This window comes from Mycobacterium sp. BK086 (assembly GCA_004362315.1).
Classification (GTDB): Bacteria; Actinomycetota; Actinomycetes; order Mycobacteriales; family Mycobacteriaceae; genus Mycobacterium.
The window spans coordinates 341213-396327 of the sequence record SNWL01000008.1; the positions used below are offsets into that span (position 1 = coordinate 341213).

The 55115-nt window shown below is 67.2% G+C and carries 61 protein-coding genes (2 of these 61 running past the window's edge); 36 read left to right on the forward strand and 25 right to left on the reverse strand.

The window, feature by feature from the left end; translation table 11 throughout:
• The 3 genes from resB to EV580_RS28090 all read left to right on the forward strand — a co-directional run.
• Window positions 1-1178, forward strand: the 3' portion of a protein-coding gene (gene resB / locus EV580_RS28080) for a cytochrome c biogenesis protein ResB (RefSeq protein WP_133695999.1). Its footprint begins 343 nt before the window's first position; only the last 1178 of its 1521 coding nucleotides appear in the window; the start codon falls outside the window, past its left edge; its stop codon occupies window positions 1176-1178.
• Between the two features lie 31 nt (window positions 1179-1209).
• The gene (ccsB, locus tag EV580_RS28085) at window positions 1210-2184 is read left to right on the forward strand and encodes a c-type cytochrome biogenesis protein CcsB (RefSeq protein ID WP_133695585.1); all 975 of its coding nucleotides are present in this window, start codon (window positions 1210-1212) and stop codon (window positions 2182-2184) included.
• A gap of 76 nt (window positions 2185-2260) precedes the next feature.
• Window positions 2261-3433 (forward strand): MinD/ParA family ATP-binding protein, encoded by a 1173-nt coding sequence (locus tag EV580_RS28090; protein WP_286171894.1) that lies wholly within the window; start codon window positions 2261-2263, stop codon window positions 3431-3433.
• Here the strand turns inward: EV580_RS28090 and EV580_RS33940 are convergent.
• Window positions 3430-3591 carry a hypothetical protein gene (locus tag EV580_RS33940; protein WP_166654923.1) on the reverse strand — a complete coding sequence of 54 codons (162 nt, stop codon included), beginning with the start codon at window positions 3589-3591 and terminating at the stop codon, window positions 3430-3432. The genes EV580_RS28090 and EV580_RS33940 overlap by 4 nt on opposite strands.
• Window positions 3592-3638: 47 nt before the next feature.
• On the opposite strand from EV580_RS33940, the gene EV580_RS28095 reads away from it, so the two are divergent.
• Window positions 3639-3962, forward strand: a complete 324-nt coding sequence (locus EV580_RS28095; protein WP_133695587.1) for a DUF4229 domain-containing protein — start codon at window positions 3639-3641, stop codon at window positions 3960-3962.
• Here EV580_RS28095 and EV580_RS28100 read toward each other — a convergent pair.
• Window positions 3959-4828, reverse strand: a complete 870-nt coding sequence (locus EV580_RS28100; protein ID WP_133695588.1) for a 1,4-dihydroxy-2-naphthoate polyprenyltransferase — start codon at window positions 4826-4828, stop codon at window positions 3959-3961. The two genes, EV580_RS28095 and EV580_RS28100, sit on opposite strands and share 4 nt — an antisense overlap.
• Window positions 4829-5452: 624 nt before the next feature.
• Here EV580_RS28100 and EV580_RS28105 point away from each other — a divergent pair.
• The 7 genes from EV580_RS28105 to EV580_RS28135 all read left to right on the forward strand — a co-directional run bounded on the left by EV580_RS28105 (window position 5453) and on the right by EV580_RS28135 (window position 11489).
• Entirely contained in the window at window positions 5453-6547 is a 1095-nt protein-coding gene (locus tag EV580_RS28105; protein ID WP_133695590.1) for a hypothetical protein, read from the forward strand.
• An 8-nt stretch (window positions 6548-6555) separates the two neighbouring features.
• Window positions 6556-7146, forward strand: a complete 591-nt coding sequence (locus tag EV580_RS28110) for a MarR family winged helix-turn-helix transcriptional regulator (protein ID WP_133695591.1) — start codon at window positions 6556-6558, stop codon at window positions 7144-7146.
• 41 nt (window positions 7147-7187) lie between these two features.
• A complete protein-coding gene (locus EV580_RS28115; protein WP_133695593.1) occupies window positions 7188-7964 on the forward strand; it encodes an S-methyl-5'-thioadenosine phosphorylase in 777 nt (258 codons plus the stop codon).
• Window positions 7961-8992: an NAD-dependent epimerase/dehydratase family protein gene (locus EV580_RS28120; protein WP_133695595.1), complete on the forward strand. Its 1032-nt coding sequence runs from the start codon at window positions 7961-7963 to the stop codon at window positions 8990-8992. Before EV580_RS28115 ends, EV580_RS28120 begins: the two co-directional genes overlap by 4 nt.
• Window positions 8993-9167: 175 nt before the next feature.
• Complete coding sequence (locus EV580_RS28125; RefSeq protein WP_133695597.1) at window positions 9168-9755, forward strand: peroxiredoxin; 588 nt, start codon at window positions 9168-9170, stop codon at window positions 9753-9755.
• A 1-nt stretch (window position 9756) separates the two neighbouring features.
• The gene (gene ahpD, locus EV580_RS28130) at window positions 9757-10290 is read left to right on the forward strand and encodes an alkyl hydroperoxide reductase AhpD (protein WP_133695598.1); all 534 of its coding nucleotides are present in this window, start codon (window positions 9757-9759) and stop codon (window positions 10288-10290) included.
• A gap of 74 nt (window positions 10291-10364) precedes the next feature.
• On the forward strand, window positions 10365-11489 hold the full coding sequence (locus EV580_RS28135) for an NAD(P)H-dependent flavin oxidoreductase (RefSeq protein ID WP_133695600.1): 1125 nt from the start codon (window positions 10365-10367) through the stop codon (window positions 11487-11489).
• Window position 11490: 1 nt separating this feature from the next.
• Here EV580_RS28135 and EV580_RS28140 read toward each other — a convergent pair whose 3' ends face one another.
• Genes EV580_RS28140 through EV580_RS28150 form a run of 3 tightly spaced genes read right to left on the reverse strand, consistent with a single transcriptional unit; the run spans window position 11491 to window position 13873 of the window.
• Window positions 11491-12111, reverse strand: a complete 621-nt coding sequence (locus tag EV580_RS28140) for a TIGR03085 family metal-binding protein (RefSeq protein ID WP_133695602.1) — start codon at window positions 12109-12111, stop codon at window positions 11491-11493.
• Window positions 12112-12159: 48 nt separating this feature from the next.
• On the reverse strand, window positions 12160-13182 hold the full coding sequence (locus EV580_RS28145; RefSeq protein ID WP_133695603.1) for a sensor histidine kinase: 1023 nt from the start codon (window positions 13180-13182) through the stop codon (window positions 12160-12162).
• Window positions 13169-13873, reverse strand: coding sequence for a response regulator transcription factor (locus EV580_RS28150; RefSeq protein ID WP_133695605.1), 705 nt, complete (start codon window positions 13871-13873; stop codon window positions 13169-13171). The genes EV580_RS28145 and EV580_RS28150 overlap by 14 nt, the downstream gene beginning before the upstream one ends.
• Before the next feature lie 93 nt (window positions 13874-13966).
• Here EV580_RS28150 and EV580_RS28155 point away from each other — a divergent pair, with 93 nt between their 5' ends.
• Genes EV580_RS28155 through EV580_RS28170 form a run of 4 tightly spaced genes read left to right on the forward strand, consistent with a single transcriptional unit; the run spans window position 13967 to window position 17055 of the window.
• Window positions 13967-14623, forward strand: a complete 657-nt coding sequence (locus EV580_RS28155) for a glycosyltransferase family 2 protein (protein ID WP_208114669.1) — start codon at window positions 13967-13969, stop codon at window positions 14621-14623.
• A 17-nt stretch (window positions 14624-14640) separates the two neighbouring features.
• Window positions 14641-15297, forward strand: coding sequence for a TIGR04282 family arsenosugar biosynthesis glycosyltransferase (locus EV580_RS28160; protein WP_133696004.1), 657 nt, complete (start codon window positions 14641-14643; stop codon window positions 15295-15297).
• A gap of 1 nt (window position 15298) precedes the next feature.
• A complete protein-coding gene (locus EV580_RS28165) occupies window positions 15299-15928 on the forward strand; it encodes a methyltransferase domain-containing protein (RefSeq protein ID WP_133695606.1) in 630 nt (209 codons plus the stop codon).
• Entirely contained in the window at window positions 15925-17055 is a 1131-nt protein-coding gene (locus EV580_RS28170; RefSeq protein ID WP_166654924.1) for a molybdopterin-dependent oxidoreductase, read from the forward strand. Before EV580_RS28165 ends, EV580_RS28170 begins: the two co-directional genes overlap by 4 nt.
• A gap of 389 nt (window positions 17056-17444) precedes the next feature.
• On the opposite strand, the gene EV580_RS28180 is transcribed toward EV580_RS28170, so the two are convergent.
• From EV580_RS28180 to EV580_RS28200, 5 genes are all read right to left on the reverse strand, one after another.
• Window positions 17445-18800: a hypothetical protein gene (locus EV580_RS28180; protein WP_133695608.1), complete on the reverse strand. Its 1356-nt coding sequence runs from the start codon at window positions 18798-18800 to the stop codon at window positions 17445-17447.
• Window positions 18801-18900: 100 nt separating this feature from the next.
• Window positions 18901-19302, reverse strand: coding sequence for a TIGR03668 family PPOX class F420-dependent oxidoreductase (locus EV580_RS28185; protein ID WP_133695610.1), 402 nt, complete (start codon window positions 19300-19302; stop codon window positions 18901-18903).
• On the reverse strand, window positions 19299-20168 hold the full coding sequence (locus EV580_RS28190; protein WP_133695612.1) for an alpha/beta fold hydrolase: 870 nt from the start codon (window positions 20166-20168) through the stop codon (window positions 19299-19301). The genes EV580_RS28185 and EV580_RS28190 overlap by 4 nt, the downstream gene beginning before the upstream one ends.
• Window positions 20169-20208: 40 nt before the next feature.
• The gene (menE, locus tag EV580_RS28195) at window positions 20209-21354 is read right to left on the reverse strand and encodes an o-succinylbenzoate--CoA ligase (protein ID WP_208114670.1); all 1146 of its coding nucleotides are present in this window, start codon (window positions 21352-21354) and stop codon (window positions 20209-20211) included.
• Window positions 21355-21404: 50 nt separating this feature from the next.
• A complete protein-coding gene (locus EV580_RS28200) occupies window positions 21405-21707 on the reverse strand; it encodes a DUF3349 domain-containing protein (protein WP_133695615.1) in 303 nt (100 codons plus the stop codon).
• Between the two features lie 228 nt (window positions 21708-21935).
• Between EV580_RS28200 and EV580_RS28205 the strand changes: the two genes are divergently transcribed.
• The 3 genes from EV580_RS28205 to EV580_RS28215 are packed head-to-tail and all read left to right on the forward strand — an operon-like array spanning window position 21936 to window position 23819.
• Window positions 21936-23192, forward strand: a complete 1257-nt coding sequence (locus tag EV580_RS28205) for an inorganic phosphate transporter (protein WP_133695617.1) — start codon at window positions 21936-21938, stop codon at window positions 23190-23192.
• Window positions 23193-23221: 29 nt separating this feature from the next.
• On the forward strand, window positions 23222-23503 hold the full coding sequence (locus EV580_RS28210; RefSeq protein ID WP_133695618.1) for a hypothetical protein: 282 nt from the start codon (window positions 23222-23224) through the stop codon (window positions 23501-23503).
• A gap of 7 nt (window positions 23504-23510) precedes the next feature.
• Entirely contained in the window at window positions 23511-23819 is a 309-nt protein-coding gene (locus EV580_RS28215) for a DUF3349 domain-containing protein (RefSeq protein WP_133695620.1), read from the forward strand.
• Between the two features lie 4 nt (window positions 23820-23823).
• On the opposite strand, the gene EV580_RS28220 is transcribed toward EV580_RS28215, so the two are convergent.
• The 7 genes from EV580_RS28220 to fadD8 form a co-directional block, all read right to left on the reverse strand.
• Window positions 23824-24213: a VOC family protein gene (locus EV580_RS28220; protein ID WP_133695622.1), complete on the reverse strand. Its 390-nt coding sequence runs from the start codon at window positions 24211-24213 to the stop codon at window positions 23824-23826.
• A 15-nt stretch (window positions 24214-24228) separates the two neighbouring features.
• A complete protein-coding gene (locus tag EV580_RS28225) occupies window positions 24229-25077 on the reverse strand; it encodes an SDR family oxidoreductase (protein WP_133695623.1) in 849 nt (282 codons plus the stop codon).
• Between the two features lie 71 nt (window positions 25078-25148).
• Window positions 25149-26051: a 1,4-dihydroxy-2-naphthoyl-CoA synthase gene (locus EV580_RS28230; RefSeq protein ID WP_133695625.1), complete on the reverse strand. Its 903-nt coding sequence runs from the start codon at window positions 26049-26051 to the stop codon at window positions 25149-25151.
• Window positions 26048-26530 carry a nitroreductase family deazaflavin-dependent oxidoreductase gene (locus EV580_RS28235; RefSeq protein WP_133695627.1) on the reverse strand — a complete coding sequence of 161 codons (483 nt, stop codon included), beginning with the start codon at window positions 26528-26530 and terminating at the stop codon, window positions 26048-26050. The genes EV580_RS28230 and EV580_RS28235 overlap by 4 nt, the downstream gene beginning before the upstream one ends.
• A gap of 15 nt (window positions 26531-26545) precedes the next feature.
• Window positions 26546-27235: an HAD family hydrolase gene (locus tag EV580_RS28240; RefSeq protein WP_133695629.1), complete on the reverse strand. Its 690-nt coding sequence runs from the start codon at window positions 27233-27235 to the stop codon at window positions 26546-26548.
• 20 nt (window positions 27236-27255) lie between these two features.
• The gene (locus EV580_RS34120; RefSeq protein WP_183517024.1) at window positions 27256-27786 is read right to left on the reverse strand and encodes a hypothetical protein; all 531 of its coding nucleotides are present in this window, start codon (window positions 27784-27786) and stop codon (window positions 27256-27258) included.
• A 67-nt stretch (window positions 27787-27853) separates the two neighbouring features.
• Window positions 27854-29455 (reverse strand): fatty-acid--CoA ligase FadD8, encoded by a 1602-nt coding sequence (fadD8, locus tag EV580_RS28250; protein WP_133695630.1) that lies wholly within the window; start codon window positions 29453-29455, stop codon window positions 27854-27856.
• 47 nt (window positions 29456-29502) lie between these two features.
• Between fadD8 and EV580_RS28255 the strand changes: the two genes are divergently transcribed.
• The 4 genes from EV580_RS28255 to EV580_RS28270 are packed head-to-tail and all read left to right on the forward strand — an operon-like array spanning window position 29503 to window position 33851.
• Entirely contained in the window at window positions 29503-29757 is a 255-nt protein-coding gene (locus EV580_RS28255; RefSeq protein ID WP_133695632.1) for a DUF3253 domain-containing protein, read from the forward strand.
• A gap of 9 nt (window positions 29758-29766) precedes the next feature.
• Window positions 29767-31296, forward strand: coding sequence for an MFS transporter (locus EV580_RS28260; RefSeq protein ID WP_133695634.1), 1530 nt, complete (start codon window positions 29767-29769; stop codon window positions 31294-31296).
• 18 nt (window positions 31297-31314) lie between these two features.
• Window positions 31315-32880, forward strand: a complete 1566-nt coding sequence (locus tag EV580_RS28265; protein ID WP_133695636.1) for a long-chain-fatty-acid--CoA ligase — start codon at window positions 31315-31317, stop codon at window positions 32878-32880.
• The gene (locus tag EV580_RS28270) at window positions 32880-33851 is read left to right on the forward strand and encodes an o-succinylbenzoate synthase (RefSeq protein ID WP_133695638.1); all 972 of its coding nucleotides are present in this window, start codon (window positions 32880-32882) and stop codon (window positions 33849-33851) included. Before EV580_RS28265 ends, EV580_RS28270 begins: the two co-directional genes overlap by 1 nt.
• Here EV580_RS28270 and EV580_RS28275 read toward each other — a convergent pair.
• Complete coding sequence (locus EV580_RS28275; protein WP_133695639.1) at window positions 33835-34389, reverse strand: TetR family transcriptional regulator; 555 nt, start codon at window positions 34387-34389, stop codon at window positions 33835-33837. The genes EV580_RS28270 and EV580_RS28275 overlap by 17 nt on opposite strands.
• Before the next feature lie 78 nt (window positions 34390-34467).
• Here EV580_RS28275 and EV580_RS28280 point away from each other — a divergent pair, with 78 nt between their 5' ends.
• The 9 genes from EV580_RS28280 to EV580_RS28320 all read left to right on the forward strand — a co-directional run bounded on the left by EV580_RS28280 (window position 34468) and on the right by EV580_RS28320 (window position 43665).
• Window positions 34468-35355: an SDR family oxidoreductase gene (locus tag EV580_RS28280; RefSeq protein WP_133695641.1), complete on the forward strand. Its 888-nt coding sequence runs from the start codon at window positions 34468-34470 to the stop codon at window positions 35353-35355.
• 9 nt (window positions 35356-35364) lie between these two features.
• Window positions 35365-36162: a serine/threonine-protein kinase gene (locus EV580_RS28285; protein ID WP_133695643.1), complete on the forward strand. Its 798-nt coding sequence runs from the start codon at window positions 35365-35367 to the stop codon at window positions 36160-36162.
• A gap of 78 nt (window positions 36163-36240) precedes the next feature.
• Window positions 36241-37743 carry an amino acid permease gene (locus EV580_RS28290; RefSeq protein WP_133695645.1) on the forward strand — a complete coding sequence of 501 codons (1503 nt, stop codon included), beginning with the start codon at window positions 36241-36243 and terminating at the stop codon, window positions 37741-37743.
• A 45-nt stretch (window positions 37744-37788) separates the two neighbouring features.
• Window positions 37789-38934, forward strand: a complete 1146-nt coding sequence (locus EV580_RS28295; protein ID WP_133695647.1) for an LLM class flavin-dependent oxidoreductase — start codon at window positions 37789-37791, stop codon at window positions 38932-38934.
• A gap of 61 nt (window positions 38935-38995) precedes the next feature.
• Window positions 38996-39943, forward strand: coding sequence for a GlxA family transcriptional regulator (locus tag EV580_RS28300; protein WP_133695649.1), 948 nt, complete (start codon window positions 38996-38998; stop codon window positions 39941-39943).
• An 11-nt stretch (window positions 39944-39954) separates the two neighbouring features.
• Window positions 39955-40698 carry a DJ-1/PfpI family protein gene (locus EV580_RS28305; RefSeq protein ID WP_133695651.1) on the forward strand — a complete coding sequence of 248 codons (744 nt, stop codon included), beginning with the start codon at window positions 39955-39957 and terminating at the stop codon, window positions 40696-40698.
• Window positions 40695-41483: an alpha/beta fold hydrolase gene (locus tag EV580_RS28310; protein ID WP_133695652.1), complete on the forward strand. Its 789-nt coding sequence runs from the start codon at window positions 40695-40697 to the stop codon at window positions 41481-41483. Before EV580_RS28305 ends, EV580_RS28310 begins: the two co-directional genes overlap by 4 nt.
• Before the next feature lie 35 nt (window positions 41484-41518).
• The gene (gene menD / locus EV580_RS28315) at window positions 41519-43144 is read left to right on the forward strand and encodes a 2-succinyl-5-enolpyruvyl-6-hydroxy-3-cyclohexene-1-carboxylic-acid synthase (RefSeq protein WP_166654925.1); all 1626 of its coding nucleotides are present in this window, start codon (window positions 41519-41521) and stop codon (window positions 43142-43144) included.
• Window positions 43144-43665, forward strand: coding sequence for a DUF3592 domain-containing protein (locus tag EV580_RS28320; protein ID WP_133696008.1), 522 nt, complete (start codon window positions 43144-43146; stop codon window positions 43663-43665). The genes menD and EV580_RS28320 overlap by 1 nt, the downstream gene beginning before the upstream one ends.
• Here EV580_RS28320 and EV580_RS28325 read toward each other — a convergent pair.
• Window positions 43626-44291, reverse strand: a complete 666-nt coding sequence (locus EV580_RS28325) for a DsbA family protein (RefSeq protein WP_133695656.1) — start codon at window positions 44289-44291, stop codon at window positions 43626-43628. The genes EV580_RS28320 and EV580_RS28325 overlap by 40 nt on opposite strands.
• 89 nt (window positions 44292-44380) lie before the next feature.
• Between EV580_RS28325 and EV580_RS28330 the strand changes: the two genes are divergently transcribed.
• A complete protein-coding gene (locus EV580_RS28330) occupies window positions 44381-45520 on the forward strand; it encodes a glycosyltransferase family 4 protein (RefSeq protein ID WP_133695658.1) in 1140 nt (379 codons plus the stop codon).
• 299 nt (window positions 45521-45819) lie between these two features.
• On the opposite strand, the gene EV580_RS28335 is transcribed toward EV580_RS28330, so the two are convergent.
• Entirely contained in the window at window positions 45820-46644 is an 825-nt protein-coding gene (locus EV580_RS28335; protein WP_133695660.1) for an SDR family oxidoreductase, read from the reverse strand.
• A gap of 56 nt (window positions 46645-46700) precedes the next feature.
• Between EV580_RS28335 and EV580_RS28340 the strand changes: the two genes are divergently transcribed.
• Entirely contained in the window at window positions 46701-47387 is a 687-nt protein-coding gene (locus EV580_RS28340; RefSeq protein ID WP_166654926.1) for a demethylmenaquinone methyltransferase, read from the forward strand.
• Window positions 47388-47450: 63 nt separating this feature from the next.
• On the opposite strand, the gene EV580_RS28345 is transcribed toward EV580_RS28340, so the two are convergent.
• Together EV580_RS28345 and menJ are read right to left on the reverse strand one after the other, a co-directional pair.
• Window positions 47451-49016, reverse strand: coding sequence for a phytoene desaturase family protein (locus EV580_RS28345; protein WP_133695663.1), 1566 nt, complete (start codon window positions 49014-49016; stop codon window positions 47451-47453).
• 140 nt (window positions 49017-49156) lie between these two features.
• Window positions 49157-50377 carry a menaquinone reductase MenJ gene (gene menJ, locus EV580_RS28350; RefSeq protein WP_133695665.1) on the reverse strand — a complete coding sequence of 407 codons (1221 nt, stop codon included), beginning with the start codon at window positions 50375-50377 and terminating at the stop codon, window positions 49157-49159.
• A 21-nt stretch (window positions 50378-50398) separates the two neighbouring features.
• On the opposite strand from menJ, the gene grcC1 reads away from it, so the two are divergent.
• Together grcC1 and htpX are read left to right on the forward strand one after the other, a co-directional pair.
• Window positions 50399-51406 carry a nonaprenyl/(2E,6E)-farnesyl/geranylgeranyl diphosphat synthase gene (gene grcC1, locus EV580_RS28355; protein ID WP_183507705.1) on the forward strand — a complete coding sequence of 336 codons (1008 nt, stop codon included), beginning with the start codon at window positions 50399-50401 and terminating at the stop codon, window positions 51404-51406.
• A gap of 76 nt (window positions 51407-51482) precedes the next feature.
• On the forward strand, window positions 51483-52349 hold the full coding sequence (gene htpX / locus EV580_RS28360) for a zinc metalloprotease HtpX (RefSeq protein WP_133695666.1): 867 nt from the start codon (window positions 51483-51485) through the stop codon (window positions 52347-52349).
• Here the strand turns inward: htpX and EV580_RS28365 are convergent.
• A complete protein-coding gene (locus EV580_RS28365; protein WP_133695668.1) occupies window positions 52346-53251 on the reverse strand; it encodes a mechanosensitive ion channel family protein in 906 nt (301 codons plus the stop codon). The two genes, htpX and EV580_RS28365, sit on opposite strands and share 4 nt — an antisense overlap.
• Before the next feature lie 112 nt (window positions 53252-53363).
• Window positions 53364-54317, reverse strand: coding sequence for a hypothetical protein (locus tag EV580_RS28370; RefSeq protein ID WP_183507707.1), 954 nt, complete (start codon window positions 54315-54317; stop codon window positions 53364-53366).
• Between the two features lie 158 nt (window positions 54318-54475).
• Between EV580_RS28370 and EV580_RS28375 the strand changes: the two genes are divergently transcribed.
• Complete coding sequence (locus tag EV580_RS28375) at window positions 54476-55027, forward strand: hypothetical protein (protein WP_133695672.1); 552 nt, start codon at window positions 54476-54478, stop codon at window positions 55025-55027.
• Here EV580_RS28375 and EV580_RS28380 read toward each other — a convergent pair.
• A protein-coding gene (locus tag EV580_RS28380) for an NAD(P)H-dependent glycerol-3-phosphate dehydrogenase (RefSeq protein WP_133695674.1) crosses the window boundary here: on the reverse strand, window positions 55024-55115 show its 3' end. It continues 934 nt past the right edge of the window; only the last 92 of its 1026 coding nucleotides appear in the window; the start codon falls outside the window, past its right edge; its stop codon occupies window positions 55024-55026. The two genes, EV580_RS28375 and EV580_RS28380, sit on opposite strands and share 4 nt — an antisense overlap.

Here is a 55115-nt window from a genome sequence, read left to right on the forward strand (position 1 = left end):
CTGCCACGATCACGCGGCGCCTCAAAGGCTGGCGACGGGTCACCCGCGAGACGGACGGGGTCACCGAGATCTCGGCCGAGAAGGGCTACCTGCGCGAGTTCGGCAATATCGTCTTCCACTTCTCCCTGCTCGGCCTGCTGGTCGCGATCGCGGTCGGCAAGCTGTTCGGCTACGAGGGCAACGTCATCGTCGTCGCGAACGGCGGCCCCGGCTTCTGCTCGGCGTCGCCTGCCGCGTTCGACTCGTTCCGGGCGGGCAACAGCGTCGACGGCACCTCGCTGTATCCGATGTGCCTGAAGGTCAACGACTTCCAGGCCCATTACCTGCCCAGCGGGCAGGCACTGTCGTTCGCCTCGGACATCGAGTACCAGGCCGGCGATGACCTGGCGAGCGGCACCTGGCGGTCTTACCGCCTCGAGGTCAACCACCCGCTGCGCATCGGCGGAGACCGGGTGTACATGCAGGGCCACGGTTACGCCCCGACCTTCACCGTCACCTTCCCGAACGGCCAGCAGCGCACCCAGACCCTGCAGTGGCGTCCCGACGACCCGATCACGCTGCTGTCCTCCGGTGTGATCCGCGTCGACCCGCCCGGCGGGATGTACCCCGACGCCACCGAACGACGCAAGCATCAGCTCGCGATCATGGGCCTGTTCGCGCCCACCGCCCAGCTCGACGGAACCCTGCTGTCGTCGAGCTATCCGGCGGCCAACGACCCCGCGGTCGCCATCGACATCTACCGCGGCGACACCGGGCTGGATACCGGCCGCCCGCAGTCCCTGTTCACCCTGGACCCGCGGCTGATCGAGCAGAAGCGGCTCACCAAGGTCAAACGCACCAACCTCAAGCAGGGCGAAGAGGTCAAGCTCGACGACGGCACCGTGGTGCGGTTCGACGGTGCGACGCCGTTCGTGAACCTGCAGGTCTCCCACGACCCAGGTCAGGTATGGGTGCTGGTGTTCGCGATGTCGATGATGGCCGGGCTGGTGATCTCGCTGATCGTGCGGCGGCGCCGGGTGTGGGCCAGGATTGTCGCGGCAGAAGGGCAGCCCGGTACGGTAAACGTCGAGCTAGGCGGTTTGGCTCGCACCGACAACTCGGGGTGGGGCAGCGAGTTCGAGAAGCTCACCGAGCGGATGTTGGCGGACGCGCCGGAGCCGTCGAAGGAGAAAGTGTGAACGTCAAGCGAGAAGCGAAGCGGGATCGCGCATGAACACCGAGCACGTCGATATCGGACTGGCCCGTTACTCGGACTGGGCTTTCACGTCGTCGATCATCGTTCTTGTCGGCGCGCTGCTACTACTGGCCGTCGAGCTCGCCTACAGCCGCGGCCGCAAGGTCGAGGCGCGCGAGCTCGTCGGAGCGGGTGTGGCCGCCGACAGTGACCGCCCCGGAGTCGTCGTCGACAAGCCACGAGCCTCCGCCGACGAACGCATCGGCAAAGCCGGCCTGTCACTGGTCTACGTCGGCATCGCGCTGTTGTTCGCCTGCATCGTGTTGCGCGGGCTGGCCACCTCCCGGGTGCCGTGGGGCAACATGTACGAGTTCATCAACCTGACCAGCTTCTGCGGTCTGGTCGCGGCCGCGATCGTGCTGCGCAAGCCGCAGTACCGCGCGCTGTGGGCGTTCGTGCTGCTGCCCGTGCTGATCCTGCTGGCCGTCTCTGGCAAGTGGCTGTATTCCAACGCCGCCCCGGTGATGCCCGCGCTGCAGTCCTATTGGTTGCCGATCCATGTGTCGGTGGTCAGCCTCGGCTCGGGTGTGTTCCTGGTCGGCGGCGTGGCGAGCATCTTGTTCCTGCTGAAGATGTCGCCGCTGGCGGCCCCCGAGAGGGACGGCGCGCTCGCCCGAATCGTGCAGCGCCTGCCCGACGCCCAGACATTGGACCGAATCGCTTACCGCACCACGATTTTCGCGTTCCCGATCTTCGGATTCGGTGTGATCTTCGGCGCGATTTGGGCCGAAGAGGCCTGGGGCCGCTACTGGGGCTGGGACCCCAAGGAGACGGTCGCCTTCATCGCCTGGGTGGTGTACGCCGCGTATCTCCACGCCCGCTCGACCGCAGGCTGGCGGGACAAGAAGGCCGCGTGGATCAACGTCGTCGGCTTTGTCGCGATGGTCTTCAACCTGTTTTTCATCAATCTGGTGGTGACCGGTCTGCACTCCTACGCCGGAGTGGGCTGACCCGACGTTGCGCTAGGGTCGGAAGGACACCCACGAAAACACCCAACCCGAAACGAAATGTCAGGGGGAAGTGCCCGTGTCCAATCCTGCGCCCCGTCAGGGCCACGAATTGACTGATGCGACAACGGTGTTCCGCACCGAACAGCGGTTCACCGACCCTGCGACCGCGACGTCGCAGCCCGAACCGGACTGGCTGGCCCCGACGCCACCCATCGGTATCCCGCTGGATCCGCTGCCGGCCGGAGCTCCGTTGTTCAACCAGTACGTGACCGAACACCCGCCGTCATACCGGCCCGAAGTGCCCTCGACGCCGTATCCGGATCTGTCGACCAGCGCGCTGCTGCGACAGGTCAAGCCGGCGCCGACCGATGGCTGGCGCAGGTGGCTGTATCTGGTGTCGGGCAAGCTGATCAATGTCGGCGACGGCCCGCGCGCGGCGCGCCAGCACGCTCTCACCACGCAGGTGAACCGCCCGCTGCCGGGGTGCTACAAGATCGCACTGCTATCGCTGAAGGGCGGTGTCGGCAAGACGACCATCACCGCCACTCTCGGCGGCACGTTCGCCACGATCCGGGGCGACCGGGTGGTGGCGGTCGATGCCAATCCCGACCGCGGCACATTGAGCCAGAAGGTTCCGCTGGAGACCCCCGCCACCGTCCGTCATCTGTTGCGTGACGTCGACGGCATCCAGCGCTACAGCGACGTCCGCGGCTACACCTCGCAGGGCCCGAGCCGGCTGGAAGTGCTGGCGTCCGACAACGACCCCACCGTCTCCGAGGAATTCAGCGCCGACGACTACGACCGGACGCTGACGGTGCTGGAGCGCTACTACAGCCTGGTGCTCACCGACTGCGGTCCCGGGCTTCTGCATTCGGCGATGGCCTCGGTACTGAAGCAGGCCGACACCCTGATCGTGGTCAGTTCGGGTTCGGTGGACGGCGCCCGCAGCGCGTCGGCGACGCTGGATTGGCTGGACGCGCACGGCCACGAAGATCTGGTCCGCCGGTCGGTATGCGTGGTCAACTCGGTGCGGCCGCGCGCAGGCAAGGTCGATATGCAGAAGGTCGTCGACCACTTCTCCCGGCGCTGCCGCGCGGTGTGCGTCGTGCCGTTCGACCCGCATCTGGAGGAAGGTGCCGAGATCGATCTCGAGCGGCTGAAGCCCAAGACCCGGGAGGCGCTGGTCCACTTGGCCGCGGTGGTGGCCGACGGGTTCCCCGCCACGGACACCACCGAGCGGTTCGGCTAGCGCGGGTTGTTGTCTCCGTGGCTCAGTCGCCACAGGAAGTCCGGATCGTCGTCGGGTCCGACGACCCTGGTCCTCGTCCGGGTCGACTGGGCGCGGATCGCACGCCAGCCGACATAGACGGCCACGGCGATGATCAGGACCACGAGCAGGTACAGCACGAAAACCTCCTTTGTCCGAATATACGCGCGTCGGTAGGCTCGGCGCCGTGTCGGACAATTCGGACAATCAGACCTCGGGCTCGGCGGCTCGCCTGGCCCGTGACGTCGTCATCTATACCCTCGCGCGGATCGCTTTGGTGGTCGCCCTCACGGCTGTGATCTATTACGTCGCGCAGCTGATCGGGATCCGCGAGTTCCCTCTGGTCGTTGCTCTGTTGTTCGCGATCGTCATCGCCCTTCCGTTGGGAATCTGGATCCTGGCCCCGCTGCGCAAGCGCGCGACCGCGAGTATCGCGCTGGTCGACGAGCGCCGCCGACGGGACCGCGAGCAGTTGCAAGCCCGGCTTCGCGGCACCAAACCGAAGGACTAGCCGAAGCTCAAGGCAAGGGCCACCGCGACGGACCACACCAGCATGGTCAGGCCGGTGTCGCGCAGGACCGGGATGAGTTCACGGCCCCCGAGGCCGCGACGCACCGGTCCGGCCGCGCGCAGCGCCAGCGGCGCCGCAACCAACCCGGCCGCGCACCACGGCGTCGCCAGCATCAGGACCAGCGTCAGCACTCCGGCCAGCGCGAGCAGCGACTGATAGAAGACCCGGGTGCGGCCATCGCCGAGGCGGACCGCCAGGGTCAGCTTGCCCGCCACCCGGTCGGTCGGGATATCGCGCAGGTTGTTGGCGACCAGCACTGCCGAGGACAACGCCCCGGTCGCAACCGCGAGGCTCAAGCCGACCCAGTCCACCCGCAGCGCCTGGGTGTACTGCGTGCCCAGCACGGCGACGAGCCCGAAGAACACGAACACCGCGATCTCACCGAAGCCGGCGTAGCCGTAGGGCCGCGAGCCGCCGGTGTACAGCCACGCCCCTGCGATACAGCCCACGCCGACCGCGATCAGCCACGGGGCGCTGACGACGGCCAGCGCCAGCCCGGCGACCGCACCCACGGCGAGGCTGACGATCGCGGCGGTCAGGACGGCGCGCGGTGTCGCCAGCTTGGAGCCGACCAGACGCAGCGGACCCGCGCGCTCGTCGTCGGTGCCGCGGATGCCGTCGGAGTAGTCGTTGGCGAAGTTGACGCCGACGATCAGTGCGAGTGAGACGGCAAGTGCCAGTAGCGCCTTCCACCACACGGCGGCGTGCAACCATGCCGCCCCGCCGGTGCCCGCGATCACCGGCGCCACCGCGTTGGGCAGGGTTCTGGGCCTGGCCCCTTCGATCCACTGCGCGATGCTCGCCATGACCGCAATCGTCGCACGCACCGGGTTCGGCGACGCCGGGGCGCAGGGCTGGCGGGGATCAGGGATTTGCTGGTTCCGCGTGATCCTGGCTCGCCGTACGTAGCTGCCGATCCTGGCAACTGACTGGACACTCGTTAGCCAGGTGTTGTGTCTGTCCCGATCCGAGCGGCGCGGGCCGCTGCTGAAAACGCCTCACCGGGAGCGATCGCCTTTGCCGATGGATCACGCGGCACGATTGCCGTGATCGATTAGCTGAATTAAGCATCTGCGTACGACGGCATGTCAGGAACAACTTGATTCAGCAAACTACCGATATCCGCATTACGGGTGGTAGGCGGTGGGTGGTGACAGGTATGCAAAAGTGTTCAGTTAATAAAAACTCCGGCGATAACAGGTTTCAGTCCGGATCTGGACTAGTTGCGGCCCTAAAACATTTAGGAGCACGATCTTGTTTGCTCTGGCGTTGAATTCAATCGCCCACCAGCGACTCTGCGAACTCCGGCGATTGCACGGGGCCCGGGGGTGCTGACGGACACGTAAGCACTTCTCTGAATGCATCCTTTTCTCAGATTCTCCTCAGCTACTGTTTGCCGCGTCCAAGTGAGTGCCTTGACGGGAGTAAACATGCACATAGCTGTGCGGTCCACCGTTGCGACCGGGGTAGCGCTGGTCGGAGCCAGTGCCATCGCGTTGTCACCGATTCAGCCAGTCGGTTCGGTCGCCCTGCCGTTGTCGGAAGTCAATGTCTCCGCTGCCGTTTCGAATGTTGCGGTGGAACTCGCCGCGCTGCCCAACCCCATCGCGCCATGGGTGGACGTGTTCACCGCGGCCGTCACCAACGCGGGTGTGCTCGGCTCCGCGTGGCTCGCCGACCCCGCACCGATCCTTCGCCAGACCGCGTCGAACTGGATCGGGTACGGCAAGATCGTCGCGACCGCACTCGGCGATGGAGCCAAGGCTGCGGTCGACTACTTCACGACGACCTTCCCCCAAGCTCTCCAGACCGCGTTCCAGCAGCTCCGCGACGGGAATCCGGCAGGGGCGGCATCGACCTTGAGTGACGCGGTCCTGGGCATCGTCTTGAACGTCGGGCTGCCGTTCTTCCCGGTTGTCGCGATCCCCGGTCAGATCACCACCAACCTCAACGCCGCAGTCCAGGCGGCGACGGGTCTCGAGTCGCTGCTCGGTCTGGTCCTCGGTGTGGTCGGGCCGGTCGGCGGCGTGATCCGGGCGACCGGTGACACTGCGCAGGCCTTCCTCGACGCAATCAATGACAAGGACTACTCGGCGGCCGCCCAGGCGTTCTTCGACCTCGGGCCGAACATCACGACCGCGATCATCAACGGCTACACGACCACTGACGGGACCCTGTACCCGGGCTTGCTCACTCCGCCGGATACCTCCGGCTTCAACCAGGGCCTCGTGTACTCGTTGCTGGTGTCGATTCCGCAGGCGATCGCCACTGCGATCGGTGCCCCGGCACCCAGCGGTGCGGCCAACCGGGCAGCCAAGTCGGCGGCCGCGGCCGAGTCTGCCGCGGCGCCCTCGGGCGTCGCCGGATCGGCGAGGACCGCGCGTGCCGGTGCGCCGCAGGCGAGCAGTAAGAAGGCCACCAAGGCCGACCGTGCTGCCGCAGGCGCCAAGAAGTCGACGGGCGCCAAGACGTCGACCGGAGCCAAGAGCGCACGGCCGCACCGCGGTGGTAGCGCAGCGGGGTAGACCACTCGATGCATCATGACGATGCGGATAGCGGGTCCTCTGCCCAATGGGTGGAGGACCCGCTGCCCGGGTATGAGTGGGAACCGAACGCCGGCAACGGTTTTCGCCCCGCGTACCAGCGGTATCTGAGTCTCGGCTTCGACGAACTCGAGGCCAGTGCGTGGCTGCATTTCGATTCGGTGGCCACAGCGCTGCAATCCGTCGTCAACCGCGGTCTGCTGCACCAACACAAGCTGAGCCTGGCCGACGTTCAGCTGCTGTCGCATCTGAAGAGCAACGGCCCCAGCCAGATGGGCGTCCTCGCCGAGATGCTGATGGTCACTCCCAGCGCCCTGACCCAGCAGACCCAGCGCCTGGAGCGGCGCCGGCTGGTGAGCCGGGAGGCGAGCAGTGACGACGGGCGACGGGTGCTGGCGACGATCACCAGGGAAGGCGTGCGGCTGACCACGGCCTCGCTGGAGACGTACGCCCGGTTGGTGCGCGCGCACTTTCTGGATGACTTGAGCAGACGGCAGATGATTGCTCTGGGTGACGGGTGCCGCCGGATCAGCGCCCGGCTGAGGGCGACCGATTCGGCACCTGATCTTACGGATCCCTGACGAGACGCCGGCTGCCACGCCCGATCCTTCACAATGGTCGAATGCTCGGAGTCATCGGCGGCAGCGGTTTCTACTCATTCTTCGGGTCCGACGCGCGAAGCGTGAACCTGGACACTCCATACGGTGAGCCGAGTGCGCCGATCACCGTCGGCCGAGTCGGTGATCATGAGGTCGCCTTCCTGCCGCGACATGGTCTGACTCATGAGTTCTCGCCGCACACCGTGCCGTATCGGGCCAACATGTGGGCGCTGCGCGCACTGGGAGTGCGACGGGTTTTCGGGCCGTGCGCGGTCGGCAGTCTCACATCGGAGCTGGGTCCCGGCGCGGTCGTCGTACCCGATCAGCTGGTCGACCGGACGCGAGGCCGCGCCGATACCTACTTCGACTCCGGCGGCATTCACGTCGGGTTCGCCGACCCGTACTGCCCGACACTGCGTGCGGTGGCCGCTGATCTGCCCGGGGTTGTCGACGGCGGCACCATGGTGGTGGTGCAGGGGCCGCGGTTCTCCACTCGAGCCGAGAGCCAGTGGTTCGCGCGCGAAGGGTTCACGTTGATCAACATGACCGGATATCCCGAGACTGTCTTGGCGCGTGAGCTGGAAATGTGTTATGCAGCAATAGCTTTGGTCACCGATCTGGATGCCGGCGTCGACCTCGGTGCTGGGGTGCGCGCCGTAGACGTCTTCGCGGAATTCGAGAAGAACATGGGGCCGTTCAAGAAGCTGGTGCTCGAGGCCATCGATCAGGTTCCTTCTGACCGTGCGTGCACACATTGCCTCGCCCATGATGGTGTCGAGTTGCCCTTCGACCTGCCATGAGGGTGTTGCTCACCGGCGCAGCCGGATTCATCGGGAGCCGGATCCGCGCCAGGCTTCAGGACGCCGGGCACGAGGTGGTGGCGGCCGACGTCATGCTCGATGCTGCTCATGGGCCGGCTGCCGTGTTGCCCGACGGCTGCCACCGGGTCGACGTGCGCGACGCGGATGCGTTGTCGCGTTTGATTTCCGGAATCGACGTCGTGTGCCATCAAGCGGCGGTGGTGGGTGCGGGAGTCAATGCCGCCGACGCGCCGTCCTACGCCTCACACAATGACCACGGCACGGCGGTGTTGTTGTCGCAGATGTACGCCGCGGGGGTCCAGCGGCTGGTACTGGCATCGTCGATGGTGGTCTACGGACAAGGCGGATACCGCTGTCCGGATCACGGAGCGGTCGAGCCGCTCGCGCGTACGCGCGCCGATCTGGACGCCGGGGTGTTCGAGCATCGGTGTCCGGTTGGCGGAGAAGAACTCTCGTGGCAGCTCGTCGGCGAGGAGGCTCCGTTGCGCCCGCGCAGCCTGTACGCCGCCAGCAAGGTGGCCCAGGAGCACTATGCGCTGGCGTGGGCGGAGTCGACGGGTGGCTCCGTCGTCGCGTTGCGCTACCACAATGTGTACGGCCCGGGCATGCCGCGCGACACCCCGTATTCCGGAGTGGCCGCAATATTTCGGTCGTCCCTCGAAAAGGGTGAACCCCCAAGAGTTTACGAGGACGGCGGCCAGATGCGTGATTTCGTCCACGTCGACGATGTCGCCGCAGCCAACGTCGCCGCCATCCAATCGGATGCGGGCGGCTTTCTGGCTGCCAACGTCTGCTCGGGCAAACCGATCTCGATCATGACCGTGGCCACCCGGCTGTGTGAGGCTCGCGGGGGAGCCGCCCCGGTGGTCACCGGCCAGTATCGCAGCGGCGATGTCCGCCACATCGTCGCCGATCCGACCCTGGCTGCCGAGTCGCTCGGGTTCCGGGCCGCGATCGATCCCGATCAGGGGTTGCGGAACTTCGCGTTCGAGCCGCTGCGTGCGTGACCCGCGCCACAGCCATTAAATCCCCTCTCTCCGTGGGTATTTGAACCGCGAGGACGGCGGTCCCCGGAACTGGTGACAATGGTCACCTTCCGGTGCCGAGGCCTGACCAAACGCCACCACGCCTGGCAGAATCTGGAATGGTTCCAATTTAGATATTCGAGGAGTGGTGATACCCATGGCGCTATTGACAATCGGTGATCAATTCCCGGCCTACGACCTGAAGGCGGTTGTCGGTGGTGACCTGTCCAAGGTCGACGCCAAGCAGCCCGACGATTATTTCATCCAGGTGACGAGCTCGGACAGCCCGGGGAAGTGGCGCATTATCTTCTTCTGGCCCAAGGACTTCACGTTCGTCTGCCCCACCGAGATCGCCGCCTTCGGCAAACTCAACGATGAGTTCGAGGACCGCGACGCGCAGGTTCTCGGAGTGTCGGTGGACAACGAGTTCGTGCACTTCCAGTGGCGGGCGCAGCACGAGGACCTCAAGAAGCTGCCGTTCCCGATGGTGTCGGATCTCAAGCGCGAACTGTGCTTGGCGACGGGCGTGCTCAATGCCGACGGTGTTGCCGATCGCGCGACCTTCATCGTCGACCCCAACAACGAGATCCAGTTCGTGTCGGTGACCGCCGGGTCGGTCGGCCGCAACGTCGACGAGGTGTTGCGCGTGCTCGACGCGCTGCAGTCCGACGAGTTGTGTGCGTGCAACTGGAAGAAGGGCGATCCGACGATCGACGCCGGTGAGCTTCTGGCCGAGGCGGTCTGACATGAGCATCGACGCCATCAAAGAGGCGTTGCCCGAGTACGCCAAGGATCTCAAGCTCAACCTGGGCAGCATCGCCCGTTCGACCGAGCTGACCGAACAGCAGTTGTGGGGCGCGCTGGTGGCGACCGCCGCGGCGACCAAGTCCGAGCAGCTGCTGCGCGAGGTCACCGAGGACGCTCTCGACGTGTTGTCCGAGGAGGCCTATCACGCCGCGCTGGGTGCCGCCGCCATCATGGGGATGAACAATGTGTTCTACCGCACCCGTCACCAGCTGGACGGCCGTTACGACGACTTGCGAGCGGGGCTGCGGATGAACATCATCGCCAATCCTGGTGTGGCCAAGGCAGATTTCGAACTGTGGTCGCTGGCGGTGTCGGCGATCAACGGCTGCGATCAGTGCCTGGCCGCCCACGAGAAGGAGCTCCGGGACGCCGAGGTGTCCCGCACGGTGATCTTCGAGGCCATCCGGCTCGCGTCGATCGTGGCCGGGGTGGCGCAGGCGCTGATAGCGACCCAGGCGCTGGCCACCGCCTGACCGGAGTTACGCGCTCGGCCCCCTTCTCAACCCGGTGGTTGGTCGGGAGGGGGGCTGAGCGCATACTGGGGCTCGTGAAGACCGAGATCTGCGACCAGTTCGGCATCGATTTCCCCTTGTTCGCCTTCAGCCACTGCCGCGATGTCGTCGCGGCAGTCACCAACGCCGGCGGCTTCGGCGTGCTGGGCGGCACCGCCTACACCCCAGATCAGCTCGACCAGGAACTCAGCTGGATCGACGAGCAGGTGAAGGGCAAGCCGTACGGCGTCGACATCATCGTGCCCGCCAAATTCGAGGGCAAGGGCGAGAACCTCTCGTTCGGTCAGCTCACCGAGCGCATCCCCGACGACTTCCGGGCGTTCATCGACGAGCTGCTGGCCGCCCACGATATCGACATCAGCGACCAGCCGCGGATGGCCGCATCGTCACTGAGTGGGGACACCGGCGCGAGCCTGCTCGAAGTCTCGCTGAATCATCCGATCAAGTTGATGGCCAACGCACTTGGCGTTCCGCCGGACTACATGATCGAGGCCGGCAAGCAGACCGGTATCCCGGTGGCCGCACTCGTCGGCGCCAAAGAGCACGCGGTCAAACAGGTCAATGCGGGCGTCGATCTGATCGTCGCGCAAGGCACCGAGGCCGGCGGGCACTGCGGAGAGGTGACGACGCTGGTCCTCATTCCCGAAGTCATCGAAGCCATCAAGCCGATCCGCGAGGTCCCGGTGCTGGCGGCCGGGGGGATCGTGACCGGCCGGCAGATGGCCGCATCGGTGGCGCTCGGCGCCGCGGGTGCGTGGACGGGATCGGTATGGCTGACCACGGAGGAGGCCGAGACCGCACCGCACACCGTGCAGAAGTTCTTGGCCGCGACGTCGCGGGACACGGTGCGATCGGCCGGACGCACCGGAAAGCCGTCACGGCAACTGGTTTCGGATTGGACCGATGCGTGGACGCCGCACGAGGGCGGTCGGCAGCCGCTGCCGTTACCTCTGCAGAACATGATCGCCGAGCCGGTGTTGCGCCGGATCGACAAGCTGGCCGAGGGCGGGCACCCGGGGGCGCAAGCTCTGGCGACCTACTTCGTCGGCCAGGGTGTGGGCCTGATGAACAAGGTCAAGCCCGCCCGTGAGGTGGTCCTGGAGTTCATCGAGGACTACCTGGCCGCCGCCGAGCGGCTCAGCAGGTCACTCGACGACTGATCTACAGACCCTTGGGTGCGGCCTGCACGGCCCGCACGACCTCCGGGTCGCCGCTGAAGTCGACGCGGGCCAGCCGCCCGGTGGAGAACAGCAGCAATTCCTCGGGTGCGCCGGTCACCGTGACGGCCGGGCCGTGTCCGGCGACCAGCAAGGTCTCCCCGTCCGGGGTGCGCAGTTGCACCCGGGCCGGCATCTTCGACAGGGTGAGCCGGGCCATCATCGACAGGGTGCGGCGCAGCCGGCCGGCCAGATCGGAATCCAGGCTCCGAGGTTCCCAGTTCGGCTGGGCGCGGCGGATGTCCTCATGGTGGATGAACATCTCGGCGACGTTGGCGACCGAGTCGACGAGCTTGAGCGGCGAATAGAGCGGCGGTCCGGCCGCCACCTTGCCCACCAGGGCGTCCCACTCGGTGTGCTCGGCCACGTCATCCTGCACCTTGGCGGTGTGGGCAGCGAAGCGGGGGATGAGGATGCCCGGTGCGGCATCGACGCGGTACTCGCGAACCATCAAGTGGGCAGCCAGGTCTCGGGCATCCCACCCCTCGCACAGGGTGGGGGCGTCCGGACCGACGTCGCGCAGAGCGGCGACCAGGGCGGCGCGTTCGCGCTGAGCTACCGACATCAATGTTCTCCCTTCGGACACCACAGACGGGTATCAGGCTACCGACAGCTAGCCGGCGTGCGGCAGACGGACCTCGAACCGAGCGCCGTGTTCGGTGTTGTGCGCCGACAGTGTGCCCCGGTGGGCCTGCACCAAACCTGCCGCGATCGCCAGACCGAGGCCAGATCCGCTCGGCAGTGACGAATCTTCGCGCGGGACACGGCTATTCGACCCGCGGTAGGCAATGTCGAAGACCCGGGGAAGGTCGGCCTCGTCGATGCCGACTCCGGTGTCGTCCACCCGGGCCCACGCCGCGTCGTCGTCCGTACCGAGCGCAAGCGTCACCGTCCCGCCGGCCGGGGTATGCGCAATCGCATTCGCCACCAGATTGGACAGCACCCGTACCAGTGCCCGGTCGCTGCCCATCACACGTACCGGCTCGGCGGGGACCGAGGCGGCCAGGCTGACGCCGGCGCGTTCGGCGGCGATCTTGTGGGCGGCGATGACGTCGTCGACGACCTCGTCGAGCGCCACTTTCTCATACGGGGCCTGCACCGCTCCGGCGTTGATCTTCGACATCTCGAACAGGTCGTCGACCATCTCGGACAGCCGAATTGATTCGTGTTCAATGTTTTTGGCCTGCACCCGGACTTCACCGTTGCTGACGACCCCGTCGGCGATGGCTTCGGCCAGGGCCCGGATGCCGGCCAGCGGGGTGCGCAAGTCATGGCTCACGAACGCCACCAGTTGTCGTCGGGACTGTTCGGCCATTCGCTCCGAATCGCGGATTTCCTTTTCCCACACGGTTCTTCGGGCCTGATAGCGGGCCAGCATGACCGCCGCGGGCACCGTCACGATCGCCACGATGAGCAGGACGATGGCAATCGAGGTGAACGTGCTGGTGATCATGAACCCGCTGGCGCCCAGGACTCCGGTCAGTGTCGCCAGGGTCGGGATCAGCACCAGCACCGCCATCGTCACGGTCATCGACAGCGACCGGGCCAGCCGAATCACCAACGCCCCCAGCAGGACAACGGGCAGCGAGCAGGCCAGCGCCAGTACCGCCATCCTGGCGAGTTCATGCGGGGGCATGGTGGCCTCCTCCGGCCTCGCCGAGCCACAGATACCCGCGGCCCCAGACTGTTTGGATGCGGTGATGCTCGCCGAGCTTGGCGCGCAACCGCTTGACGTGCACGGTGACCGTCGACAGGTCACCGAAGTCCCAGTGCCACACCATCTGCAGTAGATCCTCGCGGGAGAACACGGTGTCGGGGTGGGTCAGGAAGAACACCAGGAGTTCGAATTCGCGGTTGGTCAGACCGACCGGCTGGCCCGCGACGTAGACGGAGCGCGCGGCGGTCGACACTTTCAGCTCACCCACCGCGTACTCCAGTGGCAGCGCCGCCGCCGGAGCTGGCGATCGCCGCAACACCGAACGCACCCGCAGCGCCAGCTCGCGCGGACTGAACGGTTTGGTGAGGTAATCGTCGGCGCCGGCTTCCAGACCGGCGATGCGGTCGTCCTCTTCGCCGAGTGCGGTCAGCAGGATCACCGGCACGCTGTAGTCGCCGCCCTGACGCAGAGTGCGGCAAAGGGACAGACCGTCCGGTCCGGGCATCATCACGTCCAGCACCGCCAGGTCGATCCGTTCGGTACCCAGCACCCGTAGTGCCTCGGTGCCGTCGCCGGCAACGGTCACCTCGAGGCCGTCGCGCTCCAGGTAGCGGCGCACGACGTCACGGACGACGGTGTCGTCGTCGGCGATCAGGACCCTGGGCGTCATAGCTCAACACCGTAACCAACAGCGGCCGCCACCTGCGTCGATGTCATTGTTTTGTCATCCACTCGGACGGACCCGCGCGGTTAGGTTGGGTGCATGCCCGAGTGTGCCGTCACCGTGGTGCTGCCCTGTCTGAACGAAGCGGATTCCCTGCCCGCTGTTCTCGCTGCGATACCGGCTGGATATCGCGCCCTCGTGGTCGACAACAACAGCACCGACGGGACGGCCGAGGTTGCCCGACGCCACGGTGCCGATGTGGTCAGCGAAGCACGGCCGGGCTACGGCTCGGCTGTGCACGCCGGTGTGGTCGCCGCGCAGACACCCGTCGTCGCGGTGCTCGACGGTGATGGTTCGCTGAACCCGGCCGATCTGCCGCGCCTGATAGGCGAATTGGAGCGTGGCGCCGACATGGTGACGGGTCGTCGCCGGCCGGCACGTGGCCTGAAGTGGCCCTGGCATGCGCGGCTGGGCACCGCCGCCGTGTGCTGGCGGTTGCGCAGCCGGCACGGTCTGGCGGTGCATGACATCGCACCGATGAGGGTGGCCAATCGTGCTGCGTTGCTGGCGCTCGGGGTTGCCGACCGCCGTTCGGGGTATCCGCTCGAATTACTGGTCCGAGCCGCGGCCGCAGGTTGGCGCGTGGTGGAGGTCGACGTCGATTACGGTCCGCGCACCGGCGGGAAGTCGAAGGTCAGCGGATCGGTGCGAGGAAGTCTCACCGCTGCCGTCGACTTCTGGAAGGTCATCTCGTGACAGACAGTCCGGGCCGAATGCCGGTCACCGCGTTGGTGGTGGCCAAGGCGCCGGTGCCGGGACTGGCGAAGACCCGACTCGCGGCGACGCTCGGTGACCGCCGCGCCGCTGACATCGCCGCCGCGGCCTTGCTGGACACCCTCGACGCGGTGGCCGCTACGCCGGTCACGCATCGGGTGGTGGCGATGACCGGCGATCTCGCTCGGGCCTGCCGTGCCGGGGACATCCGTGACCGACTGAGCGCGTTCACTGTGATCGGCCAGCGCGGCGACGGCTTTGGCGACCGCCTGGCCAATGCCCACGCGGACGCCGCCGCGGCCACGTCGCACCAGCCTGTCCTGCAGATCGGGATGGACACCCCGCAGGTGAGCGCGGACCTGTTGACCGACTGTGCCCGCGAGTTGCTCGCTGTGCCAGCCCTACTCGGGATGGCTCGCGACGGCGGCTGGTGGGTGCTGGGGGTCGCTGACGCCGCGGCCGCTGAATGCCTGCGGAATGTCCCGATGTCACGGTCCGACACGGGCGCCGTAACGCTGGCCGCCCTCCGGCACACACAGATATCTGTGCACCTCGTCGAAGAGCTTCACGATGTCGACACCGTCGACGACATACCACCCGTCCGTGCGGCCTGCCGATCATCGAGCCGGTTCGCCCAAGTCACCCAAGGGGTTTGACATGCTGGGACAGCTCTACGATCGGGCGTTGACAGGTGAGCGATGTTGGCTGCGCCATGACGACGGCGCTGTGCATCGCCTTCCGGTGCACAGCTGGCTGGGCGGCCACGGCGCCGATACCAAGTTCGACGCCGCAGTGGTGGCGATGTGCGACGGGCCGACGATCGACTTGGGTTGCGGTCCAGGGCGTTTGGTGGCCAACCTGGTCCAGCGGGGGATTCCCGCACTGGGGGTCGACCAGTCGGCGACGGCGGTGCGGCTCGCGCGGCACAGCGGGGCCCCCGCCCTGTTGCGCGATGTCTTCGAGCCGCTGCCGGGCACCGGCCGTTGGCAGACTGTGCTTCTCGCCGACGGGAACGTCGGCCTGGCCGGCGACCCGCGCAGGATCCTGCAGCGGGCCGGTGAGTTGTTGCGGGCCGGTGGTCACTGCGTGGCGGAGTTCGATCCGGGCACGGTTGGTGTGCAAACCAGGTGGGTGCGGCTGGAATCGTCGCGCAGCGTCGGGCCGTGGTTCAGATGGGCGTCGGTGGGCGTCGACTGTGCGGCGGCACTGGCCGAAGAGGTCGGGTTGGCCGTGGCCGGGTTTCACTCGATCGGGCATCGGGTCGTGGCGACCCTCGCGCTGAGATGACGCCGCGGTCGGGGACGAACGGCCACGTGGGCTTGCGTGGCACCGCTGTGACGGCCCGGGTCGGCCTCGCCCTGGGCGTCGCGGTGACGATCTGCTTCGTCACGGGGCTGATCAGTCACTTCATCCAGCACCCTGCGCCGTGGTTCTTCTGGCCCACCCGGCCGGTGTGGCTGTACCGGGTGACGCAGGGGCTGCATGTGATCTCCGGAATCGCTGCGATCCCGCTTCTACTCGTCAAGCTGTGGTCGGTGTACCCCAAGCTGTTCGAACGCCCCATCATCGGCGGGCTGACCCGTCAGATCGAGCGGGCTTCGATCCTGGTTCTCGTGGGCTCCATGATCTTTCAGCTGTCCACCGGCCTGATGAACATTGCCCAGTGGTACGCGTTCAAATTCTTTTTCACCACCAGCCACTACGCGATGGCCTACGTGGCGGCCGGTGCCGTGCTCGTGCACATCGGTGTCAAACTCCCGGTGATCCGGCGGGCACTCGGCGAACCACTGGAGCCCATTCCGGCTGGTGTTGTCAACGAGGGACCGAGCCGGCGCGCCGTGCTGCACGGTACCTGGATCGCCGTCGGGGTGGCGACGATCCTGACTGCGGGGCAGACGATTCCGTGGCTGCGCCGAGTCTCACTGCTGGCACCGCGGTCAGGGGACGGTCCCCAGGGTGTCCCGGTGAACCGCTCGGCGTTCGCTGCCGGTGTACTCGGCAGCGCACCCTCGCCCGACTACCGGCTGACCGTCACCAACGGCGACACCGTGAAGACATTCAGCGTTCAGGAACTGGCAGCCCTGCCCCAAGTCACACACCAGCTGCCCATCGCCTGCGTCGAAGGCTGGAGCGCCAATGCCGAGTGGACCGGAGTGGTCCTCGCGGACCTGATCAAAACAGTTGGGGCCGAACCGGACTCCGACGTCCGGATGATCTCGCTGGAACCACCCGGCCCCTATTCCCGCACGGTGTTGCCGGCCCGCCACACCCGCGACGCGCAGACCTTGATCGCGCTCAAAGTCAACGGTCAGACCCTCGACCTCGACCATGGCTACCCGTGCCGACTGATCGCGCCGACGAGACCGGGTGTGCTGCAAACGAAGTGGCTGTCGCGTATCGAGGTTGTCGAATGACCGCCGTGCGGGTGTTCTTGATGATAATCGGGATCGCCGTGGGCGCCTATGGTGTGATGTTGGTGATGGACAACACGACCGAGGTCATCATCCGCATCGTGACGTGGGCATTGATCGGTGTGCTGCTGCACGATGCGGTGTTTGCACCCGTCTGCGTGGCGTTGGGGTTCGCGGGCCGTCGCGTCTTGCCGCACAAATGGTGGACACCGGTCCTGGTGGCCGCCTTGACCACGGTGGTGCTGGTACTGCTGGCCATCCCGGTATTCGACAAGCCGGGCCAGCACCTGGACAACCCGAGTGTGCTGGACCGAAATTATGAAGCCGGCTTCTGGATAGCGCTGGGCGTGGTCTGGGGCGCTGCGCTGCTGTATCTGGTCGGTGACCGGGTGCTACCAGTTCGTCAGGATGAAGTGGTTGAGAGCCAGGGCGCCGATCACGTTGAGGCTCAACCACCATCGTTGAGCCCGGACGGGAAGCAGGGCGCCGGCGGCAGTGAGCCAGACCTCGAACGGTAGCCAGATCCGTTCCGTTTCGGCCTTGGACAACATCGACAGATCGGCGAACACGATCGCGATCAGCGCGGCCAGGACGAGCAGGTGTAGTCCAGAGCGCCGTTTGATCGCCGCGATGTCGAACACCCGCCCGATGCCGGCGACGGTGCCCAGGCCGACCGCGCACACCACCGACGCGAAATTGGCCCAGCTCCAGTACTGGAATGGCCGGTTCAGGGCGATGCCCTGCCAATAGCGCTGCTGCACAAGTGTGTAGCCGTCGAACCACCAGAATCCAGCGATGGCGAACACGCCGACCACGGCGAGCGCACCCAATGCCGCGGGAACCAACGTACGAACGGCATCGCGCCAGGACGCCGCGCAGATCAGGACCGCCAGCGCGGGAATGGCCATCAACGCCAGGCCGTAGTTGAGGAAGATCGCCCAACCCAGCACCAGCCCCGCCGCCACAGCCGCCGGCATCGGCCAGCGCACAGTTCGGCGAACGGCCAAGGCCAGCAAAGCAATACCCCACGCAGCGACTCCGGCGAAGTAGCCATCAGCGGAGACCGCGATCCAGATCGCGGTCGGGGCCACCGCGACGAACGGCGCTACCAACCGGGCTGTTCCTTCGTCGCTGAGGGCTCGCACGGCCACCAGTACCGCAGCCGCGGCCGACGACCCGAACAGCAGGCACCACAGGCCGGCCCAGGCGCCGCCGCCCAGCCCGATCCGGTCCAGCCAGACGAACGTCAGGAGCGCGCCGGGAGGGTGGCCGGAGACGTGGGTGATCCACGAATTCGGCTGGAAATCAAGGATTCGGCTGGCAAACGTGCGCACGGCTTCGGGAATGTCGGTGATCGTCGGCACCTGATTCAGGTACTCGTGGCGGGCGGTGAGCCGCCCCGCGAAACCGCGCTGCCAGCCGTCGATCATCGCCAGCGCGAAGGCCCACGACAACGACGTCGCCCACACCGTCAGCGTCAGCGCCCGCCACGACAGGCGATTGGCGATCGACGCTCCCCACACCACGACGGCGGCGCCGATCAGGATCGCCGGAATCGTGCCCCAGCCGACGTGGGCGTTCCACCAGCCGAAGATGGGCGCGGTGTCGGCGAAGCTCTTGATCTGTTCGGGGGTGCTGTTGATCAGCGGAGTGACGATGCCGAGGTGAAGGTGCGGCACGACGAACGCCGCGACAACCAGGACAACTCCGACGGTTACCGCGATCGCTTCCTTGCGACCGATGCTCACAACTCTCCAGCGTACGGGCGGTCAGCCGCATTCCGGTCGCGAGATCGGCACCAGGGCTGTGGAATCGCGAGATTCGCAGCCGTGAGGTCGATTTCGGCGCCTAGCAGCCCCAGGACGACCATTGATCGACGTCCACCGCGATCACCGGGCCATCCAGCGGAACATACTGATACTGAGGGTATTTCGCACGCAGCAACTCGTAACCACGCTCGCAGGCCGATCCGTTGTGATGGATCGTGGCGATGCCGTCGGCCCGCACCCACCACAGCTGCGACCAGTCGTCGTCATAGTGGTCGACAAGGATGCTCACCCGCGGGTTGGCCTCGATATTGGCCAGCCGCCGGAGGCGTTGGGTGGTCTTCGGCTTACCGTCCACCGCGGTGTAGACGGATCCCTCGGCGACGGCGAAGACGATAGGCACCAAGTGCGGGGGGCCATCGGGAGTGACGGTGGCCAGCCTGGCGACCGTGGCGGTCGCGAAGCGGTCGGCCGCGGCGCTCACGCCTGGGTGGCGGGCTGTTCGATATCCGCGCCCACCGTGGTGGACATGAAGTCGTCGATCAGGTCGACCACGTCGCTGGGGCACTCGGCCTGCGGGAAGTGCCCGACACCGGGCAGGACCTCGAGTCGGACGTCGGGGCGCGCCTCGGCGGCGGCGTAGGCGTGCTCGACGGGGATGATGGCGTCCTGATCGCCCCAGATGACCATGACCGGCATCTCGGCGATGTGCAGTCGGTTCAACGCGCTGACGGCCTGCCCGCGGTAGTCGACCACCGCGCGCAGCGTGCGGATGAACGCCTGCCGGGTCTCGGCATCGGCGAAGGAGCTGTAGGCGCTCCAGATCTCCCCGCCGCGCGGCGACCGGATGCCCATCTTGCCGAACAGCGAGCGCACGCGTTCACCGGCGCTCAGCACCGGTGGGGGCGCGATGATCGGCATGATCAGCTCGGCTCCGGGTGCCGACAGCAGCCGCAGCGTCCAGCCGACGTCCGGGCCGAGGCCGCCGCTGTTCATCAGGATCAGTCGGCGGCAGTAGTCGGGGTGCTGGTAGATGAATTGCATCGCGATCCCGCCGCCCAGCGACTGTCCGACGACGGTGACCTGGGATATCCCGAGCTCGTCGAGGAAGTCGCGCAGTGACACCGCGAACGCGCCGAGTGAGTAGTCGCTGCGTGGTTTGGCCGAATTGCCGTGGCCGAGCAGGTCGGGTGCGATGACGCGGTACTTGCGGGCCAACGGCCGCAATACCCGCCGCCAGGTCTGCGAGCTACCGGCCATGCCGTGCAGCAGCAGGATCACGTCGCCCTGGCCTTCGTCCAGGTAGGCCACCCGGTTGCCGTGGAGGTCGAGATACTTCAGCTCGTCCATTACTGTCCTGTCCCCTCTATGCGGCGGTGCAAACCATTGTTCACCAGCCGTAGCCGCCGGGTAGGTCACCGCCGTTGGCGAATCGCTCGCGTAGCGCGCGGCGATCCAGTTTGCCGATGCCGCGCCGCGGCAGCTCATCGACAATGTGCAGTTCGCGGGGGGCGGCCGTCGGGTCGAGCGACTCGCCGAGGTAGTCCCTGATGTGGTCGAGCGTCGGCTCGAGCGCGCCGGTGACAAGCACCACAGCGGCCGCAACACGCTCGCCGAGACGGTCGTCCTCGATGCCGAACACCGCGCAGTCGGCGATGGCCGGATGCCGGGACAGGACGGCTTCGACCGGCGTAGGCATCACAGTCAACCCGCCGGTGCTGATCGCTTCGTCGACCCGCCCGAGAACCCGCAGCGCGCCGTGCTCGTCGAGGGTGCCGAGATCGTCGGTGCGGAACCAACCGGGTTCGTCGAAGGGGTCAGGGTCCGGCCGGTTGCGGTAACCCAGCGCGAGGGTCGGTCCGCCGATGACGATGCGTCCTTCGCCGGGCTGGGCGCCGTCGTCGAGCCGGATCGTCACCCCGTCCAGCGGCACCCCGTCGTAGACGCAGCCGCCTGCGGTCTCGCTGGAGCCATACGTGCGGACCACCGCGATCCCCGCGGCCGCCGCGCCGTCCAGCACCGGCCGGGGGGCGGGACCACCGCCGAGCAGCACCGCGTCGAGTTCCGCCAGAGCCGCGGTGGCCTCGGGGTCGAGCAGTGCCTTCGCGAGCTGGGTGGCGACCAGCGAGGTGTAGCGGCGCCCGGAGCCGAGTTGTGCGATGGCTGTAGGCAATTCGGTGGGATCGAAGCCAGCGGACACGTCCAGCTCGACCGGCACGGTGCCGGCCTGCAGGCTGCGTACCAGAACCTGGATGCCGGCGATGTGGTGGCTCGGCAGTGCGAGCAGCCAGGTGCCGGGGCCACCGAGGCGGTCGTGAGTGGCCGACGCGCTCGCGACCAGTGCCGCGGGGGTGAGCATCGCGCCCTTGGGGGTTCCGGTCGTGCCCGACGTCGACACCACGAGTGCGACGTCGTCGGCGATCTCCTCACCGACCCGCAAAGACGTTGTCAGCAACTCGCTTTCACGCAAGTCGCCGGCCGGGATGGGAACCAGAGGTGCGTCACGTCCGTCGAGGACGCCATCCAAGGCAGCCATGACTGACTGCGCCGACGGGCCGGGCGGGATGGCGAGCGCTCGCAGAGTGGTTATTCGACGTCCTCACTGTCTCGTGGATCATCAAGCGGCCAGCCGAAAGCCGCGAGCTTGTCGTGAACCCGGTCGATGTCGTCTGGGGTAGGCAACGCATCGGTGATCTCGGTGATCAGTACCCCGATGTCGATGTGGTCGAACGCGCCGCGGTCGAGAAGCGCGGTGGCGACGGCGATGACCTCTTCGTCGCTCAAACGTCTGCGGAGCAGCGCCAGCAGCGGCACCTGGTCGGGATGCGGAACCCCGTCCGGGTAGCCGGCCTTGATCCAGGCCACGATCTTGGTGAGGAATTTGGTCACCGCGGCATCTCCCTGGCGGGGGCGTGTGGACGCCCAGTGGAATACCCAGATGGTAGTCGGCAGGAACATGCCGCGCCTCTGTGGTACCCCCGATCCGGCGGCCCAGCCGAACCGTGGATGGCTTCAAGGTAAACCAGGAATGAACAGCAGCGGGACGTTCGCAAATGTGCAGTTCGAGGACTTTCGGCCGCTGGTCAAAGGACCCTCTCAACCACCACAATCTGACTTATGAGCGCGGAGATGATCATCCTGGTGCTGCTGATCGCCACGGCACTGGCTTTCGATTTCACCAACGGCTTCCACGACACCGGCAACGCCATGGCCACCTCGATCGCCACGGGTGCGCTCAAGCCCAAGACGGCGGTGCTCCTGGCCGGCATCCTGAACCTGGTCGGCGCCTTCCTCTCCGTCGAGGTCGCGGTGACGGTGACGACGTCGGTCCTGAAGGTCCAGGACGGCAAGACGGGTCACCTGCTACCGGGTATCGATGCGTCGATGGGGTTGACCATCATCTTCGCCGGTCTGATCGGCGGCATCCTGTGGAACCTGCTGACCTGGCTGTTCGGCATCCCGTCCAGCTCCTCACACGCCCTGTTCGGTGGCCTGATCGGCGCCGGCCTGGCCGCGCTCGGCACCAGCGGCGTCAACTGGGCCGGTGTCACGCAGAAGGTGCTCGTCCCGGCCATCGCCGCGCCGGTCATCGCCGGCCTGGTCGCCGCGTGTGGCACCTGGCTGGTGTACCGCATCACCCGCAAGGTTCTTGTGAAGCGCCGCGAAGAAGGTTTCCGCTGGGGACAGATCGCCACCGCCTCGCTGGTCGCGCTCTCGCACGGCACCAACGACGCGCAGAAGACGATGGGTGTCATCGCGCTGGCCTTGATCACCACCGGCCACCTGACCGGCGATGTGAAGAAGGACGGCCTGCCGTTCTGGATCATCCTCAGCTGTGCGCTGGCGATCGGCCTTGGCACCTACATCGGCGGCTGGCGGGTCATCCGCACGCTGGGCAAGGGCCTCGTGGAGATCGAGTCGCCGCAGGGCCTGGCCGCCGAAGCCTCTTCGGCCGCAATCATTCTCAGCTCCAGCGCTGCCGGTATGGCGCTGTCCACCACTCACGTCGCCACCGGGTCGATCCTCGGTAGCGGTGTCGGCAAGCCGGGCGCCGAGGTGCGCTGGGCGGTCGCCGGCCGCATGGCGGTGGCGTGGTTGGTCACGCTGCCCGCGGCCGCTCTGGTCGGCGCGCTGTCCTACTGGCTGTCCTACGTCGTGAAGGACGTCAGCGGTTCGCAGCTGATGGGCGATGGCCTGATCTTCTTGGTCCTCGTCGGCCTCTCGTTCTACATGTGGTGGCGCGCCCAGCAGCAGAAGGTCGACTCCTCGAACGTCAACGCAGATTGGGATTCGTCGACCAACTCCGTGGTGCCCGCCGATGTCCGCGCGGCCGCAAAGGACGCCAAGCCGGCCGAGCCGACCGCCACGGTCTGATCACCAAAGACAAGCAAAAGGACACGTTGATGACGTACTTCGAAGCCATCTTCAAGGTGCTGGTGGTCGGACTCATTCTCGGTGCCGGCCTGCCCGCGATCTTCGCGACCGGCATGCTGGCCTACTCGTTCGGCGCCGGCGGTGAGGAAGCCGACCATGAGATCCACAAGGCCAACCCGGCGCTGAAGTATCTCGGGATCCTGCTCTTCATCTTCGTCGGGTTGGTGATCCTGACCGCCGTCGCGTGGATCACCAGGTCGACGATCATCCATCACTTCGGTGTGGACCTCTTCCCGATGCTCAAGAAGTGATGCTGCGATGACTGTCGAACCGCAGCACTCGCCTTTCGAAAACATCCTCGGCTGGTTGCGCAAGGGCTATCCCGAAGGTGTTCCGCCCAAGGACTATTACCCGCTGCTGGCCCTGCTGAAGAGGTCGCTGTCAGAGGATGAGGTCGTGCAGGCGGCCCACTCGATCCTTCGGGAAATCGACTTCGACGCTCCGGTGACCGAGGAACAGATCCACAACGCGGTCCGTGAGGTCATCGAGAAGGAACCCAATCCCGAAGAGCTGAACCAGGTTGCCGCGCGGCTGGCCTCGGTGGGCTGGCCGCTCGAAACGCACTAGCCCACTAGCCGCGCGTATCGCGGCGCAGCGGGTGATCGTCGGGCACCTGCACGAAGATCAGTGTCATGCCGTCGGGATCGCTGACGTGCATCTCGTGCAGGCCCCAGGGTTCGTGACGGGCCTCGCGCGCGATGTCCACACCTCGTTCCCGCAGCTGCGTTTGGGTGGCGTAGAGATCGCGGACCTGTAGCCACAACGACACCGGAAGCGGGCCGGTCCCGGAATCCTCGGGTGCACCGTGGCCCGCCAGTTCGATCAGCGATTGCCCGGCGTAGAACACGGTGCCGCCGCTGTACTCACGGGCGATCGCCAGGCCGAGCGCATCCCGGTAGAACGACACCGAGCATGCGTAATCCGCTGGGCGGAGCAGCATCCGGCTCGCGAGGATCTCCATGCCGTTGTGTTTACCTCAGTTGGGCTGTAGGCGCTGACGCTTCATCACCCGGCTGATGACACCGGGGGCGACGATGTCCAGCGCGCGGGCCGTCACGGCGATGCGGGGAGCGATGCGGACCGGGCGATGCCGGGCGGCGTCGATCATCCACTGGCCGGCTTCTTCGGGGGTCAGGGCGGCCAGGCCGTCGTATTCCTTGGTCGGCGCGATCATCGGGGTCGCCACCAGCGGGTAGTACAGGGTCGTCGAATGCACGCCGTGGCCCGACCATTCGGTTTCGATGACCCTGCTGACCGAGCTGAACGCGGACTTCGACGCGTTGTACGCACCGAACAGCGGGGAGGCCTCGCTGAACACGCCCCACGTCGCGACATTGATGATGTGGCCATCCCCGCGCTCGATCATGCCGGGCGCCAGGCCGCGGATCAGCCGCAGCGGCGAGAAGTAGTTGAGCTGCATCGTGCGCTCAACGTCATGCCATCGGTCCAGCGACTCGGCCAGCGGCCTGCGGATCGAGCGGCCGGCATTGTTCACCAGGATGTCGACGGCGCCGACCTCGTCGGCCAGGGCATCGACGGCGTCGAGATCGGACAGGTCGCACGTGATCGCACTCGCGCGTCCGCCCGCGTCGGTGATGCGATCGACGACCTCGGCGAGCAGGTCGGCTCGCCGTGCGACCACCACGACATCGCAGCCCTGTGCGGCGAACAGCTCGGCACCGGCCGCGCCGATCCCTGACGACGCGCCCGTCACCAGCACCCGCTTACCGCGCAGGTCGATGTTGATGCCGGTCGGCATGCTCAGCGGCGGGCGCATGCCGGTCAGGGCGATGGCGTCGGTCAGTCTGCGGCGCAGGGGATTCACGGCTGTCGAGTCTATTCCGAGCGCTTCGGCGCGTTTTCCGCCGCTGAGCGAACGAAACCGCGCCGAAACCGCTAGAAGTAGCGGGGGAACGGCGTCCAGTCGGGGTCACGCTTCTCCAGGAACGCGTCGCGGCCCTCGACGGCCTCGTCAGTCATATAGGCCAACCGGGTGGCTTCCCCGGCGAAAAGCTGCTGACCCACCAGGCCGTCGTCGAGCAGATTGAAGGCGAACTTCAGCATGCGTTGGGCCTGAGGCGATTTCCCGTTGATCTCCTTGGCCCACTGCACGCCCACGTTCTCCAGGTCGGCGTGGTCGACGACCTCGTTGACCGCACCCATGTGGTGCATCTGCTCGGCGGTGTAGGGCCTGCCCAGGAAGAAGATCTCGCGGGCGAACTTCTGCCCGACCTGGCGCGCCAGATACGCACTCCCGTAGCCCCCGTCAAAGCTGCCCACGTCGGCGTCGGTCTGCTTGAACCGGGCATGCTCGCGGCTGGCCAGCGTCAGGTCGCAGACCACGTGCAGACTGTGGCCACCGCCGGCCGCCCACCCGTTCACCAGGCAGATGACGACCTTGGGCATGAACCGGATCAGTCGCTGTACCTCGAGGATGTGCAGCCGGCCGGCCCGTGCCGGATCGACGGTCTCGGCGGTTTCGCCCGCCGCGTACTGATAGCCGCTGCGGCCCCGGATGCGTTGATCGCCGCCCGAGCAGAACGCCCAGCCGCCGTCCTTGGGAGAGGGCCCGTTGCCGGTCAACAGCACCACGCCGACGTCCGGCGACATCCGGGCGTGGTCCAGGGTGCGGTACAGCTCGTCGACGGTGTGCGGGCGAAACGCGTTGCGCACCTCGGGCCGGTCGAACGCCACCCGCACCGTTCCGTCGGAGACGTGGCGGTGATACGTGATGTCGGTCAGGTCCTCGAAACCGTCGATCGTGCGCCACTGTGACGGGTCGAAGGGATTGTCACTCAAGGTGTTTGAACTCCATCCTGGGTTACGGGGTCGAATCGGAACACCGCGCACCGGCCGGCCAGTGCTTCGAATTCCTCGGGCCTGCCTTCGGTGACCAGGCCGGCGTTCTTCATGAAGCTGACGCCGGTGGGCACCAGCGTCGGGAACGCCCGCAGCAGCGGGCGCGCGTCGTCTACGGAGAGCTCGACCATGCGCACTTGCTCACGTTTCTTGCCCTGCGTAAGGGTCGCGACGTCTGCCGCGCGGGCATTGAGCACCCAGTCGGCGCCGGGGAACCCGCCGACCACATAACGCTGGCCGTCCACAGTGAACGGTGTGATCGGCGTGGACCGGGGTTTGCCCGACTTGCGGCCCACGACGGTCAGCACCAACGGTGACTCGCCGCCGAAGCGGGCCAGACCGAGCCGCATCGCCAGCATGAAGACCTTGTTCATCGGCTTGAGCCACCACGGCGGTGCGATGCGCTCGGAGTCGGCCATGCCCAAAAGGTACGCCTAGAGCAGCAGGCCCCGATCACGCAGCGGGTCGATCAGCCCGGTCGGGCGTTCGGCGACAGGCAGTGGGTCGACCAGGATGAAGCCGCAGCCGATCGCGCGGGCGGCACCGTCGTTCTCGTCGCTGTCACCGACCATCACGGCCTGCTCGGCGGTGACGTCGAGGCGCTCCAACGCCATGTGGAAGATCCGCGGATCGGGTTTGACCACACCGACTTCGAAGGACAGGACGAACTCGTCGGCATCGGCGCCCGCGGCGCGGAACGCCGGGCGGATGTCGAAGGCGATATTGGAGACGATCGCGGTCCGCAGGCCGTTGGCCTTCAGCGACCGCAACACCTCGACGGTGTCGGGGTAGGCCACCCAGGAGGCCGGGTCGATCGCCTGCCCGTAGAGCGATTCGGCGTGATCGTCGGGCAGCCCGGCGTCTCGCAGTGCATGAAGGTAGGCCTCGCGGTGCAGGGCAGGGGCGAGATCGCGGTTGACCCAAGCGCGGTGCGCTTCCTCGGTCCTGGTCACCGAACCCCCGGTGGGATGAGTGAGACGTTCCATCAGCTCGGCCTGGGCGTGCTCGTCGACGGCCCGGCGCCCGTCCTCGTCGATCAATTCCATGCCGGCGAACCAACTGTCGTCCTCCTCGAGACGAAACAGGGTGCCGGAGAAGTCGAACAGCACGGCGCGAACTGGCATTGCACCATCGTCGCACTGGTCTAGGGCGTGCTCCCCTCGATGCCCGGTGCTTCCGAGGTGGGGGCCGGGTGCTGCACCCCGTGCACGCCCGGCCAGCGTCGTGGCCCCTGTGTGTAGACCAGGAAGAGGAACAACGCGATGAGGGCGGCGCTCACCACGACCTTGAGTACGAGTGTGACGGCGCGGGGCACGGCGGGAACCTTGATCTTGCTGCGGATCTTCGGACCGATCGGTTCCGAGCGCGGCATCGGCGGCTGTTCCTTCCGCCGAAGGAACAGCATCAGCACGTCGAGGGCCTTGTTGTACTGTTGCACGTCCACATAGAGCTGACGGCCGGCTCCGGGGCTGTTGACGAGGCGCGGGCGGGCGGCGTATCCGCCGATATCGCTGTCGCTCAGGAGTTCCAGAACCGGTGTGACGTCAGCGGATTCGAGCTCGGCGATGATCACCCAGGTGTCCGCCCACACGTCGTTGTCCACGCCGCCGGGCGGCAGCCAGTACATCAGGTCCCGCTCTTTGAGGTACTCGAGCGGAATGACCCGGGACAACATCACTCGAGTATGCGCCGCAGCCGACCTGTGGTCCTGCGTGGTCGACTACTCAATTTTCGCCGCCGGCTCAGCCGATGGCGCGTGACGAACCCTCCCAGAACTGCGCCCGCACGGCCTTCTTGTCCGGCTTGCCCAGCGCGGTCACCGGCACCGAGTCGACGATGATCACCTGCTTGGGCGACTGCACCGAACCCTTGCGATCCTTGACGGACGCCTGGATCTCTTCGGTCAGCTTGGCCACGGCAGCGTCGTCGCTGGGGTGGTCGGGCCGCAGCACGATGACCGCGGTGACGGCCTCGCCCCACTTCTCGTCCGGTGTCCCAATCACGCACACCTGCGCGACCGACGGATGCTCGGCGACGACGTCCTCGACCTCGCGCGGGAACACGTTGAACCCGCCGGTCACGATCATGTCCTTGACCCGGTCGACGATGAACCAGTAGCCGTCCTCGTCCTCGCGCGCCATGTCGCCGGTGTGCAGCCAGCCATCCTTGAACGTCTTGGCGGTCTCCTCCGGCAGGTTGTGGTACCCGCCGCTCAACAGTGGTCCGGAGACGCAGATCTCGCCGACCTCGCCCTGGGCCACCTCCTTACCGTCGGCATCCAGCAGTGCGGTGCGGGCGAACAGCGTCGGGCGGCCGCAGGAGGTGAGCCGCTTCTCGTCGTGGTCCTTCTTACCCAGGTACGAGATCACCATCGGTGCTTCGGACTGTCCGTAGTACTGGGCGAAGATCGGGCCGAACCGGCGGATCGCCTCGGCCAGCCGCACCGGGTTCATCGCAGAGGCGCCGTAGTACACGGTCTCCAGCGACGACAGGTCGCGGGTCTTCGAGTCGGGGTGATCCATCAATGCGTAGATCATCGACGGCACGAGCATCGTCGCGGTGATCTTCTGCTCTTCGATCACCCGCAGCACCTCGGCCGGGTCGAACTTCGTCAGCACCACCAGTTCGCCGCCCTTGACGACGGTCGGCACGAAGAACGCCGCGCCGGCGTGCGACAGCGGTGTGCACATCAGGAACCGCGGGTTGTCCGGCCACTCCCATTCGGCGAGCTGCGCCGTCGTCATCGTCGTGATCGACTGCGCGGTGCCCAGCACACCCTTGGGCTTGCCGGTCGTGCCACCGGTGTAGGCCATGCCGCCGACGTGATCGGGCGCGAGGTTGGCGGCGACCAACGGCTTGGGGGAGTACTTCGCGGCCTCGGCGATCAGGTCGACTGCGGAGTCGCCGAGTGCCTCGGGCACCGGGCCCAGTGTCAGCACCTGCTTGAGTGCGGGCACCTTCTCCAGCAGTCCCTGCGCCCGCTCGATGAAGGCCGGGTTGGGGTCGATGATCAGCGAGGTCACCCCGGCGTCGTTGAGCACATACGCGTGGTCGTCCAGCGAGCCGAGAGGGTGTAGTGCCACGCGCCGGTAACCCTGAGTCTGGCCGGCGCCGATGATCATCAGCACTTCCGGCCGGTTCAGCGACAAGAGCCCTGCCGTCGCGCCCGACCCCGCGCCGAGCGCTTCGAACGCCTGAATGTACTGGCTGATGCGGTCGGCGAGCTCGCCGCCGGTCAGCGTGGTGTCACCCAGGAACAGCACGGGCTTGTCCTTGTGGCGCTTCAGCGCGCCTACCGTCAGGTGTCCGGAATGAATGGGATGGCGCAGCAGCTCGTCACTCATGCCGTCCACACTAGAACGTGTTCCAGTTCGGAAGGAAGGGCGTCTCGATGACTGACGTCGACAAGCGGCTACGCGACATGATTCTGAACCTGACGGCCGAGCGTGCGCCGAGGACCATCTGTCCCTCCGACGCCGCCCGCGCGGTGGACGCCGACGGCTGGCGCGACCTGATGGACACCGCGCGGAACCTCGCCCGCGAACTGGCCAGAAGCGGCGACGTCGTCATCACCCAGAAGGGCGAGGTACTCGACCCGGATGCCGAATGGCGCGGACCCATCCGGATACGGCGAACCGCGGATTAGCATTCGCGAATGCCGCAGCAGCAGGAGGTCACCGGGCGCGCGGCGACCATGACCATCGTGGCCATGGGGCTCGGCTACAGCATCACCGCCGGCGATCCGACGATCCTGTCGGCCAACCTCGCCGAGGTACGCAAAGGTCTGGGATTCAGCCCCAGCACCGCCAGCTTCCTGGCCTGTCTGGCCACGCTCACGCTGGCCGCTGCGGTGCTCGGCGCCGGTGCGCTCGGCGACGCGTTCGGCATGAAGCGGATGTTCGTCATCGGCTGCTGGGGCTCGATCGGATTCGGCGTTCTGGCCGCCGTGGCGCCCAACGTGGCGGTGCTGACGGTGGCGCGGGCCGGGGTGGGCATTGGCTTCGCGTTCGTGCTCGGCCTGTCGCTGGCCATCATCAACGCGGTGTTCCCGGCGGGACGACGCGCCGCGGCGATCGCGATGTATCTGGGGGTCGGTCACTTCCTGAGCGTCTTCCAGCCTGCGATCGGCAGCTGGCTCGCGACCCATTTCGGTTGGCGCGCCTGCTTTCTGGTGACCCCGGTGCTGGCCGTGGTCACGCTCGCGCTGACGTGGAAGTACGTGCCGGAGACACTGCGCTGGCAACGCAAGCTCGACGTCGTCGGGATCCTGTTGATCGCCGTCGGGCTGATCCTGCTGATCCTGGGTCTGACCCAGTTGCAGGGCGGCTTCCATGTCAGCGCGCTGGTGCAGATCCTGGTCGGGATCGCGCTGGCGGTGGCGTTCGTGTGGTGGGAGCGGCACACCGCTGCGCCGGCGCTGGATATGCGGATTTTCTCCTCGGGCCGGTTCAACGCCGCGGTGATCGCCGGTGCGGCGTTCAACTTCCTGCAGGGCGGCGCGACCATCCTGTTCGCCTACTACCTGGTGACGATCCGCGGTGAGTCACCCGAACTGCTGGGGCTGCTGCTGATTCCGGCGGTGCTGCTGGCCTCGCTGGCGGCGACGGCGGCGGGCCGGGCGGTCGCCGCGTTCGGGGAGCGCGCGGTGTTGGTGGCGGGCCTGGCCATTCTGCTGGTCGGCATGGTGATGCTGGTGGTGCTCGACGCCGAGACACCGATCGTGGTGATGGGTGTCGCGGTGGCACTCAACGCGATCGGCGGTGCGGTGGTGCAGACCCCGCAGTCGACGATCATGATGTCCAGTGCGCCCGCCGAGCTGGGCGGCGTCATCTCGGCGGTGAAACCCGCTGTCGGACAAGCCAGTTACTCGCTGGGTCCGGCGCTGTTCGCGTTGGTGGGCACGACGCTGTTCCTGCAAGACGGCCGGCACAAGCTGGAGGGATCGGGGATCACCGAGGAGCAGGCGCGCGACGCGTTGCGCGTCGCGCACGGCGGGGTGCCCGGCCCGGCGGCCGGCGCGGAGGTCCTGGACCCGGAGAAAGCCCGCTGGGTGGTGTCGGAGGCGACGCAGAGCTGGCTGACCGCCATCCACGACCTGAGCCTCATCATGGCGGTGGTGCCGGCCGTCGCGATCGTGGTCGCGTGGGTGCTGCTGCGGCCGAAGGCTGGCTCGCCGTCGACCTGACGTGGCACTCTGGCCGGTATGCACGCACCCGAACCGCGTTTTCTCGACGACCGGCCGACCTATTGGGCGCAACACAAGCCCGATGGTGAGGCGGTCAGTTATCTCGGCCGCAGCTGGACCTGGGCGCAGTGGAACGACCGGATCCAACGGCTGGCCGGGGCACTGGTGGCGCGTGGCATCGGGCGCGGCGACGTGGTGGCCTTCCTGGACAAGAACCATCCCGCCTGTGTCGAGCTGCAGCTGGCCGCCGCGTCGATCGGGGCGGCCACTGCCGTCATCAACTTCCGGCTGGCTGCCGACGAGATGGACTACGTCCTCAACGACTCCGGCGCCAAACTGCTGATCGTCGGCACCGAGCTGATCGGGGCGATCGACAAGATCCGCGACAAGCTGACCCATGTCACCGACGTCATCGAGGTGACGCCCGAAGGCACCGACGGCGACCAGTACGAGGCGCTGCTGGCCGCCGCGACACCTGTCGGCCGGCCCGCGGAGGTCGACCCCGAGGACACCTGCCTGATCATGTACTCCTCGGGCACGACGGGCCGGCCCAAGGGTGTGGTGTTGTCCCAGCGAAACATCTTGGCGCACACGATCAATGCGGCCACCTTCGAGTTCGGCGAGGACGACAAGAACATGGTGGCGATGCCGCTGTTCCACGTCGGTGGTTCGGCCTACGTGCAGTACGGCATCCACGCGGGCATCCCGACGATCATGACTCGCGAGGCCGACGGTGCGTCGCTGGCCGGTGCACTGCTGCAGGGCGCGAATCGCACGTTCCTGGTGCCGGCTGTCCTGGGCAAGGTGCTCGAGTCCGGCGAGGACGCGGTCAAATTGTTCAGCGGGCTGCGGACGTTCGTCTACGGCGCATCACCGATGCCGCCCGCGCTGCTGAAGTCCGCGCTGAAGGCGTGGCCGGACACCGATTTCATCCAGGTGTACGGGTTGACCGAGGTGTGCGGTGCGATCACGCAGCTCCCGCCGGAGGCGCACCGCGACGAGTCCCGACCGGAGCGGATGCTCAGCGCGGGAAAGCCCGCCCGCGAGGCGGAGGTGCGGGTGGTCGACCCAGAGACCCTTGCCGACGTGCCGACCGGTCAGCCCGGCGAATTGTGGTTCCGCTCACCGCAGTTGATGAAGGGATACCACAACAAGCCGGAAGCGACCGCGGCGACGATCACCGAGGAAGGCTGGTTCCGCAGCGGTGACATCGGCCGACTGGACGAGGACGGCTTCATCTTCGTCGAGGATCGTCTCAAGGACATGATCATCTCCGGCGGGGAGAACATCTACTCCGTCGAGGTCGAGCGGGTGCTGACCGATCACCCCGCGGTGCTCGACGCCGCGGTGTTCGGCATCCCCGACGACAAGTGGGGCGAGTCGGTCAAGGCGGTCGTCGAATTGTCCGCCGGCGGTGAGACTTCCAGTGAGGAACTGGTCGCCTGGTGCCGGGAGCGGCTGGCGCATTACAAGTGCCCGCGCAGCGTTGAGATCTCCCCGGCGCTGCCGCGTAACCCCACCGGCAAGCTGCTCAAGCGCGACCTGCGCTCGCCGTACTGGGAGAACCGCGACCGCGCGATCTGATGTCGGTCTCCCTGGACGATCTGCTGGAGCGGCTGAACGTTGTCGCGCTGCCGATGCGGGTGCGCTTCCGCGGCATCATGATTCGTGAGGCTGCTCTGATCGACGGGCCGACAGGCTGGGGCGAGTTCGGTCCGTTCGTCGAGTACGAGCCGCCCGAGGCCGCGCACTGGCTGGCTTCTGGGATCGAATCCGCTTACGGCGCACGGCCTCCCGCGCTGCGCTCCGTGGTGCCCATCAACGCGACGGTGCCCGCGGTGCCTGCCGCGCAGGTGCCCGAGGTGTTGGCGCGCTTTCCCGGTGCGCGCACCGCCAAGGTGAAGGTCGCCGAGCCGGGGCAGACGCTGACCGACGACGTCGCCCGGGTCAATGCCGTGCGTGCGCTGATTCCGACCGTGCGGGTGGACGCCAACGGCGGGTGGACGGTCGAGCAGGCGGTTGCCGCGGCGGCGGCGCTCAGTGCCGATGGTCCGCTGGAATACCTCGAACAGCCGTGCAAGACCGTGGACGAGCTCGCCGAGGTACGCCGTCGGGTGCAGGTCGCGGTGGCCGCCGATGAAAGCATCCGCAAGGCCGCCGACCCGCTGGCCGTGGTCCGGGCCGGGGCGGCCGACGTCGCGGTGCTCAAGGTCGCTCCGCTGGGCGGGGTCACCGCGATGCTCGACATCGCCGCCGAAATCGACATCCCGGTGGTGGTGTCCAGTGCGCTGGACACCGCGGTCGGCATCGCGGCGGGACTCGCCGCGGCGGCGGCGCTGCCGCGGTTGGAGCACGCCTGCGGGCTGGGCACCGGCTCGCTGTTCGTCGACGACGTCGCCGATATCGTGCCCGTGGATGGCGGTCTGCCCGTCGGGGAGGTGGTGCCCGATCCGGCGCGCCTTGCTGCGCTCGCCGCCCCGCCCGAGCGTCGCGACTGGTGGATCACCCGCGTGCGCGAGTGTTTCCCCCTCCTTGCCTCTAGAGCCCAGCCTTGAGGTCGGCAATCGCGCGGCGCACGAAGTACGCCAGGTCGTGCTTGTCGGCGGCCAGCCACTGCTCGAAGGCCAGATGAAATACCGAGGCCCCGGCCTCACCGGTCAGGCGCGAGATCGTCTCGGATACACCGCGCTGCCGTAGGCCGTCGGCCATCGCGGCGGAAAATGCGGCGCGTTTGCTCAGTTCGCGTTCCTGGAGGCCCGGGTTGGCGTCGATCACCGTCTGCCGCAGCCGTGAGGATTCCCGGCGGCCGTCGAAGAACGCGCCCACGGCTTGCAGTCCACTGCTGACGGCGTCCAGGGGACCGGCCGAATCAGGCGCGTCGACAACACCTTTCGTCATCATCTCCAGCAGCGGGCGCTGCCCGGCAAACAGCACCTCGCGCTTGTCGGAGAAGTAGCGGAAGAAGGTGCGTTCGGTCAGCCCGGCCCGCTCGGCGATCTCGGCGACCGTCGTCTGATCGAACCCGCGCTCGGCGTACAGGGCCAGTGCCGCCTGTTGCAGGCGGCCCCGTGCGTCCGGCTCCCAGCGACCCATGGGGGAATTTTATCGTGATGACAGGTGCTGACATCACCGTTAGAGCCTGATGACAGCGACTGACATGGAGGAAGTGCCATGAAACTATTCGTCACCGGAGCGTCCGGATGGGTCGGCTCCGCGGTGGTGCCCGATCTTCTCGCCGCCGGCCACCAGGTGGTCGGGCTGGCCCGATCCGACGCGTCTGCCCAGAAACTCACCGAAGCGGGCGCCCAGGTCCACCGCGGCGACCTCACCGACCTGGACAGTCTGCGCACCGGCGCCATGGACGCCGACGGCGTCATCCACCTGGCCTTCCATCACGACTTCAACGATTTCGTCAACGCGGGCGAACTCGACCGCCAAGCCATCACCGCCCTCGGCGAAACCCTCGCCGACTCCGGCCGCCCGCTCGTCGTCACCAGCGGGACCGCCGGCCACGCCGTCGGTCAGGTCCTCACCGAGGATCAGCCCGCCAATCCGCAGTCGCCCCGGCTGTCCGAATCGGCCGCGCTGGCGTTCGCCGATCGAGGCGTGCGGGTGTCGATCGTGCGGCTCGCCCCGACCGTGCACGGTAACGGCGACTACGGCTTCGTCCCGACGCTGATCAATGTCGCCCGCGAGAAGGGCGTCGCGGCCTATGTAGGCGACGGCGCCAACCGCTGGTCGGCGGTCCATCGCGACGACGCCGCGGTCCTGTTCCGGCTTGCCGCTGAATCCGCCGACCCCGGAACCGTCGTGCACGCGATCGGCGAGGAGGGAGTCGCCACCCGCGAGATCGCCGAGGCCATCGGTCGCAACCTCGGCGTGCCCGTCACCAGCGTCGCGCCGGAGAACGCGATCGACCACTTCGCCTGGATCGGCGCATTCTTCGCCCTCGACATCCCGGCCAGCAGCGCGATCACCCGCCGGCGGTTCGGCTGGCATCCCACCGGCATCGGCTTGCTCGAGGATCTGGACCAGGGCCACTACTTCGTCCGGCGATAGGCTTGCCGTGTGCTGCGTCCGGGTGATGAGTTCGCCGGCTACCTCGTCGACAGAACGGTGGGACGCGGGGGCAGTGCAACGGTGTACCTCGCGCACCGGGGCTCGGATGTGTTCGCGCTCAAGGTCCTCGGCGAGGCGGATCGCTCGGAGGATGCTCTGGAGCGCATGCGGCGCGAGTTCGCGATCGCCCAGACGCTGAGCCATCCGCACATCGTGGCGGTCGCGGATCACGGGCCGACGTGGCTGTCGATGCAATACGTCGACGGCGGTAACGCCATGGCGCTCGAGACCCTGGCCGACAAGCTGTCGGTGCTCAACCAGATCGCTGACGCGCTGGATTACGCGCACCGCAACGGCGTCGTGCACTGTGACGTCAAGCCCGCCAACATCCTTGTCAACAAGGATTTTTCGCGTGACGGTGCGGTGCTCGTCGATTTCGGGGTGGCTCACCTGACCAGTGAGCCACCCCCGCCGCTGGCCGCGCGCCCGACCTACGTCAAGGCGTCATTGCCCTACGCCGCGCCAGAACTGCTGGCGGGAGAGCGCCCGACTCCGGCGACCGATGAATACGAATTGGCCTGCACTGCCGTCGAACTCATCACGGATACCACGCCATTTCGTGCCGCGACGCCAATGGGCCTGATCGATGCACACCTTCACCATCCGCCGCCGCGGGTCTCGCGACACGTCAGCTGGGTGCCCCGTGCGTTCGACTCCATTCTGGCCAAGGCGATGGCCAAGCGGCCGGAGCGGCGATACCAGACATGCACGGAATTCGCAGGACTCGTGACCAGAGTATTGACGTGACGGCCGAGAAATATTGCGTAACAGAAGCTTAACTGCTTAAGGGTTTTGGGTCAGGTCCCGGCTGGATATCCCCGGGCAATGGCAGCGCCCACGAAATACGACAATTCAGCGTTGGCCCACGAAGAAGTCGGCTATCACAAAGGTCTCAAACCCCGGCAGTTACAGATGATCGCCATCGGGGGAGCGATCGGTACCGGCCTTTTCATGGGCGCTGGCGGACGCCTCCACACGGCGGGTCCCGGCCTATTCATCGTCTACGCCGTGTGCGGGGTGTTCGTCTTCTTCATCCTGCGAGCATTGGGCGAGCTGGTGCTGCACCGGCCGTCGTCAGGGTCCTTTGTCTCCTATGCCCGAGAGTTTTTGGGGGAGAAGGCCGCCTATGTGGCCGGGTGGATGTACTTCTTCAATTGGGCATGCACCTCGATCGTCGATGTGACGGCCATCGCGCTCTACATGCACTACTGGGGCGCCTTCAAAGCGATTCCGCAGTGGACCATCGCGTTGATCGCCTTGGTGATCGTTCTCACGGTCAACATGATCTCGGTCAAGGTCTTCGGCGAGATGGAGTTCTGGGCCGCGCTGATCAAGGTCATCGCACTGGTCACATTCCTTGTCGTGGGCATTGTGTTCCTGGCCGGCCGGTTCACCGTCGAAGGTGCAACCACGGGCCCGCCGGTGATCACCGACAACGGCGGCCTGTTGCCGACCGGCTTGCTCTCCCTGGTGGTCATCACCTCCGGTGTGATCTTCGCCTATGCCGCAGTGGAATTGGTGGGGACAGCCGCGGGCGAGACGGAGAATCCCGCAAAGGTGATGCCCAAGGCCATCAACTCGGTCGTCGTCCGCATCGCGGTGTTCTACGTCGGATCCCTTGTGCTGCTGGCACTTCTGCTTCCCTACACCACCTACAAACAGGGCGAGAGCCCGTTCGTGACGTTCTTCTCCCGCATCGGCGTGCCCGCGGCGGGGACCATCATGAACTTCGTGGTGCTGACCGCCGCGCTGTCGAGTCTGAACGCCGGCCTGTATTCCACCGGCCGAATACTGCGATCGATGGCGATGAACGGCAGCGCACCACAATTCACCGGGCGCATGACCAAACGGGGTGTGCCGTTCGCGGGCATCTCGCTGACGGCCGGCTTCACCGTGCTGGGGGTCATCCTCAATCTGGTGGTGCCCGCCGAGGCGTTCAACATCGCCCTGGACCTGTCGGCACTGGGCATCATCGCGTCGTGGGGCACCATTGTCATCTGTCAGATCCAGCTGTACCGCTGGTCGCAGAAGGGCATTCTGAGCCGGCCCGCGTTCCGGCTGTGGGGAACGCCGTACACCAGCTACGCCACCCTGGTTTTCCTCGCGGTGGTCACCGGGCTGATGTGTTACGAGAACTACTGGAATCTGGTCGCACTGGTGGTGATCGTGCCCGTCTTGATGGTGGGCTGGTACGCCGTGCGCGGGCGGGTGCTGGAGATGGCGCGTGAACGTGTCGGCTACACGGGCGACTATCCGATCGTCGCCGAGACACCGTTGATGGACGAGTATCTCAACGAGGACAGGGCCCGACGGGAAGGAATGCAGTAGCGGACTACGCTATCGGCGCCACGCGGGGCCCCCGACACTGAAGCGATGTCAACGCTTCGCATCGGAATGATGGACCCCATCGTGGCGGGACGCCCCACGGTCGACTTCCTCACCAGAGCCAACTACGTGGCCGCGGCCGCCGCTCGGCTGGACTCGTTCTGGGTGCCCGATCACCTGAACTCGTTGTTTCCCCGGTCCCTGTGGAACAACCCGAAATACTGTGGCGGCGCAAGCCTTCTGCCGCGCGGCGATGCGTATCTGGAGCCGTGGACCATGCTCGGCAACATCGCCGCCCGCAACCACGCGCGTCTGCGTCTGGGCGTCGGGGTCACCGATAGCGGCAGACGCAATCCGGCGGTCACCGCGCAGGCGGCGGCCACACTGCAGTTGCTGACGCGGGGACGCGCGATCCTCGGGATCGGTAGCGGCGAACGAGAGGGAAACGAGCCCTATGGCGTCGAGTGGTCCAAGCCGGTGGCCCGATTCGAGGAAGCCATGGCGACCATCCGGGCGCTGTGGGATTCCCGCGGGGAGTTGGTCAATCGCGACTCGGCGTACTTCCCGCTCCGCAATGCCCTCTTCGACCTGCCGCCATACAAGGGAAAGTGGCCCGAGATCTGGATCGCCGCGCACGGTCCGCGGATGTTGCGCGCCGTGGGCCGCTACGCCGATGCCTACTATCCGGCGTTTCCGCACACCCCGCAGGAGTACGCGCAGCGGCTCGAGGCGGTACGGACGGCGGCCTCCGACGCCGGACGGGATCCGATGGCGATCAAGCCGGCGATCTGGTTCATGACCCTGGCCGCCCGCGACCACGACGATCTCGACGAGGCGCTCGATTCCGAGGTGGTCCGCGCGGCGGCGCTCAACGCGTCCGACCAGTTCTTCGCCCGCCATGGTGCGCAGCATCCACTCGGCATCGGCTTCACCGGTGCGCAGGACATCCTGCCCCAGGACATGGACGAGCAGACCGCTCTTTCCCACGTCAAAGCCATTCCGACGGACGTGGTGCGCGATTGCCTGCTGTGCGGCACTCCTGACGAGATCGTCGACCGGGCTGCCGAGTGGCGCGACTGCGGCGTGGAGTACATGGTGCTGGCGAACATGGGGCCGCTGCAGCGGAGCCTGCGCAAAGGCATCGCGTCGATGGTGCCGCTGCTGCAGGCCACGCGCCGGCTCCGGAAGCTCTGATGTCCTGATTTGTGGGGTAGCTGGCCTGGACGCCATCGTGGCCACGGTCAACACTGAACCCATGGCGCGATCGGTGGTGATCCTCGGCTTCCCCGGCGTACAGGCCCTCGACCTGGTCGGGCCGCACGATGTGTTCACCGGCGCGGCCCTGCTCACCGAGGGCGGGTACCGGGTCAGCGTCGTCTCTCACGGCGGCCGTCCCATCACCACGCCGACCGGGCTGGCCTTCGTCGGCGAGGCGCTGCCCGAGCCGCGCGACATCGACACCCTGATCCTGCCCGGCGGCGCGGGCGTCGACGCCGCGCGCGACGACCCGGCGACCATGGCCTGGATCCGGCGGGCGGCCGCGAACTCGCGACGTGTGGTCAGCGTGTGCACCGGTGCGTTCCTGGCCGCCGAAGCGGGCCTCCTCGACAACTGCACTGCCACCACCCACTGGGCGTACGCCGACCAGATGGCGCGCGAGTTCCCGGCCGTCACCGTCGACCGGGAGCCGATCTTCCTGCGGAGCTCGGACACCGTGTGGACGGCGGCGGGTGTGACGGCCGGGATCGACCTGTCGCTCGCCCTGGTGGAGGACGACTACGGCACCGAGGTCGCGCAGACCGTTGCTCGCTACCTGGTGCTGTATCTGCGCAGGCCGGGAGGCCAGACCCAATTCGCCGCGCCGGTGTGGATGCCCCGGGCGCGCCGCCAGCCCATCCGCGACGTGCAGGAGGCTATCGAATCCGAACCCGGTGCCGCCCATAGCATCTCGGATCTGGCCCGTCGCGCCGCGATGAGCCCGCGGCACTTCACCCGGGTGTTCACCGACGAGGTCGGCGAGGCGCCCGGCGCCTACGTCGAGCGTGTCCGCACCGAAGCCGCGCGCCGTCAGCTGGAGGAGACCGACGACACCGTCGTCACCATCGCCGCTCGCTGCGGATTCGGAACGTCGGAAACCATGCGCCGCAACTTCATTCGCCGGGTCGGCGTATCGCCGGACCAATACCGCAAGACCTTCGTCTAGAGGAGAGAACCATGCAGATCGCCATCGTGCTCTACCCCGGCTTCACCGCCTTGGATTTCATCGGGCCCTACGAGGTGTTGCGTTGGCTGCCCGATGCCGAAGTCAGATTCCTGTGGCACGAAGCCGGACCGATCACCGCCGACTCCGGTGTCCTCGTCGTCGGCGCCACCCACTCGTTTGACGAAACACCTTCGCCGGACGTCCTTTTGATCCCCGGCGGGATGACAACCATGGAGCACGCCCGCGACGAGAAGCTGCTCGCCTGGGTGCGTCAAGCGCACGAGACGGCCACCTGGACGACGTCGGTGTGCTCGGGTTCGGTCATCCTCGCCGCCGCCGGACTGCTGAAGGGCAAGCGCGCGACCTCGCACTGGGCGGCCCTGACCGCGCTCAAGGCGCTCGGCGTCACCCCGGTCAAAGACGAACGGGTGGTCCATGAGGGCAACATCGTCACCAGCGCGGGGGTGTCGGCCGGTATCGACCTGGCCCTGTGGCTGGCCGGCCAGATCGGCGGCGAGGACCGCGCCAAGGTGATCCAGCTGTCGATCGAGTACGACCCGCAACCGCCGTTCGACTCCGGGCACATGTCGAAGGCGTCGGCCTCCACCAAGGCCACCGCCACCGCGCTGATGGCCAAGGACCTGGCCAACCCCACCCAGCTCAAGGCGACGGCGTCCCTGTTGTGGACCGGCGCGATCGATGCGGCACGGTCGCGGGGCAGGCGGAAACGGGGACGCGTAGCCTCTGCCAGGTGATCAACCTGGCCTACGAGGAAAACGGCACCGGCGATCCGGTGGTCTTCATCGCCGGCACCGGCGGCGCCGGGCGGACCTGGCACATCCACCAGATCCCAGCCTTCGTGGCGGCGGGCTATCGCTGCATCACCTTCGACAACCGGGGGATCGGGGCCACCGAGAACGCCGGCGGTTTCGGCACCGAACAGATGATCGCCGACACCGCCGCTCTCATCGAAGACGTGGCCGGTGGCCCGGCCCGGGTGGTGGCGATGTCGATGGGCGCCTACATCGCCCAGGAGCTGATGCTGGCCCGGCCCGAACTGGTCAGCCAGGCGGTGCTGATGGGTACCCGCGGACGGTTGGACCGCATCCGCAAATCCATCCGGGCCGCCGACGTCGAACTCACCAAGGCCGAAATCCAGCTGCCGCCCGCCTATGCCGCGAAAGTGCGTGTGCTGGAGAACTTCTCGCCCAAGACGATCAACGACGAGAAGGCCATCGGGGACTGGATGGAAATGTTCACCGCGTTCCCGATCAAGCGCACCGCCGGGCTGGCCGCTCAGCTCGAGGTGTATCCGAAGGAGAACCGGCTGACCGCGTACCGGTCGATCCGCACCGAGGTGCTGGTGATCGGGTTCGCCGACGATGTTCTGACGCCGGCGGCGCTGGGCCGAGAGGTCGCCGACGCCCTGCCCAACGGCCGTTATGTCCAGATCGGCCACACCGGTCATCTCGGCTTCCTGGAGCGCCCCGACACCGTGAACAACGCGATGCTGGACTTCTTCGCCGGCACTTTGGTCTAGAGGCCCGCGAAAACAACGTGTGACACGCTGTAGTGGTGAACCCATCGACGGCCCAGGCGCGCGTCGTCGTCGACGAATTGATTCGCGGCGGCGTCCGCGACGTCGTCCTCTGCCCCGGCTCACGTAACGCTCCACTGGCATTCGCGCTGTCCGACGCCGACCGCGCGGGCCGGCTTCGGCTGCACGTCCGCATCGACGAGCGCACCGCCGGCTTCCTGGCGATCGGACTGGCCGTCGCCGAGCGTGCCCCGGTGTGCGTGGCGATGACGTCGGGAACGGCAGTGGCCAACATGGGCCCCGCCGTGGTCGAGGCCAACTACGCCCGCGTGCCGCTGATCGTGTTGTCGGCCAACCGGCCCTACGAGCTGCTGGGCACCGGCGCCAACCAGACCTTCGAACAGCTCGGCTACTTCGGCACCCAGGTCCGCACGGCGATCAGCCTGGGCCTGGCCGAAGATGGCGCAGACAAGCTGGACGCGCTCAATGCGCAGTGGCGCTCGGCCACCTGCCGCGTGCTGGCCGCGGCCACCGGTGCCCGCACGGCCAATGCAGGCCCGGTTCAATTCGACATTCCGCTGCGCGAGCCGCTGGTGCCCGACCCCAACCCGGGTTCCGACGATCTGCCGCCCGGGCGCCCCGACGGCAAGCCGTGGACCTACAGCCCGCCGGTGGCCTTCGACCAGCCCCTGGAGATCGATCTCACGCCCGACACCGTGGTGATCGCCGGCCACGGCGCCGGCGTGCACCCCAACCTGGCCGCACTCCCCACGGTCGCCGAGCCGACCGCGCCACACGCCGCCAACCCGCTGCACCCGCTGGCCCTGCCGCTGCTGCGGCCCCGCCAGGTGATCATGCTGGGCCGCCCGACCCTGCACCGCCCGGTGTCGACACTGCTGGCGGATCCGTCGGTGCCGGTGTACGCGCTGACCACCGGCCCCCGCTGGCCGGACGTCTCGGGCAACTCGCAGGCCACCGGCACCCGGGCGGAGACCCGCGGCGCACCGGACCCGGGCTGGCTGCAGCGCTGCGCGGAGGCCAACCGGCACGCGATGGCCGCGGTCCGCGAGCAACTGAAAGCCCACCCACTGACCACCGGCCTGCACGTCGCGGCGGCGGTGGCCGACGCGGTGCGCCCGGGCGACCAGTTGGTGCTCGGCGCATCCAACCCGGTGCGCGACGCGGCACTGGTCGGGCTGAACAACGAGGGTGTGAAGGTGCGCTCCAACCGCGGCGTGGCCGGTATCGACGGCACGGTGTCGACGATCATCGGCGCGGCGCTGGCTCATTCGGGCCGCACCATCGGCCTGATCGGTGATCTGACCTTCGTGCACGACAGCTCCGGGCTGTTGATCGGACCCACCGAGCCGACGCCGAAGAACCTGACGATCGTGGTGTCCAACGACAACGGCGGCGGCATCTTCGAACTGCTCGAGCAGGGCGACCCGCGGTTCTCGGATGTGTCGTCGCGAATCTTCGGTACCCCACACGATGTCGACGTCGGCGCGTTGTGCCGGGCCTATCACATCGACGCCCGCCAGATCGAGGTCGATCAGCTCGGCCCCGCGCTCGCCGAGCCGCATGAGGGCATGCGGGTGCTCGAGGTCAAGGCCGATCGCTCGTCGCTGCGGCAGTTGCATGCCGCGATCAGGGCGGCACTGTGATCGGCAGGCTCCTCGGCCTGCTGAAATCAGCACTGCCCCGGCGCGATCCCGACGTCGTCGATACGACACAGCGAAAGCTGTTGCGCTGGAGCAAATGTGGGGTGTGGATCCTGATCGGATTGGTCACCCTGCAGTCAGTGCTCCTGGTGGCGGGCGCGTGGCGCAACGATCGTCAGATCGAACGCAACATGGGTGTCGCGCAGGCCGAGGTGCTCTCGGCCGGGCCGCGCCGCTCGACGATCGAGTTCGTGACTCCTGACCGTGTCACCTACCGTCCCGAACTGGGCGTGCTCTATCCCTCGGAGCTGGCCGAGGGTATGCGCATCTATGTCGAATACGACCGCGACGATCCGGATCTCGTTCGGGTGCAACACCGTACCGCCGCGCTCGCGATCATCCCGGCCGGTTCGATCGCGGTGGTGGCCTGGCTGATCGGCGGGCTCGTGCTGACCGGACTGGTGTTCTTGGAGCGCCGCGTGACTCAGGTCGACATCAACTTGGACAGCCAGTTGTTGTCGTAGATGTCGATCTTCTCGTTGTTGGTCAGGTCGAAAACCGTTGGGGTGCCGGTGCTGATCGGGTCGATCTCGTAGAGGTACTCGAAGTTGGTGTCGGCCATCTCGATCAGGTCCAGTGCGGGTTTGCCTGCCCGCATCGCGTCGACAGCCGCCGGCGCAACCCCGCTTTCGTGGGCCATGTCCGCGATCTCGGTGTCCGTCGGACCCTTGCTGCCCCGTCGCTCCTGGTGGCCCCAAAGGTCTTGGACGAAGGCCTGAAACGCCTTGGCTGACGTCTTCGGCCCGGCCGCCAGGAACATCGCGTTGCTCACCCGGTCGGAATAGCCCCCGGGCTTGTCGTCCAGGAACGTCAGCGGCCGATAGGTGACGACGAGCTGACCGAGGTTCATGTAGCGCGACAGCTCGTCGCCGAAATCCTTCTGCAGATCGGCGCAGTGGTCGCATTGCGGCTCGGTGTAGATCTCGATTTCCACTCGCGCCTTCGGGTCGCCGACCACGATGCCGAAGCCGTCCTTGCTCAGCTCGGTCGCGGGGCCGCGCGGATCCACCTGTGCCACACCGGCGATTTCCTTGCTGCAGCCGGTAACTAACATGACCAGCGCCACCACGAGCACAGACCAGAACCGCATGCTCGCACGGTACCGCGTTCCACCTGTTTTTCGTGTCGTGTATGCCTGGGCGCTACCTTGCTGACGGGCACCGATGGCACTCTAGATATGTGCGCGTTGCGATTGTCGCTGAGTCGTTCTTGCCCAACGTCAACGGAGTCACCAACTCGGTGCTGCGGGTACTGGAGCATCTCCGTCGCACTGGACATGAAGCGCTCGTGATCGCGCCGGACACCCCGCGGGGTGAGCCGGCGGCCGACCGCATCCACGATGGAATCCGGGTGCACCGGGTCCCGGCGAAGATGTTCCCGAAGGTGACGTCGCTGCCGCTGGGTGTCCCGCGGCCTCGGATGGTGCGGGTGCTGCGCGGTTTCGACCCGCATGTCGTTCACCTGGCCTCACCGGCGCTGCTCGGTTACGGCGGCCTGCAGGCCGCTCGCTTCCTCGGCGTACCGACGGTCGCCGTCTTCCAGACCGACGTCGCCGGGTTCGCCGAAAGTTACGGCATGGGTGCGGCGTCTCGGGCGGCCTGGGCGTGGACCCGGCACCTGCACGTCCGCGCCGACCGCACCCTGGCGCCCTCCACCGCGGCGATGGAAGACCTTGCCGCCCACGGCATTCCGCGTGTGCACCGGTGGGCGCGGGGCGTCGACGTCACCGGCTTCGCCCCGTCGGCACGCGACGGTGCGTTGCGGGCGCGGTGGTCGCCGGCGGGCAAGCCGATCATCGGTTTCGTCGGGCGGCTCGCTCCGGAGAAGCATGTCGAGCGGCTGGCGGCGCTGGCCGGCCGAGACGATCTCCAGGTGGTCATCGTCGGCGACGGCGTCGACCGCGAGAAACTGCAGACGCTGCTGCCGTCGGCGGTATTCACCGGGGCGCTCTACGGCGAACAATTGGCCGCCGCCTTCGCGAGCATGGACGTTTTCGTCCACCCGGGCGAGCACGAGACCTTCTGTCAGGCCGTGCAGGAGGCGATGGCGTCGGGCCTGCCGGTCGTCGCGCCCAATGCCGGTGGGCCGCGGGACCTCGTCGCGCCGTACCGCACCGGATTGTTGCTCGGCGTCGACGAGTTCGAGGCGCGGCTGGCGCAGTCGGTGGACCATCTGCTCGATGAGCGGGCGCGCTACTCGCTGGCTGCCCGTCGCAGCGTGCTCAGCCGGACCTGGCCGGCGATTTGCGACGAGCTACTCGGTCATTACGAGGCGGTGCGAAGCGAGGGGCGGCGCCGCCGACGTACCCACGCGGCGTGACCCGTACCGTCCTGAACCCTTAATTGTTCCTGAGAAACCTTTCCATACCCAGGGGTCTGGAGCAGACTTATTGCCAAGCGGGGGAACGCTAACAGCAAATGTCAACAACACCTCTCCACGACGGGGGACGGCCGATGAGCGACGCGTCGTATCGCCAAGATCTCAGTGAATTTGCCCTGGAACTCCGTAAGTTGGCTTACACCATGCCTGCTGGTCACGAGGACAGACTCATTCACCTCAGCGAACGGATGGCGAGTCGTGCGCGTCAATTACCGAGAGTTGACGCGCGCGCTATATAGCTAACCCTGCGCCTCAACGGCGACAGGCTGCCATTCCTCCCAATTGGCGAGGCGACTTTCGTAGTCGGCCTTCGCCGTCGCCAACGGAGACTCCCCGAAGAACGCTCGCAGCGGAGGCTTCGGCGCGTCCACGATCTTGAGGATCGCCGCAGCCGATGCTTGCGGGTTGCCGGGCTTGGCCCACCGCTTGGCCCGCATCTCGTCGACCTGCCGATGCAACTCGGCGTAGTCCGGCAGTTCGACCGACCGCTTCGACGACGGCCCGGACCAGTCGGTGTCGAAGCCGCCCGGCTCGATCAGCGTGACGTGAATGCCGAACGGCGCGACCTCTTGGGCCAGCGCCTGCGAGAAGCCTTCGAGCGCCCACTTCGACGCGTGGTAGATGCCGACGAGCGGGAACGCGGTGATGCCGCCGATCGATGACACCTGGATGATGTGGCCGCTGCCCTGGGCGCGCAGATAGGGCAGCGCCGCCTGGGTGATCCACAGCGCGCCGAATACGTTGGTCTCCAGCTGGTCGCGGGCGTCCTTCTCAGACAGTTCCTCGATGAAGCCGAAGTGGCCGTAGCCCGCGTTGTTGACGACGATGTCGAGCCTGCCGAAGTGGTCGTGGGCCTGGGCGACCGCGGCGAAGTCGGCCTCGCGGTCGGTGACGTCGAGCTGGATCGGCAGGATCGCGTCGCCGTACTTGTCGACCAGGTCGGCCAGGCTGGCGGTGTCGCGGGCGGTGGCGGCGACCTTGTCGCCGCGCTCCAGGGCGCCGATCGTCCACTCCCGGCCGAAGCCGCGCGATGTTCCGGTGATGAACCAAACTTTTTCGCTCATGGCTGAGTGCAACGCGTGAGCGGGCTCATGATTCCCGCTCGGGTAGCGTCGGCACCGTGAGCCGCGCGACGCTGGACAAGGATCCCCGCGATGTGGCGTCGATGTTCGACGCCGTCGCGCGCCGCTACGACATCACCAACACGGTGCTCTCGATGGGGCAGGACCGATCATGGCGCCGGGCGACGCGCGCGGCACTGGGCATCGGACCGGGCGACCGGGTGCTGGACCTCGCGGCGGGCACAGCGGTGTCGACAGTCGAGCTGACGAAGTCCGGCGCGTGGTGTGTGGCGGCCGACTTCTCGGTCGGCATGCTGCGGGCCGGTGCTGCCCGCGCGGTGCCGAAGGTGGCCGCGGATGCGACCAAGCTGCCGTTCGCCGACGAAGTGTTCGACGCGGTGACGATCAGCTTCGGTTTGCGCAATGTGGTCGACCATCCGGCGGGCCTGCGCGAGATGGCGCGGGTGACGCGTCCGGGCGGGCGACTGGTGGTGTGCGAATTCTCCACACCCGTGGTGCCGGTCTTCTCGACGGTCTACAAGGAGTACCTGATGCAGGCTCTGCCGCGGGTGGCCCGTGCGGTGTCGAGCAACCCCGAGGCCTACGTCTATCTGGCCGAGTCCATCCGGGCCTGGCCCGACCAGGCGGCGCTGGCCCGGCAGATCCGCGACGCCGGGTGGTCAGATGTGCGCTGGCGCAACCTCACTGGCGGCATCGTCGCGCTGCACTACGCCGTCAAGCCTTAGCCTCCAAGCGATTTCGGCGCGGTTTCGTTCGCTCAGCGGCGGTTTTCGCGCCGAAATCACTGGTTAGCGGCCCGCGTCGGCCAGCACCTGATAGCCGGCGTTGTAGCCCGGCACGAACGTGATGCCCGGCCCGCCGTGGCAGCCCGCCCCGCCCAGGTACAGGCCCTCGATCGGGATCGGCTCGTCGATGAATCCCTTGGGGCCCGGCCGGTTCACGCCCATCAGTTCGGGCTGCAACAGGCCGTGGCAGAAGTCGCCGTTGGGTGCGGCGAACATGGTGTTCATGTGATACGGCGCGAACGTGATATCGCGGATCAGGATGTCCTTGAAGTTCGGCGCGTAGCGGGTGATCTTGTCGACAACCCGTTCTGCCATTTCGGTTTTCAGCTGACCGTGCTGCTCGCGCGGCGCTTCGATGGGGAAGCCGTAGGCGTAGACGCTGGCGGCGTGCTTGCCCTCGGGGGCCATCTCCGGATCGCCGACAGTCGGCATCTGGATCGACAGCGCGGGGTTGTCCGGAACCTCACCGCCGCGGGCCTTCTCCCATTGGCGCTGCTGCTCTTCGGGGGAGCCGAACATGCCCACCGACATCTGCATGCCGGGTTCGTTGAGGAAGTCGTAGGGCGCGGCGTACTCGGGCGCCCCGTCCAGGGCGAAGTGGATCTGCATGAACGAGGCCCGGTGATCGCGGCCGCCGAGGCGCTCCACGAGCGACGACGGAAGATGATCAACCCCAACGAGATCCAGCAGCGTGGTCTCCGGTGCGAGGTTGGACACCACGATCGGCGCGGTGATCACCTCGCCGTCCTTGAGGCGCACCCCGGTGACTTTCCCGTCTTCGACGAGGATCTGCTCGACCTTCGCGCGGAAGCGCATCTCGCCCTTGGCTTCGGTGAACAGATCGCGCAGATGCTCGGCGAGCACCCCGATTCCGCCCTTGAGCTTGGTGGTCATCTGGCCGCCTTCGGGCGGCATGGCCATCGCGAACGCCAAACATGTTGCGCTGCCGGGGGTATACGGGCCGCGGTACGTGGAGTTCACCGCCAGGAAGGCCAGCATGCCGCGGATGACGGAGTGCTTCTCCTTGTCGGGCAGGAACCGGTCGACGACGTCCATCGCCGAGCCGAACAGCATTTCGTGGATGGCGCGCCGCTCGGATTCGTCTGCGGCACAGGCATACATCTCGTCGATGGTCTTCGGCAGCGCCAAGGCGTCGAAGCGGCCGAGTGCCTTGCCGGGGCCGGTGCTCCAGGCGTACAGGTTGGCCATCGCCATCACGGCGTCCATGCCGTGCTTCTCGTTGAGATGGGTCATCATGGCCATCGGGTCGCTGTGGAAGATCATCGCTTCCTGGCCGTTGTCCCCGAGATTGACCGACATGATCTCCGACTCGATGGTCGGCAGCGTGTCCAGGCCCAGCTCGCTGTTGATCTTCTGCGCGGTGGGGAAGCGCACCGAGCCGGCGATCTCGTACTTGAACCCGTCGATCAACTCGACGGTGGCCGACATGCCACCGCTGTAGGTGTTGGCTTCCAGGCACAGGGTGCGCAACCCCGCGCGCTGCAGCACCACCGCTGCGGTCAGTCCGTTGTGTCCCGCGCCGACGATGATCGCGTCGTAATCAGTCATGGCGCGGAGCCTATGACGCAGAAGCCCGGATTTGAAGAAGTTTTGTCAAATTTGTCATTTCTGTGAGTCGCGAGCGTGCGTGTCTGCACGCGGACACGCCGTGACGGCGTGCAGTTCGCGCACGCTCGCGGACAGAAAGCTCAGCTGAACGGCTTGCGCCGGTCGAGCACGCGCGATCCCAGTCCCGCAGTCCGCCACACCCGCGCCACCAGATCGGCGTCCTCGTCGGTCACCAGGTTGCCCATCACCCGAACCGCGACCCCCATCAGCCGCGAGGAGCGCATGGCGATCGGCCCGGTCAGCGGTAAGAACCGCGGCAGCGTTAGTAGCAGGCCCAGTCGCCGGGCCACCGAGAACCCGCGCCCGTAGTGCTCCTGCAAAACAGCAGGCCAGGCCAGGGACAGGTCGTCGGAGCCCAGCATCTCGGCGGCCAGCCGCCCGGTCTCCAGCCCGTAGTCGATGCCCTCGCCGTTGAGTGGGTTCACGCAGGCCGCGGCGTCGCCGATCAGCACCCAGTTCGGCCCGGCCACCCCGGACACCGCCCCACCCATCGGCAGCAGCGCCGAGGACACCGCCCGCGGCGCCCCCTCGAACCCCCACGAGTCCCGCTTGAGGTCGGTGTAGTGCTTGATCAGCGGTCGCAGCGCCACATCGGCGGGCCGTTTGGCCGTCGCCAGCGCGCCGACGCCGATGTTCACCTCGCCATTGCCCAGCGGGAAGATCCAGCCGTAGCCCGGCAGCACCTGCCCCTCGACTGAGCGCAGTTCCAGATCCGAGGAGATCCAGGGCTCCGAGGACCGCGGTGAGGCCAGATACCCGCGCACCGCCACCCCGTACACGGTCTCCTGATGCCACTGCCGGCCCAGCACCCGGCCGAACGGCGAACGCGCACCGTCGGCCACGATCACCCAGTTGCACGACACCCGCGACCCGTCGGCCAGTACCACCGCGTCCACCCGCCCGCGCGAATCGACCGACACGTCAACGGCTTTCACGCCGAGCAGCATCGAGGCCCCGGCGTCCTCGGCGACCTTGCGGATCCGGTCGTCGAGTTCGGTGCGGGGCACCGCCGATCCCGTCCCGCCGAACGACGGGCCGGGCCAGGGCACCTCGACGTCGGCGCCGAACCCGGACAGCCGCAACCCGTGATGGCGGATGTGGCCGTCGAGCCAGTCGCACAGCCCGAGGCGCTGCAGCTCCAGAACCGCGCGCGGAGTCAGTCCGTCGCCGCACGGTTTGTCCCGGGGAAACTCGGCGGCGTCGATGACGAGCACGTCGTGACCATGCCGAGCCGCCCAGGCGGCGGCCGCCGAACCCGCTGGTCCAGCCCCGACGACGACCACAGTCGCATGCCTGTCCATGTCCCCCAGTATGTTGGCAGGGTGAGTACTCCGGCGACGGTGGTAGCAGGGGTGGACTTCGGCGACCCGGCGTTCGCCCAGAGTGTCCGCGACGGGGTGGCCCGCGTCGAAGAGCTCATGAGCACCGAACTGCGCGGTGGCGACGAGCTGATGACCGAGGCCGTCGTGCATCTGTTCGAGGCCGGGGGCAAGCGATTCCGGCCGCTGTTCACGGTGCTCTCCGCGCAACTCGGCCCGGAGCCGGATGCCTGGCAGGTCACGGTGGCCGGTGCGGTGATCGAGCTGGTCCACCTGGCGACGCTCTATCACGACGACGTGATGGACGAGGCGCAGATGCGCCGCGGGGCGCCCAGCGCCAACGCCCGCTGGGGCAACAACATTGCGATCCTGGCCGGCGACTACCTGTTCGCGACGGCGTCGCGGCTGGTGAGCCGGCTCGGTCCGGACGCGGTGCGCATCATCGCCGAGACCTTCGCCCAGCTGGTCACCGGGCAGATGCGCGAGACCAAGGGCAACACCTCCGGGGTGGACCCGGTCGAGCACTACCTGAAGGTGGTCTACGAGAAGACCGCCTGCCTGATCGCCGCGTCGGGCCGGTTCGGTGCGACGTTCGCCGGCGCCACCGAGGATCAGGTCGAGCGCCTGAGCCGGCTCGGCGGCATCGTCGGCACGGCCTTCCAGATCTCCGACGACATCATCGACATCGACAGCGACCCCGACGAGTCGGGCAAGCTGCCGGGTACCGACCTGCGCGAGGGTGTGCACACGCTGCCTGTGCTGTACGCGCTGGCCGACACCGGCCCCGACGCCGACCGGTTGCGTGAACTGCTGAAGGGCCCGATCGAGGACGACGACAAGCTGGCCGAGGCGCTGGGGTTGCTGCGCTCGGGCAGCGGCATCGTGAAGGCCAAGGAGACCGTCCAGCGCTATGCCGAACAAGCCGGTGACGAGCTGGCGGGGTTGCCGGACGTGCCCGGTCGTCGGGCACTGGCTTCGCTGATGGACTACACGATCAACCGGCACGGCTGAGCGATTCGCGGAACCTCGCAGTGAGTGCGAGGCGTTAATCTCCGGTGAGAGTGCGTTTGCTCGTAGGAGGAATTCGATGACTTGGCATCCGACCGCCAACACGTTCAAGACGTTCATGCTGCTCGTCGGAATGTCGACGCTGATCGTCTTCGTCGGTTCGCTGTTCGGACGCAACATCATGTTCCTGGCCCTGGTGTTCGCCCTCGGCATGAACGTGTACGTGTACTTCAACTCCGACAAGCTGGCGCTGCGTGCCATGCACGCCCAGCCGATCACCGAGCTGCAGGCCCCGCACATCTACTCGATGGTGCGCGAGCTGGCCACCGCCGCCCACCAGCCGATGCCCCGGCTGTACATCAGCGACACCGCCAACCCGAACGCCTTCGCCACCGGACGCAACCCGCGCAATGCCGCGGTGTGCGTCACGACCGGCATCCTCGACCTGCTCAGCGAGCGCGAGCTTCGCGCGGTGCTCGGCCACGAGCTCTCGCACGTCTACAACCGCGACATCCTGATCTCGTGCGTGGCAGGTGCGATGGCCTCGGTGATCACCGCGCTGGCCAATATCGCGATGTTCGCCAGCATGTTCGGCGGCAACAACCGCGAAGGCGGTGCGAATCCCTTTGCTCTGCTGCTGGTTTCGCTGCTCGGTCCGATCGCCGCGTCGCTGATCCGGCTGGCGGTGTCGCGCTCGCGTGAGTACCAGGCCGACGCGTCGGGCGCGGAGCTCTCCGGTGACCCGCTGGCGTTGGCATCGGCGCTGCGCAAGATCAGCGGCGGGGTGGAGAACGCTCCGCTGCCGCCCGAGCCGCAGCTGGCCGACCAGGCGCACCTGATGATCGCCAGCCCGTTCCGTGCCGGCGAGAAGATCGGCAAGCTGTTCTCCACCCATCCGCCGATCCCGGACCGGATCGCGCGGTTGGAGCGGATGGCAGGCCGCTAACTCGAGTTGGTCACCGCGTCGGCGCCCGCTTTGGTGGGACTCGCGATCCCGGCCTGACGCAGCGACCGCAACACCATCGCCCGCAGCATCCGGCCGACTTCGAACTGCTTGCCCGGCAGCGTGCGGGCCACCATCCGCAGGTTGACGGTGTCCAGCTTGATGCTCTCGACACCCATCAGTGCGGGCTCGTCGAGCAGCAGTTGGTCCAGCCGGTTGTCGGTGGTGGCGGCCGAGGCCACCTCGTGCAGTACGTCGTTGACCTTGTTGAGGTCCGCGCTGGTGGGCACGGGGATGTCGACGACCGCGCGTGCCCAGTCCTTGGACAGGTTCAGCGCCTTGACGATCTGGCCGTTGGGGATCGTGAACACCTCACCGTCGCTGGTGCGCAACTTCGTCACCCGCAGGGTGACGTCCTCGACGGTGCCCTGGGCTTCGGTCGACGACCCGGTGACCGTCAGAGCCACCAGATCACCGAAGCCGTATTGCTTCTCGGTGATGATGAAAAAGCCGCTGAGCAGGTCCTGAACGATCCGCTGCGCGCCGAAACCCAGTGCGGCACCCAGCACCGCGGCCGGGGCGACCAGCGAGCCGATCGGCAGGCCGAGTTGGTCGAAGACGTCGACGGAGACCACCACGTAGAGGATCGCGATCGCCACCGACGAGATCACCGACGCGACCGCGGCGCGGTGTTTGGCGCTCTCCGAGCGCACCAGCTCGTGGCCGGCGTCGAGGCGTTGGGCGATCTTGTTGGCGATCCAGCGGATCAGTCGGGTGGCCAGCACGGCGGCGGCGATCACCAGCACGATGTGCAGACCCTTGGTGCGCAGCCACTCGCCGAGGTTTCCGTTCCAGAAGTTCTCCCAATTACTGGCAGCGAGATACGTCGTTGTGAGTGAAGTCATAGTCCTTACGCGAATTGCCTTGTCGTGGCGCTCGTTTGGTGTGCGTCAAGCACAGGGGACCGTCGTAACGTTTCCCGATCCGCCGACTTCTACACCTCGTGGGTGTCGTCGATCACTCGTCGCCGGCGGACGGCGGGGTGCCCACTTTGCCCACGCCCGAGGGCGCGTTGTCCCGGTTGAAGATGTGGTTGACCGTGTCGGTCACCTTGTTGAGCACGTCGTTGACGAACTTGTCAGTTGTGGTGGACAAGTCGGACTTGGCTCCGGGTGGGGTGGTCGTCACGCCGGTGCGTCCGGGGGTGAAGTCCGGTGCGGGCCGCACGATGTTCAGGCGTGGCCCGGTGCCGGCCGCAGCGGGTGCCGCCGGCGGATCCGCGGGAGTGGGGCTGGCCGGCGCGGTTGCCGGAGCGGGGTCGGTGGGCGCAGGCGGCGGGGTGGATTGCGGGGCGGGCGGCCCAGCAACCGGGGGCGGGTTGAGATGGCCGAGCACCGCCGCGCCGAGGGTCCTGTAGGCGACGACGGCGATGTCGTTGATGCGTTCGACGACCGCGACGACCCCGTCCGGGTAGGTGATGGTGGTGGAGCCGCTGCGCGGGTCGGTGTGGCAGATCGCGGCGCCCGCGCAGTTGACGCTGCCGGACTGGTCCACCGATTGCTTGGCGTCGTGCTTGGCCATCGCGTTGCTGTCGGTGAAGACGGTCAGCACCTGAACCTTTGCGCTGGCATCGAATTCGTAGTTGATGTGGAAGACGTTGTTCGACGGGTCCGTGGAATCGAGGAGTTCGGCCAGCGTGGCGGCATCGTCGGAGCCGCCACCGATCGACAGCACTTGGTTGTCGGCGTCGGGCTGCAGGGCCTTGTAGTCGAAGATGTCGACCATCACGTCGCCGCCGGGATTGGTGACGTCGTGGAAGACGAGCGCGGCCAGGCCGACGACGGGAGTGCTGACGGCTTGCGGGTGGGTGGCGGCCACGACCATCGCGGAGAGGGCGAGACTCAGCACCGCCGCGCCCCCGCGCAGCGGCCTTCTCAAGTGCCCCAGCACCGAACGGCCTCTCCAGCTCATATCGGGATCGGTTCAGTGTAGGCCGATCGCAGCCCGAATTGACGCGAACGTGGCGGGAGGGAAATGGCTCGACACGGTAACGAATCGGGGCGCTCCGGCCGAATCACGAGGAAAGTGCGCAGGCTGCGCCGCTCGCGGCGCTTACGTAGGGTGTGGTGATGCTGAGCAGAATCCTGATCGGCCTGGTGAGTGCTGCGGGGGCAGCTGCGATGGGTGTGCCGGGCGTGGCCTCGGCCGACCCCGAGCCGGCACCGGCCCCCGTCCTTCCCAATGTCAACGCCTACAAGCCGGTGAGCCCGGTGGACTACGCGGCGATGGGCGGCAATTGGTACGCCTTCGCAGGCCCGCCCGGTGTCGTCTGCGTTCTGGACAAGGGCAACGGCAGCTATGGCTGCAGTGGCGCCCTGCCCGGCGCGCCCGGTGGCGCGAATCTCGTGAGTGCCGGTCCGTCCGGTGAGCCGGGGTTCTCGAGCACGGGCGCGTCGATCTACGCGGCCGCCGGTGACGTCAAGCCATTGGCCCCGAACACGCGGCTCAGTTTCCGCGATATCAGCTGCGGCGTCGACGGCGGCGGGACGGTGGCATGCGTGAACGGCCACGACCAGGTCGGCTTCGTCGTCGGCCCGGGCGGGACATTCACCTCGGGACCCAGCCCGATGCTGGATCGTCCGAAGAACGGCAACCCGTTGTTCCCGTCGTTCCCGGGTTAGAAGTGTGAGTCGTTGACCTCGTGGCCGGGCTTCTCGGCCATCAGTCCGCGGTAGGCCTGTTCGACGTTGGCGCCGTGATTGACCACGG

What these genes read in the sequence shown, in the direction of transcription:
- EV580_RS28345 (WP_133695663.1), bottom strand. Translation starts at nt 49,016, where the DNA reads ATGACTGATTACGACGCGATCATCGTCGGCGCGGGACACAACGGACTG.
- EV580_RS28170 (WP_166654924.1), top strand. Translation starts at nt 15,925, where the DNA reads ATGACGCCGCGGTCGGGGACGAACGGCCACGTGGGCTTGCGTGGCACC.
- EV580_RS28290 (WP_133695645.1), top strand. Translation starts at nt 36,241, where the DNA reads ATGGCAGCGCCCACGAAATACGACAATTCAGCGTTGGCCCACGAAGAA.
- EV580_RS28140 (WP_133695602.1), bottom strand. Translation starts at nt 12,111, where the DNA reads ATGTCGGTAGCTCAGCGCGAACGCGCCGCCCTGGTCGCCGCTCTGCGC.
- EV580_RS28125 (WP_133695597.1), top strand. Translation starts at nt 9,168, where the DNA reads ATGGCGCTATTGACAATCGGTGATCAATTCCCGGCCTACGACCTGAAG.
- menE (WP_208114670.1), bottom strand. Translation starts at nt 21,354, where the DNA reads ATGGCTGCCTTGGATGGCGTCCTCGACGGACGTGACGCACCTCTGGTT.
- EV580_RS28305 (WP_133695651.1), top strand. Translation starts at nt 39,955, where the DNA reads ATGCAGATCGCCATCGTGCTCTACCCCGGCTTCACCGCCTTGGATTTC.
- EV580_RS28370 (WP_183507707.1), bottom strand. Translation starts at nt 54,317, where the DNA reads ATGAGCTGGAGAGGCCGTTCGGTGCTGGGGCACTTGAGAAGGCCGCTG.
- EV580_RS28190 (WP_133695612.1), bottom strand. Translation starts at nt 20,168, where the DNA reads ATGGACGAGCTGAAGTATCTCGACCTCCACGGCAACCGGGTGGCCTAC.
- EV580_RS28105 (WP_133695590.1), top strand. Translation starts at nt 5,453, where the DNA reads ATGCACATAGCTGTGCGGTCCACCGTTGCGACCGGGGTAGCGCTGGTC.
- EV580_RS28155 (WP_208114669.1), top strand. Translation starts at nt 13,967, where the DNA reads ATGCCCGAGTGTGCCGTCACCGTGGTGCTGCCCTGTCTGAACGAAGCG.
- ccsB (WP_133695585.1), top strand. Translation starts at nt 1,210, where the DNA reads ATGAACACCGAGCACGTCGATATCGGACTGGCCCGTTACTCGGACTGG.
- EV580_RS28335 (WP_133695660.1), bottom strand. Translation starts at nt 46,644, where the DNA reads ATGAGCGAAAAAGTTTGGTTCATCACCGGAACATCGCGCGGCTTCGGC.
- EV580_RS28215 (WP_133695620.1), top strand. Translation starts at nt 23,511, where the DNA reads ATGACTGTCGAACCGCAGCACTCGCCTTTCGAAAACATCCTCGGCTGG.
- fadD8 (WP_133695630.1), bottom strand. Translation starts at nt 29,455, where the DNA reads ATGAGTGACGAGCTGCTGCGCCATCCCATTCATTCCGGACACCTGACG.
- EV580_RS28220 (WP_133695622.1), bottom strand. Translation starts at nt 24,213, where the DNA reads ATGGAGATCCTCGCGAGCCGGATGCTGCTCCGCCCAGCGGATTACGCA.
- EV580_RS34120 (WP_183517024.1), bottom strand. Translation starts at nt 27,786, where the DNA reads ATGTTGTCCCGGGTCATTCCGCTCGAGTACCTCAAAGAGCGGGACCTG.
- EV580_RS28205 (WP_133695617.1), top strand. Translation starts at nt 21,936, where the DNA reads ATGAGCGCGGAGATGATCATCCTGGTGCTGCTGATCGCCACGGCACTG.
- htpX (WP_133695666.1), top strand. Translation starts at nt 51,483, where the DNA reads ATGACTTGGCATCCGACCGCCAACACGTTCAAGACGTTCATGCTGCTC.
- EV580_RS28235 (WP_133695627.1), bottom strand. Translation starts at nt 26,530, where the DNA reads ATGGCCGACTCCGAGCGCATCGCACCGCCGTGGTGGCTCAAGCCGATG.
- EV580_RS28100 (WP_133695588.1), bottom strand. Translation starts at nt 4,828, where the DNA reads ATGGCGAGCATCGCGCAGTGGATCGAAGGGGCCAGGCCCAGAACCCTG.
- EV580_RS28300 (WP_133695649.1), top strand. Translation starts at nt 38,996, where the DNA reads ATGGCGCGATCGGTGGTGATCCTCGGCTTCCCCGGCGTACAGGCCCTC.
- EV580_RS28275 (WP_133695639.1), bottom strand. Translation starts at nt 34,389, where the DNA reads ATGGGTCGCTGGGAGCCGGACGCACGGGGCCGCCTGCAACAGGCGGCA.
- EV580_RS28260 (WP_133695634.1), top strand. Translation starts at nt 29,767, where the DNA reads ATGCCGCAGCAGCAGGAGGTCACCGGGCGCGCGGCGACCATGACCATC.
- EV580_RS28165 (WP_133695606.1), top strand. Translation starts at nt 15,299, where the DNA reads ATGCTGGGACAGCTCTACGATCGGGCGTTGACAGGTGAGCGATGTTGG.
- EV580_RS28210 (WP_133695618.1), top strand. Translation starts at nt 23,222, where the DNA reads ATGACGTACTTCGAAGCCATCTTCAAGGTGCTGGTGGTCGGACTCATT.
- menJ (WP_133695665.1), bottom strand. Translation starts at nt 50,377, where the DNA reads ATGGACAGGCATGCGACTGTGGTCGTCGTCGGGGCTGGACCAGCGGGT.
- EV580_RS28255 (WP_133695632.1), top strand. Translation starts at nt 29,503, where the DNA reads ATGACTGACGTCGACAAGCGGCTACGCGACATGATTCTGAACCTGACG.
- EV580_RS28280 (WP_133695641.1), top strand. Translation starts at nt 34,468, where the DNA reads ATGAAACTATTCGTCACCGGAGCGTCCGGATGGGTCGGCTCCGCGGTG.
- EV580_RS28325 (WP_133695656.1), bottom strand. Translation starts at nt 44,291, where the DNA reads ATGCGGTTCTGGTCTGTGCTCGTGGTGGCGCTGGTCATGTTAGTTACC.
- EV580_RS28240 (WP_133695629.1), bottom strand. Translation starts at nt 27,235, where the DNA reads ATGCCAGTTCGCGCCGTGCTGTTCGACTTCTCCGGCACCCTGTTTCGT.
- EV580_RS28265 (WP_133695636.1), top strand. Translation starts at nt 31,315, where the DNA reads ATGCACGCACCCGAACCGCGTTTTCTCGACGACCGGCCGACCTATTGG.
- ahpD (WP_133695598.1), top strand. Translation starts at nt 9,757, where the DNA reads ATGAGCATCGACGCCATCAAAGAGGCGTTGCCCGAGTACGCCAAGGAT.
- EV580_RS28270 (WP_133695638.1), top strand. Translation starts at nt 32,880, where the DNA reads ATGTCGGTCTCCCTGGACGATCTGCTGGAGCGGCTGAACGTTGTCGCG.
- EV580_RS28295 (WP_133695647.1), top strand. Translation starts at nt 37,789, where the DNA reads ATGTCAACGCTTCGCATCGGAATGATGGACCCCATCGTGGCGGGACGC.
- EV580_RS28115 (WP_133695593.1), top strand. Translation starts at nt 7,188, where the DNA reads ATGCTCGGAGTCATCGGCGGCAGCGGTTTCTACTCATTCTTCGGGTCC.
- EV580_RS28375 (WP_133695672.1), top strand. Translation starts at nt 54,476, where the DNA reads ATGCTGAGCAGAATCCTGATCGGCCTGGTGAGTGCTGCGGGGGCAGCT.
- EV580_RS28160 (WP_133696004.1), top strand. Translation starts at nt 14,641, where the DNA reads ATGCCGGTCACCGCGTTGGTGGTGGCCAAGGCGCCGGTGCCGGGACTG.
- EV580_RS28145 (WP_133695603.1), bottom strand. Translation starts at nt 13,182, where the DNA reads ATGCCCCCGCATGAACTCGCCAGGATGGCGGTACTGGCGCTGGCCTGC.
- EV580_RS28365 (WP_133695668.1), bottom strand. Translation starts at nt 53,251, where the DNA reads ATGACTTCACTCACAACGACGTATCTCGCTGCCAGTAATTGGGAGAAC.
- EV580_RS28120 (WP_133695595.1), top strand. Translation starts at nt 7,961, where the DNA reads ATGAGGGTGTTGCTCACCGGCGCAGCCGGATTCATCGGGAGCCGGATC.
- EV580_RS28110 (WP_133695591.1), top strand. Translation starts at nt 6,556, where the DNA reads ATGCATCATGACGATGCGGATAGCGGGTCCTCTGCCCAATGGGTGGAG.
- EV580_RS28150 (WP_133695605.1), bottom strand. Translation starts at nt 13,873, where the DNA reads ATGACGCCCAGGGTCCTGATCGCCGACGACGACACCGTCGTCCGTGAC.